Genomic DNA, 56743 nt, shown 5'->3' with positions numbered 1-56743 from the left:
GCCGTACCCGCCGGCGGATCGAGGACGTCGAATGCCGCCTCGTCCGCGCCGTCGGCTCTCCCGCCGAGGTCCGGTTGGTGGAGGCCGCCTCCGCCGAGAAGGGAACCGCCACGTGAACCTGACCGTGATCGTCGTCCTGACCGTCCTGCTCTCCGTCACCGCCCTGCTCGCGCTGGTCCGGATCGTGCGCGGCCCGTCCCTGCTCGACCGGCTGGTCGCCACGGAACTGCTGCTGGCCACGATGATCGCCGCGGTGGGCGCCGAGGCGGCGGTGCACCGGCAGGCCACCACCCTGCCGGTGCTGGTGGTGCTGTCGCTGCTGGCGTTCCTCGGCTCGGTGGCCCTGGTCCGGTTCGCCGTCGGGGAGGAGTCGTGAGCGCCACCGACCTGGCCGACCTGCTCGCGGCCGTCTGCCTGCTGGCCGGCGCGCTGTTCAGCCTGGCCTCCGGGGTCGGGGTGCTGCGCCTGCCGAACGCCCTCGACCGGATGCACACGGTGACCAAACCGCAGGTGCTGGGGGTGCTGTTGATCCTGCTGGGCCTGGCGCTACGCCTGCGCAGCCCCACCGACCTCGGCATGATCCTGCTGGTCGGGCTCTTCCAGTTGGCCACCGCGCCGGTCACCGCGCAGATGATCAGCCGGGCCGTCTACCGGTCCGGCCGGGTCGATCGAAACCTGCTCGACGTCGACGAACTCGCCGACCGGTGAAACCGCTTCCCCGTACCTCCAGGCAGCACCCAGTCCGGGCCGATAAAATGACCCGCATGATCGACTCTTCTGCCCAGGAGGGCAGCAGTAGCCAGCCGGGTACGACCCGGCTTCCCCTGCCCGCGACGTCGGGAGCCCTGAGCCTCCCGTGTTGATCGTCGTCGGACTCATCCTGATCATCGTTCTCACCGCCGCCACCGGCTACTTCGTGGCCCAGGAGTTCGGCTACGTCGCCGTCGACCGTGGCAAGCTGCGGCAGATGGCCGACGACGGCGACCCCGCCGCCGCCCGAGCCCTGCAGGTCACCAGCCGGCTCTCCTTCATGCTCTCCGGCGCCCAGCTCGGCATCACCGTCACCGCCCTGCTCGTCGGGTACGTGGCCGAGCCGTTCCTCGGTGCCGGACTGGCCGGACTGCTCGGCGTGGCCGGCATCTCCACGGCGGTCAGCCTCCCGCTGTCGGTGGCGCTGGCCCTGGTCATCGCGACCGTCGTGCAGATGGTCCTCGGTGAACTGGCACCGAAGAACCTCGCCATCGCCCGAGCCGAGCAGCTGGCCCGGGCCCTCAGCCGCTCCACCCTGATCTACCTCGCCGTGGCCGGTCCGCTGATCAAGCTTTTCGACCGGGCCGCGGTACGACTGCTCCGGCGGGTCGGCATCGAGCCGATCGAGGAACTGCCCAGCGGGGCGACCCCGAAGGACCTGGAACAGATCATCGCCGAGTCCCGCGAGGAGGGGCACCTCGACGCGGCCATGTCCGACCTGCTCGACCGAGGGCTGGACTTCCGGGGGCTGACCGCCGGGGAGGCCATGGTCCCCCGGGTCGACGTGCACACCGTCCGGGCCGACGAACCGGTCAGACGGGTGGTCGAGCTGCTCGACACCGGTCACTCCCGGTTCCCCGTGCGGGGTGCCGAGGGCGTCGACGACCTGGTCGGCGTGGTCGGGATCGCCGACGTGCTCGGCGTACCCCCGGCGGAACGCGGGACGACGCCGGTCAGCGCGGTGGCCGTACCGCCGCTGCTGGTGCCGGAGACCCTGCCGCTGCCGACGGTGCTCGACCGGCTGCGGGTCGGACACCGGCAGCTCGCCTGCGTGGTCGACGAGTACGGCGGGTTCGCCGGCGTGATCTCGCTGGAGGACATCGCCGAGGAACTGGTCGGCCCGATCCGGGACGAGGACGACCCGCCCGAGCGGGCTCCGGCCCGGCAGGACGACGGATCCTGGGTGGTTCCGGCCCGCTGGCGGATCGACGAGGTGGCCGACAGCACCGGGATCTCGCTGCCCGAGGGGCCGGAGTACGACACCGTCTCCGGGCTGGTCATGCGGGAGCTCGGCCGGGTGCCCGAGGTGGGCGACCTGTTGGAGATCGGGTTGCCCGCCGAGGACGGCGAGCCCGCTCCCCGGGCCCTGGTCGAGGTGCTCGCGGTGGACCGGCACGTCGCCGACTCCGTCCGGCTGCGGGTCATCGGCACGAGTGAGGTGGCGGCATGAGCACCGGACTCGCGTTGATCACCTCGGTCGTGCTGCTGGTGCTGAACGCCTTCTTCGTGGCCGCCGAGTTCGCCCTGGTGGCCAGCAAGCGGTACCGGCTGGAACAGGCCGCGGCCGGTGGCGGCCGGGCGGCCCGCGCGGCGCTCGACGGCGTCCGCGAGCTGTCCCTGATGCTGGCCGGCGCGCAGCTCGGCATCACCCTCTGCACGCTGGGCCTGGGCGCGCTCGCCGAGCCGGCGATCGAGCACCTGCTCAGCCCGCTGCTGCACGCGGTCGGCCTGCCGACGGCGGCCAGCCACGTCGTCGCGTTGGTCTTCGCGCTGAGCCTGGTCACCTTCCTGCACCTGGTCGTCGGCGAGATGGCGCCGAAGTCGTGGGCGATCACCGACGCCGAGCGTTCGGCACTGCTGCTGGCGCTGCCGTTCCGGGCCTTCGCCCGGGTGGCCCGGCCGGTGCTCTCCGCGCTCAACGCGCTGGCCAACGCCATGCTCCGGCTGGTCCGGGTCAACCCGCAGGACCAGCTCGCCCAGGTGCACGGCCCGGAGGAGCTACGGATGCTGCTGGAGCAGTCCCGGGAACACGGGCTGCTCGGCGCCGAGCAGCACCAGATGCTCACCAGCATGCTGGAGTTGCAGGGCACCAAGGTGGCCGACGTGATGGAGCCCTTCGGGGAGATCGTCACGGTACGCCGGGACGACCCCGCCGAGCGGATCGAGGAGGTCTCCCGGAACAGTGGCCGGTCCCGTCTCGCGGTGGTCGACCCCGCCGGTGACGTGGTGGGACTGGTGCACGTACGGGAGGCCGTCCGGGTCACCACCACCGGTCGGTCGGCGACCGCCGGTGAGCTGATGACCGACGCGTTCACGTTGCCCGCCACGGCCTCGGTGGCCGAGGCGGTGGCCGCGATGCGCGGTGTGCAGGCGCAGCTCGCGCTGGTGCGCAACGGTGGCGGCCCGACCCGCCCGATCGGGTTCGTCGCGCTGGAGGACCTCCTGGAGGAGGTCATCGGCGAGTTCGACGACGAGACCGACCCGGTGCCCCGTGGGCGGCGGATGCGGTAGGGCACGGTGCGGTTCACGGGGGTGTCATCGGCGTCCGGCGGGACCGGGCTGACCGTGCACACCTCCGTGACCAACCCGAGCACCCGCCCCGGCCTGCGCCTGCCGGGGCGGGTGACGCTCACCGCCGGGTCGACCGACGTGCCGGTCGGGCACATCCGGCTGGGGCTCGTCGCCACGGTCGAGCCGGAGGACCCGGGTCAGCCCCGCCGTCTGGTGCAGTTCCACCAGGCGGCGGTGGCCAGCGGTTTCGTCCTGCCGGCCGGGCGGCGGCGGTCGGTGGCGTTCGCGCTGCCGTTGCCGTGGGAGACACCGGTGACCATCTTCGGCGGGGTGCCGTTGCTCAGTCTCCGCACCGGGCTGCGCACCGAGGTGGCGCTGGACGGCCTGCTGGACCAGGGCGCGATGGTGCCGGTCTTCGTGCATCCCCTCCCCACCCAGCAGCACGTGCTGGCCGCCCTCGACACCCTCGGGTTCACCCTGCGCCAGGCCGGACTCCAGGCCGGCCGGTTGCCCGGGGTCACCCAGGCCCTCCCCGTCCACCTGCGGATCAACTACTGGGTGGGGCCGCTCTACGCCGGCCCCGTCACCGAGTTGGAGCTGATCTTCGTGGCCGACTCGGCGGCCCTGGAGGTGATCCTCTGGATGGACCGCCGGCTCGCCCTGGCCGGCGTGACCCACCAGAGCATCAGCCGGTTCAAGACGTGGCACGTCGACGCCGGCCGGCAGGACTGGGCCAGCGTGGTGGACGGCTGGCTCCGGAAGGCCATCGACCGGCACGCCGAGGCGGCGGCGAACGCACACTGGTCGGCCCGGATCACCGGATCCGCCCACGTCAGCCGTCCCCCCGACCGTCCGGTGGCCCCGGGGGAGGGGCTGGGCGGCACCGCCGGTGGCCCCGGCATCGGCGGCGGGTCCGGCGACGGCACCTGACCCCGGCCGGCAGTGCCGCTCTGCCCTTCGGCCGGGCAGCGACCGCGCCGGACCTTGCCGGTGGTCACCACACCGAAGCTCCGACGGCGGTGGCCGCGCCGGACCTCAGCCGGCGGTGACCGCACCGATCTCAGCCGGCGGTGACCGCACTGATCTCAGCCGGCGGTGGCGGTGGCGAGTTTGAAGCTGAAGCCGAGGAAGAGCGCCGCGACCCCGGTGGTGGCGGTGGCGGCCAGCCGGCGGCGGGCCCGGAACTGGCTGGCCAGGAAGGTGCCGGCGAAGATCAGCGCGGTCAGGTACAGCACGCTGGTCACCTGCACGACCAGGCCGAGTGCCAGGAAGGAGAGCGCCGGCCAGGGGTACGTCGGGTCGACGAACTGGATGAAGAAGGAGACGAAGAAGAGGATCGCCTTCGGGTTGACCAGGCTGACCACCAGGGCCCGGCGGAACGGCGCGCGGATCGCCGCCGGCTCCGCCACGTCCACCAGGCGCGGTGCGGCCGGGTCGTGGCGGGTGCGCCAGCGCCGCCAGGCGCCGCGCAGCATGGTCAACCCCACGTAGCCCAGGTACGCCGCCCCGGCGTACTTGATCACCAGAAAGAGCGGTGGGTACGCGGTGAGCAGCGAGGCCACACCGGCTGCGGAGAGGACCATGAGCACGGCGTCGCCGACGAACACCCCGGCGGCGGCCCGGTAACCGGCGCCCACCCCGCGTCTCGCGGCGGCCGAGAGCACGAAGAGCGAATTGGGCCCGGGGAGCAGAACGATCGCCACGGTACCCAGCACAAACGTCCAGAAGTCGGTGATGCCCAGCACGCCGGCCATCATCACGCCACCGCTGCCCCCGCGCGAAGCCTTTCCCACAGGCGGCGCTGTGCTTCCGGCCACTCGTCGACGACCATCGAATACTGGACGGTGTCCCGCCAGGAACCGTCAGGGCGCTGCCGGTGCATCCGGAGCACACCCTCGCGGGTCGCGCCGAGCCGTTCGACGGCCCGCTGGGAACGCGCGTTCCGGCTGTCGGTGTGCCAGACCACCCGGCGCGCTCCCAGTTCCTCGAACGCCCGGGTGAGCAACAGCAGTTTCGCCTCCGTGTTGACGGCGGTGCGCCACCAGGGGCGACCGAGGAAGGTGTGGCCGATCGCCACCGCCCCACGGTCCGGGTCGATCTCGTAGTACGAGGTGGTACCGACCACCGCCCCGGTCACCGCGCAGCGCTGCACCCAGGGCACCCGCTCGCCCCGGTGGTGAGCCGACAGCGCGTCCGAGACCAGTTCGCGTACCCCGGTGGCGTCCGTCGGCCGGGGGACGGTCAGGTGCTGCCAGACCTCCGGGTCGTCGGTGGCGTCGAACAACTCGTCGGCGTGGGACACGTCGAGAGCCTCCAGCACCACGTGTGCGCCACGCATCGGTGCCGGATCGAGCCACGGCGAGCGGGACGGGCGCAGGTACGCCGGAACCGGCGCGGTGACCCCGGCGTCCGGCTCGGCGAGCCCCGGGGTCAGCCGCAGCGGCACGACCCCGGCCCAGTACGGCAGGGCCAGGTCGGCCGGGTCGTCGCGGACCCCGCCGGTGCGGGAGCGGACCGACACCTCGCGCAGCGGCAACGCCAGGACGGCGGTCTCGGCCAGCTCCTTCCGGCTCGGCGGGCGGCTCTCCGCGCTGCGGCCGGCGCCGACCTTCTCCATCAGCGCGGTCAGCATCGTGGACCTCTCCCCGGCGTCGGTGACCAGGCGGGCGACCCCGTGCGCGACCACGGAGCGGTAGTTGGCGCTGTGGTGGAACTGGGAGCGGGCGTAGACCAGCCCGTCGAGCAGGGTGACGCCGACGCAGACCGGCAGCCCGTCCGGGCCCCGGGCGGCCAGCAGGGGCCGACTGCCGGTGGAGCCGTGCAGGTAGAGGGTGTCGCCGACGCGGACGTGGAGGGTGGGCAGCAGGCGCGGCTCGCCGTCGACGACGAAGCCGAGCGTGCAGTGGTACGCCTCGTCGAGCACGGCGTGCGCGGCGGCGCGGTCGTAGCTCATCCGCTCCCGCGAGCGGTGGGGGGTGGTCCGGGCGGTCGGCGTGTACATGTGACATCCCGCCTTTGTGCTAGTACGATCTGTAAACTGTGGCAGTACGTTATCAGATCACCGGTGGCACGGCGGCCGAGATCTCGGCGAGCGTCGAGTCGGGTGTCCGCAGCGGGGCGCTTCCTCCCGACAGCGCCCTCCCCCCGGTCCGCGCCCTCGCCGCCGCCCTCGCGGTCAGCCCGGCCACCGTCGCCCGCGCCTACCAGGAGCTGCGGCAACGCGGCCTGGTCGCGACCGCCGGCCGGCACGGCACCCGGGTCCGTCCCCGCCCGCCGGTCGCCACCCGGCGGGCCGCCCGGTACCCGACCCCCGGCCCCGGTGTCCGGGACCTCTCCCGGGGCCAGCCCGACCTCCGGCTGCTGCCGCCGCTCGGCCCGCACCTGGCCCGGCTCGCCGACCGGATCGGCCCACCCACCGGATACGCGTCGGCCGGCGTCCTGCCCGAACTGGCCGAGGCCGCCCGCGAGCGGCTCACCGCCGACGGGGTCCCGGTCGACGGGCTCACCGTTACCGGCGGAGCGCTCGACGGCATCGAGCGCCTGCTCGCCGCCCACCTGCGGCCCGGCGACCCGGTGGCCGTGGAGGACCCGGGCTGGGCCAACCTGCTCGACCTGGTCGCCGCGCTGGGTCTGCGGCCGGTCGCCGTGCCGGTCGACGACGACGGCCCGACCGAGGCCGGGGTCCGGGACGCACTGGCCCTCGGTGCGCGGGCCCTGATCGTCACCAGCCGGGCGCAGAACCCCACCGGCGCGGCCGTCTCGGCCGACCGGGCCGGGGCGTTGCGTGCCCTGCTCGCCGGTCGCCCCGACGTGCTGCTCGTCGAGGACGACCACGCCGCCGAGCTGGCCCGGCTGCCGCTGCACCCCCTGGCCGGGGCGACCCCGTCCTGGGCCTTCATCCGCTCGGTGAGCAAGCCCTACGGCCCGGATCTCCGACTCGCCCTGCTCGCGGGGGACGAGACGACCGTGGCCCGGGTGGCCGGCCGGATGAGCGTCGGCCCCGGCTGGGTCTCCACCCTGCTGCAACGGCTGGTGCTGGCCCTCTGGACCGACCCGGCGACCACCGAGCTGGTCACCCGGGCGGAGGAGAGCTACCAGCGGCGGCGTGTCGCCCTGATCGCCGCGCTCGCCGGGCACGGCCTCACCGCCCACGGCCGCAGCGGTATCAACGTCTGGTTGCCGGTTCCCGACGAGACCAGCGCGGTGACCGCCCTGCGGGACGCCGGATGGGCGGTCGCACCCGGCGGGTTGTTCCGGATCGGCGCGCCCCCGGCCGTCCGGCTGACCGTCAGCCCACTCGACGACGCGGAGATCCCGGCGCTCGCCGACGCGGTCGCCCACGCGCTCCGACCCGCCCGGCCGGCCGGTTTCACCGCCTGACCGGTGGGTCGACCACCGGCGCGGCCGAGCCGCCGGGCCGTCGGGTCACCCGGATCGGCGCGGGCGCGACGCGCCGGGCCGTCGGATCACCCGGGCCGGGTCGGGCGCGACGCGCCGGGCCGACCAGGGATCGCCGCGTGACCGAGGCACGTCCGGGTACAACAGTCGCCATGTCCGAGCAGACCGAGACCGCCCCGGGCGCCCAGCGGTTCATTCCGCCCCGCGCCGACACGATCGACGAGTTGCGGACCGCCGCAGCCGCCTGCCAGGGCTGCGAGCTGTACCGGGACGCCTCGCAGACCGTCTTCGGCCGGGGCGGTGCGGACGCCCGGGTGGTCCTCGTCGGTGAGCAGCCCGGTGACCTGGAGGACCAGAAGGGTCTCCCGTTCGTCGGCCCGGCCGGGCGGGTGCTCCGCCGGGCGGTCGACGACGCCGGCCTCGATCCCACCCGGCTGTACCTCACGAACACCGTCAAGCACTTCCGCTTCGAGCTGCGCGGCAGGCGGCGCATCCACCAGACGCCCGACCGGGTGCACATCACCGCCTGTCGGCCCTGGCTGGTCGCCGAATTCGCCCGGCTCCGTCCGGAGATCGTGGTGGCGCTCGGGGCCACCGCCGCGAAGGCCCTGCTCGGTCCGGCGTTCCGGGTCACCCGCCAGCGCGGTGAACTGCTGCCCTGGCCCGCCTCGGCACAGCATCCCGAGGACTTCACCCGGGTGCCGGTCGACTCCGCGGGCCGGGTCGCCGACGCGCCGCCGGCCCGGCTCCTCGCCACCATCCACCCCTCCGCCGTGCTGCGTGCCGACAACCAGGAGATCGCCTACCAGGGACTGGTCGCCGACCTCACCGTCGCCGCCCGCGCCCTGACCGGTTGACGCACCAGCACGGCGGACGCGGTCGACGACGCACACCGTGGCGACCCGGAGTCCGGGAGGCGTTGGCGGCGGGCCGTAAGCCGCCACCGGCGACGGGCGCGGCCCTGGACTGCTCGGCCCCGACGTCGACCCCGAGTACGGCGGTGGCGGCCAGCGGGACTTCCGGTTCAACACGGTGCTCGCCGAGGAGGTCGTTGCCGCCGGCTGCTCCGGGCTCGGCTTCGGCCTGCACAACGACGTCGTCGCGCCGTACCTCATCGGTCGCAGTCTCGACCTGTAGGGGGCGGTCTCGACCTGTGGGGGACGGCGGACGCCGGACGCCACGGCGGGTAGGCCAGGATGGGTACCGCCCCCTCCCGAGGAGTCGAGGATGACCACCGACCTCACCGCCCCGGTCGCCCTGCGCCCGGACGTCGCCCCGATCCAGCGACGAACCCTCCGGCTGCTCTTCGTCACCCAGATCATCGGCGGCGTCGGGGTCACCATCGGCATCTCCGTCGGCGCGCTGCTCGCCGAGCGGATCGCGGGCGCCGCCGTGGCCGGCCTGGCGCAGAGCGCCGGAGTGGTCGGCGGCGCGTTGCTCGCCGTCCCGATCACCCGCATCATGACCGGGTACGGCCGCCGGCCCGGCCTGGTCCTGGCGTACCTGACCGGCGCGCTCGGCGGGCTGCTGGTGGTGACCGCCGCGACCACCCGCTCGGTGCCGCTGCTCTTCCTCGGCATGCTTCTTTTCGGCGGTGGCAGCGCCGCCAACCTCCAGGCCCGCTACACCGCCGTCGACCTCGCCGAACCGGCCCGCCGGGGCCGCCAACTCTCCCTGATCGTCTGGGCCACCACGATCGGAGCGGTGGCCGCGCCGAACTTCGCCGACCTCGCCGACACCACCACCAGCCGCTGGGGGCTGCCCGCGCTGGCCGGGCCGTTCGCGTTCAGCGCCGTCGCCTTCGGGTGCGCCGCCGTGGTGATCTTCGCGTTGCTCCGTCCCGACCCGCTGCTCACCGCCCGTCGGCTCGCGGCGGCCGAGGCGGCCCCGACCGCCGGCGCCGTGGCCGCGCCGCCGGAGCCGGCGGCCCGCCGCGCCGCCGGCATGTGGTCGGCCTGGCGGATCGTGCGGCAGCACCCGGCCGCCCGGCTGGGCATCGCCGCGGTCGCCATGGGCCACCTGGTCATGGTCGGGGTGATGGCGATGACCCCGGTGCACATCGGCGAGTCGCACGACGACGCCGACGTGCTGCACGTGGTGGGCATCGTGCTCAGCCTGCACATCGCCGGGATGTACGCGCTCGCCCCGCTGGTGGGCTGGCTCACCGACCGGGTCGGCCGGCGGCCGGTGATCCTCGCCGGCGCCGCCCTGCTGCTGGCCGCCTGCGCGGTGGCCGGCACCGCCGGGCACCACACCGTGCTGCTCTCCGTCGGCCTGGTCCTGCTCGGGCTGGGCTGGTCGGCCACCATGGTCGCCGGTTCCACGCTGCTGTCGGAGTCGGTGCCGGTGGCCGAACGCCCCACCGTCCAGGGCCTGTCCGACCTGACCATGGGACTGGCCGGCGCGGCGGCCGGCGCGGCCAGCGGGTTTGTCGTGCAGGTGGCCGGCTATCCGGTCCTGACCCTGCTCGCGGCGGTCGCGGTCGTGCCGTTGGTGGCGCTAGCGTTGCGGCCGGCGACGGTCTCCGCGCCCGAGGAGGACTGACATGCGGAACGGGGGAACGCGGTGCGGCTGACCGACTTCTGGAGCCGCCTCGAGGAGGCGTTCGGGCCCGGCTACGCGGGCAGCATCGCCCGGGACCAAGTCCTCGCCCAGCTCGGCGGACGGACCATCGAGGAGGCGCTCGCCTCGGGTGAGCAGACCCACGTGGTGTGGCGGGCCGTGTGCGCCGCGTACCCGGACCGGGTGCCCGCGCGACTGCGCTGAGCTGCCCTTTCGTCACGCGGGCGTGTCGCTTGTCGTCTCGTACAGGTGTTCGGCTATTGTCCACAGCGGGGTGCTCGTCCACAGGCCACGGCCGGTCGGCTGGTTCTTGTCGGACCCAGCGCCTAGCGTGTCCGCGTGACGAGAAGCTCAGGAAAGACGCCGGCGAAGGCAGGGGTAACCATGGCGGCAACGCCCGACCGGGAGAAGGCACTCGACCTTGCTCTCGCGCAGATCGACAAGCAGTTCGGCAAGGGCTCGGTGATGCGTCTGGGGGAGCGGCCGGTCATCCAGACCGCGGTCATCCCCACCGGCTCGATCGCGCTCGACGTGGCGCTCGGCGTGGGCGGTCTGCCCCGGGGCCGGGTCGTCGAGATCTACGGTCCCGAGTCCAGCGGTAAGACCACGGTCGCCCTGCACGCGGTCGCCAACGCGCAGCGGGCCGGCGGCATCGCCGCCTTCGTCGACGCCGAGCACGCGCTCGACCCGGAGTACGCCAAGGCCCTCGGCGTCGACACCGACGCGCTGCTGGTCTCCCAGCCCGACACCGGTGAGCAGGCCCTTGAGATCGCCGACATGCTGGTCCGCTCCGGCGCGCTCGACATCATCGTGATCGACTCGGTCGCCGCTCTGGTGCCGCGCGCCGAGATCGAGGGCGAGATGGGCGACAGCCACGTGGGTCTCCAGGCCCGGCTGATGAGCCAGGCGCTGCGGAAGATCACCGGTGTGCTCAACAACACCGGCACCACGGCGATCTTCATCAACCAGCTCCGCGAGAAGATCGGTGTCATGTTCGGCTCGCCGGAGACCACCACGGGTGGCCGGGCGCTGAAGTTCTACGCGTCGGTCCGGCTGGACGTCCGCCGGATCGAGAGCCTGAAGGACGGCACCGACGTGGTCGGTAACCGCACCCGGGTCAAGGTCGTGAAGAACAAGGTCGCCGCCCCGTTCAAGCAGGCCGAGTTCGACATCATGTACGGCAAGGGCATCTCCCGGGAGGGCTCGCTGATCGACGTCGGCGTCGAGCAGTCGATCATCCGCAAGTCCGGTGCCTGGTACACCTACGACGGCGACCAGCTCGGCCAGGGCAAGGAGAAGGCCCGCGAGTTCCTCCGGGAGAACCCGGACGTGGCGGCCGAGATCGAGAAGAAGATCCTGGAGAAGCTCGGCGTGGGTGTCGGGGCCGGCGACGCGGCCGGTGGCCCCGAGCTGCCGCCGGTCGACTTCTGACCGGCCGCGTGGTGGGACGACGGGCCCGTTCGGGGCGGGGCTGGGACGCCATCCCTCCCCGGACGGGTGACCTCCCCGCGCGACCCCGGCGGGGACGCCGGGGCCGTTCCGGACCGGACGCGACCGCCGAGCCGGTCGACGACGGCACCTGGCCGGCCGAACCGTCGGACGGGTCCTCCTCGTCCGACGAACCGCCCCGCGCCGAGCCTCGCGACGAGGCGGAGGTGGCCCGGGAGATCTGCCTCCGGCAGCTCGCGGTCCGGCCCCGGACCCGGGCGGAACTGGCCGGGGCGCTGGCCCGCCGGGGCATCTCCCCGGAGGCCGCCGCCGAGGTGCTCGACCGGTACGACGAGGTCGGCATCATCGACGACGCCGCGTTCGCCCGGGCCTGGGTGTCGAGTCGGCACGCCGGGCGGGGACTGGCCCGGCGGGCGCTCGCCAACGAGTTGCGTCAGCGCGGGGTGGACAGCGAGGTCGCCGGTGCGGCGCTCGGCGAACTGGACGAGGCCACCGAGGCGCAGACGGCGCGCGCCCTGGTGGACCGTAAGCTGCGGTCCGCCCGGGGCGAGCCGGACGCGATCTTCCGGCGGCTGGTCGGCATGCTCGCCCGCAAGGGCTACCCGCCGGGTCTGGCGATCCGGGCGGTGAAGGACGCCCTGGCCGCGCAGAGCGCGGAGGCGGCCGAGTTCGCCGACCAGATCGACGCCGATGCCCTCACTCCCGATCCCGACGCCGACCCGTCGCTTGACTGATCATGATGTTCGGCACCGGCGACCGCTTTCCCGGCCCACCATCGTCATGATCGTCATAGGGATGGGAAGCTGGGGGTCCCCCGCCAAAGGGGTCGAGGACGGCTGGATGGGGTGCGTGATACGGCCCGTACGGTGAGTAGCTGCCATGGCAGGTGTGGGCGAGGTCGTTGCCCGCTTTGTCGTGCCATGACCGGTAAAGTGTGAGCGCGCCGTGACCATCCGACTGCCCTCTGTCCGCCTATTTTGATCATGAGTCCTTGACCGGAAGGCCTCTCGGCACCTAGCCTCGCCTTACAGGCTCACATTGCCCGACCAGCGCAGGCTAAGCGCACAACATAGATCGTGTAACAGAACAGCATCACTTCGGCCAGCTCGTCTGGCCCTACGACGGCGTCGGACCGCCCGGTCCGACGCCGGCGAGACAACTGCACCCGGCCGTCGGCGATGACCAAGGGGGGTCACCGCCGACGGAGACCTACCCATGGCCAGTCGCTCCGGTCGGGCGTCTAGGAGCCGTAGGGGTGCGTGCCCACCGGCACGTGACCACTGCGGCGTCGACGGTTCAGGGGAGGCGGCCATGACGGGGCGGCAGAGGATCAGCGGTGGTCCCCACGGGGTGCCGGCATGAGTGCCGTCGACGTCGTCCTGCTCGGGGTGGTCGTGGTCCTGACCCTCGTGGTGGTCGGCGCGGTCGTCCTCGGTGCCCGGACCCTGCGCCGGCTCGGCGCGGCACCCGCACCCGAGGACCCGGCCTTCGCCGCCGAGAAGGACCGCCAGGAACAGTCGCTGGCGGCGCTGCGTACCGCCGCCGACGAGGCCCACTCCACCGCCGACGTGGCGAAGTCCGCCGCTGCGGCGGCCCGGGCCGAGGCCGCGGGGGCCAAGGCCGAGGCGACCGCGGCCCGGGACGAGGCCCGCCGGGTGCTGGAGGCGGCCCGGCTGGAGGCGGACACCGTCCTGGAACGCGCCCACAAGCAGGCCGAGGCCGACGCCGAGCAGTTGCGGGCGGCGGCCCGGCGCAGCGGCGAGCGGGAGGTGGCGGTGCTCGCCTCCACCACCCGGGAGCAGGCCGCCGAGGTCGAGCGGCGGGCGGCCCGGATGGACGAGCGGGAGCGGCTGCACACCGAGGAGGTGGAGCGGCTCGCCGAGCGGGAACGTCAGCTGGCCGCCGCCAGTGCCGCCCTGGCCGCCCGGGAGGCGGCGCTGGTCGACCGGGAGCAGGCCCTCGTCGAGGCGGAGGAGCAGCGGCGCCGGGAGCTGGAGCGGGTCGCCGGGCTGACCGTCGAGGCGGCCCGCGCGGAGCTGATCGAGGCGATCGAGACGCAGGCCAAGCGGGAGGCGGCGCTCCTGGTCCGGGACATCGAGTCGGACGCCCGCAACACCGCCGACCAACGCGCCCGGCACATCGTGGTGGACGCGATCCAGCGCGTCGCCAGCGAGCAGACCGCAGAGAGCGTGGTCAGCGTCCTGCACCTGCCCGGTGACGAGATGAAGGGGCGGATCATCGGCCGGGAGGGGCGCAACATCCGCGCCTTCGAGTCGGTCACCGGGGTCAACCTGATCATCGACGACACGCCCGAGGCGGTGCTGCTCTCCTGCTTCGACCCGGTCCGCCGAGAGGTCGGCCGACTCACCCTGGAGAAGCTGGTCCTGGACGGGCGGATCCACCCGCACCGGATCGAGGAGGTGCACGACCTGGCCCGGCAGGAGGTGGACGAGCTCTGCCAGCGGGCCGCCGAGGACGCCCTGGTCGAGGTGGGCATCACCGACATCCACCCGGAACTGGCCACCCTCCTCGGCCGGCTCCGTTACCGGACGTCGTACGGGCAGAACGTGCTCAAGCACCTGGTGGAGACCGCGCACATCGCCGGGATCATGGCCGCCGAACTGCGACTGGACGTGCCGACCATCAAGCGGTGCGCCTTCCTGCACGACATCGGCAAGGCGCTCACCCACGAGGTGGAGGGCAGCCACGCGCTGATCGGCGCGGACGTGGCCCGCAAGTACGGCGAGAGCGAGGAGGTCGTCCACGCCATCGAGGCGCACCACAACGAGGTGCCCCCGCAGACCATCGAGGCGGTGCTGACCCAGGCGTCGGACGCCTGCTCGGGCGGCCGGCCGGGCGCCCGGCGGGAGAGCCTGGAGGCGTACGTCAAGCGGCTGGAGCGGATCGAGGAGATCGCCGCCGGCAAGCTCGGCGTGGAGAAGGTCTTCGCGATGCAGGCCGGCCGGGAGATCCGGGTGATGGTCAAGCCGGACGACGTGGACGACATCGGCGCGGCGGTGCTGGCCCGGGACGTGGCCAAGCAGATCGAGGAGGAGCTGACCTACCCGGGGCAGATCCGGGTCACCGTGGTCCGCGAGTCCCGGGTCACCGAGATCGCCCGCTGAGCGGACACGTCGAGGGACGGTGCGGAGGCCGGCCGGCGTGGTTGCCGGCCCGGAGCGAGCGCGAATGGGGCAACCGATGGTTCGGTTGCCCCATTCTGGCGTTCGGTCCACCCTCTGTCGGGTGCCGGATCAACCGCGTCAGGAGAGGTGGGTGGACGGCATCGGCGAGGGAGCGTCACCCAGCCGGCCGGTGCGCGTCGTCCGTCAGCCTGTCGGTTGGATCGCCGGCCTACCGCATCCGTCAGACCTGGTACTGGTAGGTGACGGTCACGAGCCACGTGCCGGCCTGGCAACGCGCGCTGGAGATCGAACCGGGGCCGACCCAGTTGCCGGACACGACTCCCTGGTTCCCGCCACTGTCCTGGCAGCGGATCTGCACCCGGGCGCTGGTCACGCCCGTGCAACTCGCCCAGCCCGACCCGCCGTCCTGCCCGATCTGCCCGCCGGTCTGGCAGTTCGGCGCGGCCTGGGCCGGGGTGGCCGATGCCAGCAGAGCCATGCCGGTGGCCATGGTGAGTGCCGCTGCCGTCGAGATGCCGAGTTTCCTGGTGCGGTTCATTGCTGTCCCCGTTTCTGTGGTTCCGTCGCGTGGTCGTGGATATCCGCCGAAGGACGCCAAGGCGCGCGATGCATTGACGATCCTCGCTGTCGACCGCCTCATGATGTTGGTCGGGTGGGCTGCCGGCCTAGTGGCTTGCCGTATTCGTGACATAACCGAGCGCACCTAAATAACTCGTGGTACCTCGGGTGACTCGGTAAGGCCGGATATCCAGCCACCGGGGTGACACGGCTACGGGGACGGGCAGACGGCGAACACCGCCGAGGGGGGCGGACGGCTCAGCCGTCCGCCCCCCTCGGCGGTGGTTCTCCTCCGGTTCAGACCATCCGGGCGGCGTCCGCTCCGGTGTCCTGGGCCGGCATCACCTTGGCGGCGGTCCGGGGCATCCGGCCCAACCGGCGCTGCAACCACCAGGCGAAGAAGGAGAGCAGGCCGCAGATGCTGATGTAGATCGCGGCGACCACGAGGTACGTCGGCACGTAGGGCAGGCCGAACGACAGTCGCCCACCGACCTGCTTGCCGACGAAGAGCAGCTCCGGGTACGTGATGATGAACCCGAGCGCGGTGTCCTTGAGCAGCACCACGAGCTGGCTGACGATCGCCGGCAGCATCGACCGGAACGCCTGCGGCAGCAGGATCAGCCGCAGCACCTGGTTCTTGCGCATCCCGATCGCGTAAGCGCCCTCGGACTGGCCGTACGGTACGGCGTTGATGCCGGCGCGGAAGATCTCTGCCAGCACCGAGCCGTTGTAGAGGGTCAGTCCGATGACCAGCGCCCAGAGCTTGTCGATCGACCAGCCGTACTGCAACGGCACGTAGTAGCCGAAGAAGATCAGGATCAGCAGCGGGATGGCCCGGAACAGCTCCACCACGAAGGTCGCCGGGGTCCGCAGGAGCCACTTGTCGCTGAGCCGGGCGCTGGCGAAGACCGCACCGAAGAGCAGAGCCAGTACGGTCGCGAGACCGGCCGCCTTGAGGGTGGCCCAGAGACCGGCGAGGAGCTCCCGCTGCACCGAGGCGTACTGGAGCTGTTCCCACTTGCGCGCCTCGAACTGGCCGGTCTCGTTGAACCGCCAGATCACGAACGCGACGAGCGCGACGATCCCGATCGTCGAGACGACGCCGAGGATCGCGTTGCGCCGGCGGGCCTTCGGCCCGGGCAGGTCGTAGAGCACCGACGTCATCGCGCTACCGCCCACTTGCGCTCGAGGATTCGTTGCAGGGCCACCAGCGGCAGGATCAGGATCAGGAAGCCGATGGTGATCCAGAGCAGCACGGCGAACTGCGGCTCACCGCGCTCGGACATGTACGCCGGGATGGCCCCCGCCTCCAGCACCGAGAAACCGGCGGCGATGGTGGTGTTCTTCAACATGGCGATGAAGACGCTCATCATCGGCGGCACCATCGCCCGCAGCGCCTGCGGCATCACGATCAGGGTCAGCACCTGGCCGAAGGTCATGCCCAGCGCCCGGGCCGCCTCGGCCTGGCCGGGCGCGACGGTGTTCACGCCGGAGCGGACCACCTCGCAGACGAAGGCCGCGGTGTAGACGGTCAGCGCGATGACCGCGCTGGCGAAGTAGTCGATGTTGACGTCGAGCTTCGGCACCGCGAAGACGAGGAACGCGAAGACCAGGGTCAACGGGGTGTTCCGGACCAGGTTGACGTAGGTGGCGCCGAAGGCCCGGAGCGCGGGGACCGGGGAGACCCGCATCGCGCCGAGCAGCATGCCGAGGACGAGGCTGCCCACGGCGGCTCTCAGGAACAGTTGGACGGTGTTGGTGAAGCCGTCGACGAACAGGTCCTTGTTGTCCGTCAGGACGCGGAAGAACTCGCCCATGCCTCTCGCTCTCAGTCCTCAGCGCGGGTGACGGGCGGGGAACTCCCCGCCCGTCACCGCGTCACGAACGCAGGTCAGTACCGCTCGAGGGTGGGCGGGCTGGCCGGCGAGCCGGACTTGCCCAGCGTGCCGTCGTAGATCTTCTGCCAGGTGCCGCCGGTGAACGAGGCCTCCAGCTGGTCGTTGACGTAGTCGCGGAACGCCTTGTCGTCCTTGGGCAGGCCGATGCCGTACTTCTCGGTGCTGAACGGCTGGCCGACGACCTTCAGCTCACCGCTGGCCTGCGCCGCGTACCCCTTGAGGATGGCGTCGTCGGTGGTGACCGCGTCGACCTTCTTGTCGAGCAGCTGCGAGACGCACTCGGAGTAGGTCTTGAACTCGACGATGTTCTCCGGCTCGGTCAGCCCCTCGTCCCGGACCCTCTGGATCGGGGTGGAACCGGTCGCCGAGCAGACCTTCTTGCCCTTGAGGGTGTCCTTGCCGGTGATCGCGGTCTCGTCCTTGCGGACCAGCAGGTCCTGCCCGGCGACGAAGTACGGGCCGGCGAACGAGATGTCGTTCTTGCGCTTGTCGGTGATGGAGTAGGTGCCGACGTAGTAGTCGACCTCGCCGCCCTTGATCGCGGTCTCCCGGTTGGCGGAGGCGATCTCCTTGTACTCGATCTTCGCCGGGTCGACGCCGAGCGTGCTCGCGACGTACTGGGCGATCTCGATGTCGAAGCCGCAGCGGGTGCCCTGGGCGTCCTTGTAGCCGAGGAACGGCTGGTCGAACTTGACCCCGACGACGACCTTGCCGGCGCTCTTGATCTTGTCGAACGTGGGGCTGCCGGTGACGGCGGCGTCGGTCTTCGGGGTGAAGGTCACACCCGAGGTCTCGCAGGTGTCGGCGTTGCCGGCACCGGGGGAGTTGCCGGCACCGCTCGGGGTCGGGGTGCCCTCCTTGCCGCAGGCCGCGACCGAGAGGGCGAGCGACGCCATCATGGCTGCCGCCGCCACGCGCTTGAACCGCATGATCTTCTCCTTCTTCGACTGAGCTTGCCGGGGGAACGGCGCGCTCCGGACGGACGCCTAGTGCGTGAGGATCTTGGAGAGGAAGTCCTTGGCCCGCTCGCTGCGCGGGTTGGCGAAGAACTCGTTCGGGGAGGCGTCCTCGACGAGCTGGCCGTCGGCCATGAAGATGACCCGGTTGGCCGCGTGCCGGGCGAAGCCCATCTCGTGGGTGACCACGACCATCGTCATGCCGTCGCGGGCCAGCGAGGTCATCACCTCCAGCACCTCACCGACCATCTCCGGGTCCAGCGCGCTGGTGGGCTCGTCGAAGAGCATCGCCTTGGGCTGCATGGCCAGGGCGCGGGCGATCGCCGCGCGCTGCTGCTGGCCGCCGGAGAGCTGGGCCGGGAACTTGTCCGCCTGGTTCGCGATGCCGACCCGGTCGAGCAGCGCCATCGCCCGTTCCCGGACGGCGGCCGGCTTCTCCTTGCGGACCTTGATCGGGCCGAGGGTGACGTTCTCCAGGATCGTCTTGTGCGCGAAGAGGTTGAACGACTGGAAGACCATGCCGACCTCGCTGCGCAGCTTCGCCAGTGCCTTGCCCTCGGCGGGCAGCGGCTGCCCGTCGAAGGTGATCGTGCCGGAGGTGATCGGTTCAAGCCGGTTGATCGCACGGCACAGCGTCGACTTGCCGGAGCCGGACGGGCCGATGACCACGACCACCTCGCCCCGGCCGACCGAGAGCGAGACGTCGTTCAGCACGTGCAGCGGACCGAACCACTTGTTGACCGAATCGAGCACGATGAGCGGTTCGCCCGTCGTCACCGTCGTCCACCGTCCCTCGTCATCGCCTGGGCGCGGAGGTCGGGCGACCTCCGGTGGGGCAACTCTAGGCGGGCCGGCATGGCAGAACGCAACTCAGCGGGTCACGGAGCGGTAACACCGACAGCTATCGTGGCGCGAGTCGGAGATCCGGCACCTCCGGCGTCCGGACGGACGGGCCCGAACCGGGCAAAGGGCCGCCGACCAGCGCGGTAGGCGTGCCGGCCCTGGTGGTGCCCGGTTTCGGCCGGGGGAAGGTGAGGCAGTGATGGAACCGGTCCGGTTGACCGAGTACGCCCGTGGCGGTGGCTGTGCGTGCAAGATCCCACCCGGCGAGCTGGAACGGATGGTGTCCGGGCTCGGCCCGACCGGCGGCACCGCCGAACTGCTGGTCGGCCTGGACCACGGGGACGACGCGGCCGTGGTCCGGCTCGACGAGCGGACCGGCGTGGTCAGCACCGCCGACTTCTTCACCCCGGTGGTCGACGACGCGTACGACTGGGGCCGGATCGCCGCCACCAACGCCCTCTCCGACGTCTACGCCATGGGCGGCACCCCGTTGCTCGCGCTCAACCTGCTCTGCTGGCCCCGGGAGGCGCTGCCGATCGAGCTGGCCCGGGAGGTGCTGCGCGGCGGCCAGGACGTGGCCCGGGCGGCCGGCTGCCACCTGGCCGGCGGGCACAGCGTCGACGACGACGGCCCGAAGTACGGCCTCGCGGTGACCGGCGTGGTCCGTCCCGAGGAGCTGATCACCCTGGACGCCGGGCGGGCCGGCCTGCCCCTGTCGCTGACCAAGCCGCTCGGGGTCGGGGTGCTCAACACCCGGCACAAGGCCACCGGCGAGAGCTTCCCCGAGGCGGTGGCGACGATGACCACCCTGAACCGGGACGCCGCCCGGGCCGCGGTCGCGGCGGGGGTGCGCTGCGGCACCGACGTGACCGGCTTCGGGCTGCTCGGTCACGCCAGCAAGCTCGCCCGGGCCAGCGGGCTGACCGTGGCGCTGGACGCCGCCCGGGTGCCGTACCTGCCGGGGGCGCGGGAGGCGGTGCGGGACGGCTACGTCAGCGGCGGCAGCCGCCGCAACCTGGAGTGGGTCACCCCGTGGACGGACTTCGGCCGGGTCGGCGAGGAGGACCGGCTGCTGCTGGCCGACGCCCAGACCTCCGGCGGTCTGCTGGTCGCCGGCGAGCTGCCCGGTGCCACCGTGATCGGCGAGCTCCTCCCCGGAGGCGACCACCGGATCGTCCTCCGCTGACGGCGGCACCATACCTGATGGAATGTCAGGTTTCCGTCATCTCCCGTGGTCGGGGGCGTGGAAATTTTGCCCGGAATGGTCACAGACCGGTAACTTGCCCCCGCCTCGGGCCAAATCACCTCCACCATCGTCAGTAAGGCCCGATCCGGAGGCCCCTGGGGACGAGCACAGTGAGGAGGCGGCATGACCGAGCTGTGGAGCTGGAGAATTGACCGGGTACGACCGGTGGAGGTCTACCCGGCGTTGGCGGAGGCGCTCGGTCGGGTGGTGATGCCGCTCGCCGCGGCCGACCCCAGTCGGCTCCCGGCGTACGCGGTGATCTGTGACGTGTGGCAGGCGCCGGGGGAGTTCGCCACCGTCGTGGACTGCTACGGGGTGCCCGAGGGGCTCGGCGAGCACACCAGCGTGGCGGCGCTCGCCCGCCTGTTGGACCGCCCCTGCGTGCTGCGCGACGACACCCTCGACGCCGGACGGCACCTGCTGGTCACCCCGGACGGGACGATCCGTCCGGTGCACTTCGAGGTCCGCGAGACCGACGACGGCGAGCAACTCACCGACCAGCGGCTGTGCACCCTGTCCCACCCGGGCTGCCGGGGCTGGTCCCAGTGTCACCGCTCGCGCTGGGCCCCCGACTCGGTGGTGCCCGCGCTCGCGGCGGCCTGACCGGAGGCCGCCCCGGCGTCGTCGGGGCGGATCGCCGAGGAACACCTGGAACGGGGACGGCCCGGGCACCGGGCGGCGGTGGAGGCGACCCGGGTCAGTCGGTGGCGGGGGACGGTCCGGGACGGCTGGCGCCCCGGACCACGATCTGGTCGAGCAGCGTCCGGGTGGCGGCGGCGACGGCGGTCACCGCCGCCTCGAACGCAGCGGCGTTGTGCGCGGCGGGCGCGCGGAAACCCGAGATCTTCCGGACGTACTGCAACGCCGCGGCGTGCACGTCCGCGTCGGTGACCGTCGGGACGTACGGCTCCCGCAGGGTCTTGATGCTCCGGCACATGGTTCCTCCTCGGTTCGGGCCGGTCCGTCCGGCCCGGATACGCTGTCACCGTCATGACTACCGCAGCCGTGGGCAGCCCGCGCACCTACCAGGTGCGTACGTACGGCTGCCAGATGAACGTGCACGACTCCGAACGCATTTCCGGCCTGTTGGAACAGGCGGGCTACGTGCGCGCCCCGGAGGCCGACGACCACCCCGACGTGGTCGTCTTCAACACCTGCGCGGTCCGGGAGAACGCGGACAACCGCCTCTACGGCAACCTGGGGCACCTGCGCCCGGTCAAGAACCGTAACCCGGGGATGCAGATCGCGGTCGGCGGCTGCCTGGCCCAGAAGGACCGCGGCGACATCGTCCGCCGCGCCCCCTGGGTGGACGTGGTCTTCGGCACCCACAACATCGGCTCCCTGCCGGTGCTGCTGGAGCGGGCCCGGCACAACGCCGCCGCCGAGGTGGAGATCCTGGAGTCCCTCGACGTCTTCCCCTCGACGCTGCCCACCCGGCGCGAGTCGACGTACGCCGGCTGGGTCTCCATCTCGGTCGGCTGCAACAACACCTGCACGTTCTGCATCGTGCCCTCGCTGCGGGGCCGGGAGAAGGACCGCCGCCCCGGCGACGTCCTCGCCGAGGTCCGCACCCTGGTCGACTCCGGCGTGCTGGAGGTGACCCTGCTGGGGCAGAACGTCAACTCCTACGGCGTCGAGTTCGGCGACCGGTACGCCTTCGGGAAGCTGCTGCGCGCCTGCGGTGACGTCGAGGGCCTGGAGCGGGTCCGGTTCACCAGCCCGCACCCGAAGGACTTCACCGACGACGTGATCGCCGCGATGGCCGAGACCCCGAACGTCTGCCACTCGCTGCACATGCCGTTGCAGTCCGGGTCGGACGACGTGCTGAAGGCGATGCGCCGGTCGTACCGGGCCGAGCGCTACCTCGGCATCATCGCCAAGGTGCGCGAGGCGATGCCGGACGCGGCCATCACCACCGACATCATCGTCGGCTTCCCCGGCGAGACCGAGGCCGACTTCCAGCGCACCCTCGACGTGGTCCGCGAGTCCCGGTTCGCCTCGGCGTTCACGTTCCAGTACTCCAAGCGCCCCGGCACCCCGGCCGCCACGATGGACGGGCAGCTGCCCAAGGAGGTCGTGCAGGAGCGCTACGAGCGGCTGATCGCCTGCGTCGAGGAGATCACCTGGGCGGAGAACCGCAAGCTGGTCGGGGAGACCGTCGAGGTGCTGGTCGCCGTCGGTGAGGGCCGCAAGGACGAGCGCACCGGCCGGATGTCCGGCCGGGCCCGCGACGGCCGCCTGGTGCACTTCGACGCGGGGTCGCTGGCCGGCACGATCCGGCCGGGCGACATCGTGCACACCACGGTCACCTACGCCGCCCCGCACCACCTCAACGCCGACGGCGAGCCGGTGTCGCACCGGCGCACCCGGGCCGGGGACGCCGCCGAGGCGGGGCGCGCGCCGCGTACCCCCGGGGTGTTGCTCGGCCTGCCCACGGTCGGCGCGCCGGCCGCGTCGCCCGCGCCGGCCACCGGCTGCGCCGCGCACTGACAGGGTCGAGGCCCGCCGCACGCGCGGGCCCCGACCGGTTTGCTGCGGGTCAGACCGAGATCCGGCCGGCGCCCGCGCCGGCGGTCACGATCGACTTGACGCTGCTGGCGCTGTCCAGCGTGTACGAGTACGGGATGCTGGCGACGCTGCCGCCGGCCTGCCCGCTGCCCGAGTTCACGAAGTGGTTGTTCCGGGCGACCAGGGTGCCCGGCCCGGAGCTGCCCTCACCGAGGTGGAACGGGTCGTCGACGTTCTCGAAGTAGTTGCCCTCGACGAGCACGCCGGCATCCTCGGTGGAGGCCACCCCGTAGCCGCCGTTGTTGTAGTAGTAGTTGTTGTAGACGTGCACCGGGTTGCCGAAGCGGACCCGCGGGTGGCGCTGGTTGCTGCCGTCGAACCAGTTGTGGTGGTAGGTCACCCGCAGGTGCCCCCGGTCCTGGCTGGCGTTGTCGTCGCTGTGCCCGAGCAGCATCGACTTGTCGTGGCCGTAGACCCGGTTCCAGGACACCGTGATGAAGTCCGAGCCACGCTTGATGTCGACCGCGCCGTCGTTGCCGTCGGTGAAGGTGTTGTGGTCGATCCAGAGGTTCTTCGCGGACTGTTCGACGTTGATCGCGTCGTCGCCCCAGCCCCGGAAGGTCAGGTTCCGGATGATCACGTTGCTGTTGCCGTTGACGGTGAAACCGCAGCCGGAGATGGTCGCGCCCGGGTTGCCGAGGATGGTCTTGTTCGACCGCACCCGGATCATCCCAGAGCAGGAGATGGTGCCGGAGACCCGGATCACCGCCGCGCTGCTGGAGCCGACGGCGCTGGTCAGCGCCGAGGCGTTGGTGACGGTGGTGGTCGGGGCGCTGCCGCCGCCGGTGGTGCCGCCGTTCTGGGTGGCCCAGCCGACCAGGGCGGTCGAGGCGGCCTGCGGGGCGGACTCGGCGCCGGCGGTGGGGCTGGCCTGGGCGGTGACGGAGGTGAGCATCCCGGCGGTGACCAGCGCCGCGGTGGCGCCGGCGGTGGTGGCGAGCAGCGTCAGGCGACGCCGTCCTGCGAGCATGGTTGCTTCCCTTCATGGAGCGGTGGACACCCGGCCGGCGGACCGGTGGGACGCCGTGCCCAAGGCGACGTCGGGGGTCGGCCGGTGGCCGGGGGGACGGTTTGTCCTCGTGCTGAACGTTTTCAGCTCCCGCACTACGCTTCGACCGGTCAGGTAAGCGCTTTCCTGATACAAGCACAACCTGTCCCCGATGTAAACACCGCGTCACAAGTCGATCACCGATTGGTGTCGATTCCGTCGGTCGCCGGCGCGGTGCCCCTGGCCCGGGCCCGCCGATCGGTCCCGCCGGACGTACGACGGCGGCCGTCACCGGGAGCCGGTGACGGCCGCCGCCGGAGGAACGGTCAGCAGGCGGCGCCGTTGAGCGCCACCGCGCTCGGCGTGCTGGTCGGACCGTTGGCGGTGAAGCCGATCGTCACCGAGGCGCCGACGCCCAACGACGGGGTCCACGTGGGTGCCGCCGCGGTCACCGTGCCGCCGCTCTGGGTCACCGTGGCGTTCCAGCCGCTGGCGACGGTGACCCCGCTCGGCCAGGACCAGGTGACCCGCCACGGGTTGACCGCCGCGCCACCGGTGTTGGTCACCGTCAGCTCACCCTGGAAGCCGCCCTGCCAGGTGTTGGTCGTCCGGTACACGACCGTGCACCCGCCGCCCGGCGGCGGGGACGACGGCCCGCCGGTCGGGGTGGGGGAGGGGCCGCCACCGACCGGGGCGATCAGGTACGGCTGGAGGATCGCCTGCTTGGTGGTGTTGATGGTGGTCCAGTCGTCCAGCGCGATGCCACCGGTGTCCCCGGAGTTCGGGTTCCACGACCAGTAGGTGAAGGACATCCCGTTGACCCCGGTGCCGGTGTAGGCCATCAGTCGCTCCAGCCAGACCTTGTCCCGGGGATCGGCGAGCGTGCTGCCGAACTCGCCCATCATGATCGGCGCGATGTTCTGCTTGTACAGGTAACCCCAGTACCTGTCCCAGATCCCGGGCAGGTTCGCCGGGAAGTCGGGCGCGTCGAACCAGGCCTGCTCGTAGACCGAGGTGGCGTACTCGTGCGGTGAGTAGACCAGCCGGTTCGGCACCGTCAGCCGGACCGGGAACTCGCCGGCCTTCGACAGGTTGCCGCCCCACCAGCCGCAGTCCTCGTCGTTGCTGGGGTCGCCGTCCCAGACGTTGGAGAGGCCGCCGCTCGGGCAGCTCACCCCTTCCACGAAGATCAGCCAGTTCGGCTGCACGCCGAGGATCGCGTTGCCGGCCCGCTCGGCGGCCAGCCGCCAGTCCCGGGCCGGGACGCCACAGCCCCAGCAGGCGCCGGTGGCGTTCGGGTTGGTCCCCTCGGCGTGCGGCTCGTTGTGCAGGTCGGCGCCGATGACGGTGGTGTTGCCGGCGTACCGGCGGGCGAGCATCTTCCAGTCGTCGATCCAGGTCTGCTCGGAGACCGCCGGGGTGTACCAGAGCGCCGACTGGCCGCCTGCCGACGGCCGGTGCCGGTCCAGGATGATCCGCATCCCCTTGCCGCCGGCGTACTCGATCACCCGGTCGAGGATCTGCAACGGGGAGAGCCCGACCAGGTCGGGGTTGACGAAGTCGTTGATGCCACTGGCCGTCGCGCCCGGTTTCAACGCGTCGTTCGAGTACGGCACCCGCAGCGTGTTGTAGCCGAGGCGGGCCATGGTGTCGATCTGGTTGCGCCACGGGTTAGTCGACCAGAGACCGTGGAAGGTCTTGTTGTCGGTCTCCATGCCGAACCAGTTGATGCCGGTGATCCGGACCGTGGCGCCGGTGGCGTCGACGATCCGGTTGCCGTCGGTGTGCAGGTAGCCGGTGCCGGTGCCGGCGTTCGCGGTGACGGCCGGCGCGGGGGTGGGGGCGGCGGCGACGAGCACGCCGACGGTCGCGGTCACCACGGCGGCGAGAACGCCGCCGAGCATGCCGCGACGGAGGGTACGGGACATTGCCAGAGCTCCATTCCGAGGGATCCGTGCCCGGACCTGCCGTGCGGAAGATGGCCACGTGCGCGTGGCGGGATGCCCTGGCTCCACGCTCATTCTGGTCGCCGCCGATCGCGCCCGTCAACGCCGCGCCGCCCGATTGGCGGCACCTCCGTCAACGCCGCGCCCGATCGACGGGCACCCGTCGACGGCACGGCGGACGGGCCGTACCGGCCGGTGACGGAGCCGACGGACGACGAAGCCCCCGCGCGTTCCGGACTCCGGGGCGCGCGGGGGCTGTCGACGGTCGGTCAGCCGGCCTGCTCGGCGAGCTGGAGGAACTGCCGCTTGGACGCGAGCGCCTGCTCGGCCTCCCGGATCCGCTTGGCGTCCCCGGCGGCCTGGGCGCGGGTCAGCCGCTCCTCGGCCTCGGCGACCTGCGCGCGCATCTGGGCCAGCAGCGGGTTGTCCTGCGGCGCGGTACGCCGCCACGCGGAGTCCATCGCCTCACGGATCCGGTCGTCCACCGCCCGCATCCGCCGCTCCAGGCCGGCCGCCGCGTCCCGGGGAACCCGCCCGGCCTCGTGCCACTGCGCCTGGATCTCACGCAGCTTCGCCTGGGTGCCGCGCGGGTCGGCGTCGACGTCCAGCGCCTCGGCCTCGGCCAGCAGGGCCTGCTTGCGCTCCAGGTTGGCGCGCTGCTCGTTGTCCCGGGCCGAGAAGACCTCGCTCCGCCGGGTGAAGAACTCGTCCTGAGCCGCCCGGAACCGTTCCCAGAGCTTCTGCTCGGCCTCCTTCGAGGCGCGCGGCGCGGCCTTCCACTCGGCCATCAGCTCCTTGAGCCGGTTGGCGGTGGCCGCCCACTCGGTCGAGTCCTTGACCGACTCGGCCTCGGCGACCAGTTGCTCCTTGGCGGCCTGCGCCTGCTTGCGCTGCGAGTCCAGGGAGGCGAAGTGCGCGCCCCGACGGCGGGTGAACCCGTCCCGGGCGGCGGCGAACCGCTTCCACAGCTCACCGTCGGTCTTCTTGTCGACCCCACGAATGGTCTTCCACTCGTCGAGGATCTCCTTGAGGCGGTCGCCGGCGGTCTTCCATCCGGTGGACTCGGCGGCGAGCTTCTCGGCCTCCTCCACCAGGGCGGTCTTGCGGGCCACGGCCTCGACCCGCGCGGCGTCGCGGGCCGCCCGCGCCTCGGCGGCCTTCTCCTCCGCGAGCGCGGCGAGCTTGTCCAGCCGGGCGGCGAGCGCGTCGATGTCCCCGACGACGTGCGCCTCGGCCAGCGAATCCCGGAGCCGGCGGACCGTGGTCAGTGATCCGCTGGCGTCGGCCGCCCCCGAGTTGAGTCGGGCCTCGGCCAGGTCGACCTCGGTGACCAGGTCGGCGAAGCGGCGGGCGAAGTGGGCCAGCCCCTCCTCCGGTGCTCCGGCCTGCCAGGATCCGACCACTCGCTCGCCTTCGGTGGTCTTGACGTACACGGTGCCGTCCGCGTCCACCCGTCCGAAGGCAGTCCAGTCGCTCATGTGCCCATCCTCGTTCTCCCGGCGTCGACGGGGACAGTCCCGTGATCGCCGCCACGGCGCAGCAAGTTTCTCCCCCGGCATTGTCACAGGTCCCACCGGGTCCGCGTCGAGCGCCTATCGCCGACCGTGACCATACGGTGTCCTACCCCGGACCGTCGTCTTTCGACGGTCGGCTTCTCGGTTGTTGACGTACCCCGTACGGTACGGCGTCCCGGGACGGCCCGGCGGAGAGCGGGAGCGACCAGGCCGGGCAGCCCCACCGGACCCGGGCGCGGCCGGCGCTCCCCGTGGGCCCCGGGGCGTCGGCCGCGTCCCGGCCGATACGGTTGCCCCGTGTCCCTGGTCGCCGCCGCCGTCTGCCCGCACCCGCCGTTGCTCGTGCCCGAGGTCGCCGGAGCGGCCGCCGGTGAACTCGACGACCTCCGCGCGGCCTGCGACGCGGCGGTCGCCCGGCTGCTCGACGCCCGGCCGGAGCAGCTCCTGCTGATCGGCTCCGGACCCCGGACGACCCGGTTCAGGCCCGCCGACCACGGTTCGCTCCGTCCGTACGGGGTCGACCGGTACATCCGGTTGTGGAAGGTCAACTGTGCCGGTGGCCCCCACCTCCCGCTCAGCCTGACCATCGGCGCGTGGCTGGTCGGTCGCTCCGGCACGGACCTGCCCCGGTTCGCCCACTCCGTCGCCGTCGACGCCACGCCCGACGAGTGCGCCCGGCTCGGGGCGGAGCTGGCCGACGCCGACGGGGCGCGTACCGCGCTGCTGGTGCTGGGGGACGGGTCGGCCTGCCGGGGACAGAAGGCGCCCGGCTACGACGACCCGCGTGCCCAGCCGTACGACGACGGGGTGGCTGCCGCCCTGGCCGGCGCGGACACCGCCGCCCTGGGCGGCCTGGACCCGGGGATCTCGGCGCAGCTGCGGGTCGCCGGACGGGCACCCTGGCAGGTGCTGGCCGGCGCGGTGCGCGCGGCCGGCGGCCACTGGCGGGGCGAGCTGACCCACCACACCGCCCCCTACGGCGTGGCCTACCTCGTGGCGAACTGGGAGCGGGCGTGAGGGTCGTCGCGGTGGTCGGGCCGACCGCCGCCGGGAAGTCCGGGCTGAGCATCGCCCTCGCCCACGCGCTCGACGGCGAGGTGGTCAACGCCGACTCGATGCAGCTCTACCGGGGCATGGACATCGGCACCGCCAAGCTGACCCCGGCCGAACGCGAGGGCGTGCCGCACCACCTGCTCGACATCTGGCCGGTCACCGAACCGGCGAGCGTCGCCGAGTACCAGCGGCTCGCCCGCGCGGCGGTCGACGACATCCTCGCCCGGGGAAAGGTCCCGCTGCTGGTCGGCGGCTCGGGCCTCTACGTCCGGGCGGTGCTGGAACGGTTCGAGTTCCCCGGCACCGACCCGGAGCTGCGCGGACGCCTGGAGGCCGAGTTGGCCGCCGTCGGCCCGGCCCCGCTGTACGAGCGGCTGCGCGCCGCCGACCCGGCCGCCGCCGCCGGCATCCTGCCCGGGAACGGGCGGCGCATCGTCCGGGCCCTGGAGGTCGTCGAGCTGACCGGCGCGCCGTTCGCCGCCTCGCTGCCCGAGCCGACCCCGTTCTACCCGTCCGTGCAGCTCGGTGTCGACCTGGACACCGCCGTCCTGCACGAGCGGATGGCCCGCCGGGTGGACCGGATGTGGGCCGACGGGCTGGTCGCCGAGACCCGTGAGCTGGTCGGCCACGGCCTGCGCGAGGGGCGTACGGCCAGCCGGGCGCTCGGCTACCAGCAGGTGCTGCGCTTCCTGGCCGGCGAGTCGACCGAGGCCGAGGCGCACGACGAGACGATCCGGGGGACCCGCCGGTTCGGCCGCCGGCAGCGCTCCTGGTTCCGCCGTGACCCCCGGGTGCACTGGCTGGACGCCGCCGCCCCGGACCTGGTCGGGACCGCCCTGGCCGTGGTGCGGGCCTCGACGGGGTGAGCACCCGCCGGACGCCGCGACCTGCTGCGGAATGATGGGGGCGTGGAGTTCACCAAGGGCCATGGCACCGGCAACGACTTCGTGATCCTGCCCGACCCGGACGGGCGCCTGACGCTGACCCCCGAGCGGGTCGCCGCGCTCTGCGACCGGCGACGCGGCGTCGGCGGTGACGGCGTGCTCCGGGTGGTCCGGGCCGCGAAACACCCGGACGGCGCCGGGCAGGCCGGCGAGGCCGAGTGGTTCATGGACTACTGGAACGCGGACGGCTCCTTCGCCGAGATGTGCGGCAACGGTGCCCGGGTCTTCGTCCGCTACCTCGTCGCCAGCGGGCTGGCCGCCCCGACCGGTGGCCTCCTGCCGGTGGCGACCCGGGCCGGCGTGGTCCGCGCCCGCCTGGACGGGGAGACCGTCGCCGTCGAGATGCGCCGCCCGGACCTGTACGACGCCGGGGTGGCCACCCTAGGCGGGCTGACCCTGCCGGGCACCGCCGTGGACGTCGGCAACCCGCACCTGGTCTGCGCGCTGCCGGCCGGGCTGGACCTGGCCGCCCTCGACCTCACCCGCCCGCCCGGGGTCGACCCGGCGCTCTTCCCGGCCGGCGTGAACGTCGAGTTCACCAGTCCGGGTGAGCCGGTCGACGGCGCCGACGGGCACGTGCTGATGCGGGTGTACGAGCGCGGGTCGGCCGAGACGCTCTCCTGCGGCACCGGAGCCTGCGCGGTGGCGGCCGTGGCGCTGCGGGACGCCGACCGGGAGACCGGTGTGGTGGCGGTCGACGTCCCCGGTGGCCGGCTGACCGTCACGATCGAACCGGACTCCTGCTGGCTCGCCGGCCCCGCCCTCCTGGTGGCCACCGGCACGCTCCTCTGACCCGCCGCGCGGACCGCCGGGCCGACCAGGACGTCTGCAGGGGACCCCTGCTACTCGTTTCTGACGAGGAGGGGTCCCCTGCAGGCAATCCGGAGACCGGGTGGCGGGGAGCCGGACCGGTCAGGGGGTGGCGGAGGAGGCGGCGGCGATCTCGGGGAGGTCGGCGGGGCCGGAGTCGGCCGCCGGGGGAGCCGTGGCGCCGGGGTTCTGGGCAGCGGCACGGACGGCGGCGGCCACCGCCGGGGCGACCCGGGAGTCGAACACGCTGGGAACGATCACCGTCGGGTTGATCTTGTCCTCGCCGACCACGTCCGCGATGGCGCGGGCGGCGGCGATCGCCATCTCCTCGGTGAACTCCTCGGCGTGCGCGTCCAGCATGCCCCGGAACACGCCGGGGAAGGCGAGCACGTTGTTGATCTGGTTCGGCTGGTCGGAGCGGCCGGTGGCGACCACCGCCGCGTACTTGCGCGCCTCCCGGGGGTCGACCTCCGGGTCCGGGTTCGCCAGCGCGAAGACGATCGCGTCCTTGGCCATGGTGGCGACGTCTTCGCCGGTGAGCAGGTTCGGCGCGCTCACCCCGATGAAGACGTCCGCGCCGGCCACCGCCCCGCGCAGGTCACCGGAGTAGTTCTCCCGGTTGGTGTTCTCGGCCAGCCACTGCCAGGCCGGGTTGAGCCCGGTCAGGCCACGGTGCAGCGCGCCCTGCCGGTCGTACGCGACGATGTCGCCCACGCCCTGGCGCAACAGCAGCTTCATGATCGCGGTACCGGCCGCGCCCGCGCCGGAGACCACGACCCGGACGTCCGAGAGGTTCTTGCCCACCACGCGCAGCGCGTTGGTCAGCGCGGCGAGCACGCAGATCGCGGTGCCGTGCTGGTCGTCGTGGAAGACCGGGATGTCCAGCAGGTCCCGCAGTCGGGCCTCGATCTCGAAGCAGCGCGGCGCGGCGATGTCCTCCAGGTTGATCCCGCCGTACGCCGGCGCGATCGCCCGGACGATGTTGACGATCTCGTCGGTGTCCTGGGTGTCCAGCACCACCGGCCAGGCGTCCACCCCGCCGAACCGCTTGAACAGGGCGGCCTTGCCCTCCATCACCGGCAGCGAGGCGGCCGGGCCCAGGTTGCCGAGGCCGAGCACGGCCGAGCCGTCGCTGACCACGGCCACCGTGTTGCGCTTGATGGTCAGCCGGCGGGCGTCGGCCGGGTTCTCCGCGATCGCCTGGCAGACCCGGGCCACCCCCGGCGTGTACGCGCGGGACAGCTCGTCCCGGTTGCGCAGCGCCACCTTCGGGGTGACCTCGATCTTGCCGCCCAGGTGCAGCAGGAAGGTCCGGTCGGAGACCTTGCGGACGTCCACCCCGTCCAGCTCGGTCAACGCCTGGACCACCTGGTCGGCGTGGCCGGCGTCGGCGGTGTCGCAGGTCAGGTCGACCACCACGTGGTTCGGGTCGGAGTCGACCACGTCCAGCGCGGTGACGATGGCTCCGGCCTCCCCGACGCAGGTGGTGAGCCGGCCGATCGACGACGCGTCGGCGGGCACGGCGATCCGGATGGTGATCGAGAATCCGGCGCTCGGCAGGCGGGTGATGGCCACAGGGTTCCTCCGGTCACGGCTCGGCGGCCCCGGTGCCACCGACCCCCGCATTTCTACCGGTTCGTCGGATCGGACCGACACGCGCCCCGGAGCCAGGTGACGTGGGCCGCGCGTGATCCATCGGCGAACGGGAAAATAGCAGGTGCGGCGGGGCCGTACGCGTGTCACGATTGCTTCGTACCTACCAAAACGGACAGGAGAGCGGTTTGCGAGAGCAGCAGGGCTTCGTCCCGGTCGAGGACGAGGAACTCGACGCCACCACCGGCGAGCTGGAACTGGAGGAGCGTCAGGCGCTGCGTCGGGTGCCCGGTCTCTCCACCGAACTCACCGACATCACCGAGGTCGAGTACCGCCAACTCCGCCTGGAACGGGTCGTGCTGGTCGGGGTGTGGACCGAGGGCACGGTGACCGACGCGGAGAACTCCCTCACCGAACTGGCCGCGCTCGCCGAGACCGCCGGTTCGCAGGTGCTGGAGGGGCTGATCCAGCGGCGCAGCCGCCCGGACCCGGCCACCTACATCGGTCGGGGCAAGGTCGACGACCTGGGCGCGGTGGTCCTCTCCACCGGCGCCGACACGGTGATCTGCGACGGGGAGCTCTCCCCGTCCCAGTTGCGCAACCTGGAACAGCGCACCAAGGTCAAGGTGGTCGACCGGACCGCGCTGATCCTCGACATCTTCGCCCAGCACGCCAAGAGCCGGGAGGGCCGGGCGCAGGTCGAGCTGGCCCAGCTCGAATACCTCCTGCCCCGGCTGCGCGGTTGGGGTGAGACCCTCTCCCGGCAGACCGGTGGTAGCGGTCGCGGCGGTGGCGCCGGCGGCGGTGTGGGCGTGCGTGGTCCCGGTGAGACCAAGCTGGAGACCGACCGGCGGCGCATCCGCCACCGGATCTCCCGGCTGCGCCGCGAGATCAAGGCCATGCGGACGGTACGCCAGACCAAGCGCGCCCGCCGCTCCCGCAACGCGGTGCCCGCGGTGGCCATCGCCGGCTACACCAACGCCGGCAAGTCCAGCCTGCTCAACCGGCTGACCGGTGCGGGGGTGCTGGTCGAGGACGCGCTCTTCGCCACCCTCGACCCGACCACCCGGCGGGCCACCGCCGCCGACGGTCGCCTCTACACCCTCTCCGACACGGTCGGCTTCGTCCGGCACCTGCCGCACCAGATCGTCGAGGCGTTCCGCTCGACGCTGGAGGAGGTGGCCGACGCCGACCTGGTGGTGCACGTGGTCGACGGCACCCACCCCGACCCGGAGGAGCAGGTGCGGGCGGTCCGCGAGGTGCTCGCCGAGGTCGGCGCCGACCGGCTGCCCGAACTGCTGGCGGTCAACAAGATCGACGCCGCCGACGAGGAGACGCTGCTGCGCCTCAAGCGCGCCTGGCCGGACGCCATCTTCGTCTCGGCCCACTCCGGGCGCGGGATCGAGGATCTGCGGGCCGCCGTCGAGGCGCGACTGCCCCGCCCGGCGGTCGAGGTCCGGGCGGTGCTGCCGTACGACCGGGGCGACCTGGTCGCCCGGGTGCACCGGCAGGGCGAGGTGCTCAGCACGGCCCACCTGCCCGAGGGCACGTTGCTGCACGTCCGGGTCGGTGCGGCGCTCGCCGCCGAGCTGGCGCCGTTCGAAACGGCGGAGAACGTCGTCGCCGCACGTCGTCCGTAAGGGGCCGCCGGGTCGTCCGAACGGTGAGCGGAACATGCGACACTGAGCCCATGCGGCGCGCGGTTTCCTCGATCACGGTTGCCTTCGGCCTGCTCACGGTGACCGTGGGGATTGCCGGGGCGGCGGTCGCCGCCCCGGCCCCCGACGCCTCGGGCGCCGCCCCGGCCGCGGGCGAGAAGCGTTGCTCGGTCACCGACGAGAAGCTCCGGGAACTCTCCGGGCTGGTCGCGACGAAGAGCGGCTACATCGTGGTCAACGACAGCACGGACGTCGACAGCCACAAGCGGATCTTTTTCCTGAACGCGGAGTGCGAGGTCACCAAGAACGTCCGGTACTCCGGGCAGGGGCCGCTGGACCCGGAGGACCTGGCCCTCTCCCCGGACGGCGAGACGCTCTGGATCGCCGACATCGGCGACAACGCCAAACAGCGCGAGCGGGTCGCGCTGTGGACCATGCCGGTGGACGGCTCCGAGCAGCCCGAACTGCACCGGGTCGCCTACCCGGAGCGCAAACCGCACGACGCCGAGGCGCTGCTGATCGGTGACGACGGCAAGCCGCTGATCATCACCAAGACGCTCAGCGGCAAGGCGGAGATCTTCACCCCGACGGCGGCCCTCAAGAAGAACAACGCCGAGCCGGTGCCGATGCAGAAGGTCGGCGAGATCGCCCTTCCCAAGACCACCACCCCCAACGTGTTCCACGGGCCCGGCCGGATCGCGATCACCGGGGCGGCCCGCTCACCCGACGGCAGCCGGGTGGTGCTGCGCACCTACGCCGACGCGTTCGAGTACGACGTGACCGGCGGCGACATCGTGGCCGCCCTGACCAAGGGCGAACCCCGGGTCACCCCGCTGGCCGACCCGTTCGGCGAGGCGATCTCCTACACCCCCGACGGCAAGCTCTTCGTCACCGTCTCCGATGCCGGTGAGCTGGGCGAGGACGCGAAGGTCGACATCCTGGCGTACCCACCGTCGAGCAAGGGCGCCGCGCCGGTGGCCGGAAAGTCGAAGGCCAAGGAGACGGCCGACCGTTCCTTCCTGGACGGGCTCAGCCTGGACGACATCACGTACCTGATCGCGGCGGTCGGTGTGCTCGGCGCGCTGCTGGTCGGGGCGGGCATCGTGGGTATCGTCCGGGCCCGTCGCCGTCCACCGGAGGCGACCAGGCGCAGCGGCGACGACCCGTACGTCAGTGGCGAGGTGCCGGGCCGCGACGAGGTCGACCGCCGTGGCCCCGGTCGCCCCGGTGCTCCGCCGCCGGCCGGCCGGGAGCCGCAGCGGGGCGCGGTCTACGGTGGCCCGCCGGCCGCCGGTGGGCGTCCGGCCGGCCATGGCGCAGGGAACGTCTACGGCGGTGCCGCCCCACCCGCCGGCGGCGCGGTCTACGGCGGCCAGGGCGGAGCGAACGTGTACGGCGGCCCGCCCGGTGGCGGACGTGGTGGCTACCGGGACGGCGGCCGGGGCCCTGCGGGCGGCCGGGGCGGCCACGGTGGCGATGGCGGGTACGGTGGCGGCACCTCCGGCGGCGTGTACGGCGGCAGCCGGGCCGAGCCGCCGCGCCGGGGTGGTCCGTCCGGTCGACGGCGGGGCGAGGACGAGCACCGTCGCCGGGGCGGACACGACCCGGAGGGGTACGGACCGGCCAACGGCCCCGGCCACGACTACCGGGGCACCCGGTACTGACCGCGCGGTAGGCCGACGACCGGGCCGCCGACGGTGGGCGACGGCCCGGACGGACCGGGTCAGATGCGGCGGAGGACCGCCACGACGCGCCCCATGATGGTGGCGTCGTCACCGGGGATCGGGTCGAAGGCCGGGTTCTGCGGCATCAGCCAGACGTGCCCGTCGCGGTGGCGGTACGTCTTGACGGTCGCCTCGCCGTCGAGCATCGCGGCCACGATCTCCCCGCTGTCGGCGGTGGGCTGCTGCCGGACCACGACCCAGTCTCCGTCGCAGATGGCGGCGTCGAGCATCGAGTCGCCCTTGACCTGGAGCATGAAGACCTCGCCCTCGCCCACCAGTTCGCGGGGCAGGGGGAAGATGTCCTCGACGGCCTGCTCGGCGAGGATCGGTCCACCGGCGGCGATCCGGCCGAGCATCGGCACGTACGCCGGGGCCGGTCGCTGCGAACGGGTGGCCTCGTCGTCGATCATGTCGCTGGGCGGACGGACGTCCACCGCGCGGGGACGGTTCGGGTCGCGCCGGAGGAAGCCCTTCCGCTCCAGCTCCTTGAGCTGGTAGGCGACGCTGGACGGGGAGACCAGCCCGACCGCCTCGCCGATCTCCCGCACGCTGGGCGGGTAGCCGTGACGGTCGACCCAGTCCCGGATGAACTCCAGGATCCGCCGCTGCCGGGCGGTCAGGTCGACGGTGGCCGGGTCGGGGAAGGCGCTGACCACCGGGGTGACCGGGCGCACCGCGGGCTGCCCCGTCCGGCTGCGCGCGGTCCGACGGCGGGTGGCCGGAGGCCCCGCCTCGGCGATCTGCTGCGGGGGCTTCGGCCGGCTGGCCCGGTCCTCGGTCGACACGTCCGTCCTCCCTGGTCGGCGCTGGGTGCCTTGGCGGCTCGTGGTGCGTACGGTGGAGAGCCGGGACGCCTCGACGGCGCCCGCGCCCGGTTGTTCCCGACCGTATAGGTGGGATGGGTCATTTTCAAACGTCTGTACGACCATATTCCGGCGTGTCGCCGGGAAATCCGTCCCTCGAGTGGGTGGGTTTCTGTTTAATGGTACGTCCACTCGAACTCATGTTCGATTGCCGGCTCGTCTGCCGGTAACCGGCGTCCGGTCTGGGCGTTGGACGTGGGGGGCTCGACGTGACGCGCCGGACGCGCCGCTCAACTTGACCGCCGTCGGCCGGAGGCATACGGTCGACCCCTAGATGTAGTAGTCACATGGGTGTAAGTCGCCTATAGGTTGGGTTCGACTACCGACCGCACTTCTCGTTCGCGCCCACGGCGGCCGGCCATCGACCGGTGGTTCCGCCGTGATCACGCGTGTCCGGGAACGGGGCGCGACCGCGATCGATGAAGGAGGTGCGGCGATGCGGTGCCCGTACTGCCGGCACGCCGACTCCCGGGTGGTCGACTCGCGGGAGGCCGACGACGGCCAGTTGATCCGGCGTCGCCGGGCCTGCCCGGAATGTGGCAAACGCTTCACCACGGTCGAGGAGGCGGTCCTCGCGGTGGTGAAGCGGAGCGGGGTGACCGAGCCGTTCAGCCGGACGAAGATCATCGGCGGGGTCCGCAAGGCCTGCCAGGGGCGGCCGGTCGACGAGGACTCGATCGCCCTGCTGGCGCAGAAGGTCGAGGAGACCGTGCGGGCCAAGGGCGCGGCGGAGCTTCCGAGCCACGAGGTGGGGCTGGCGATCCTGGGCCCGCTGCGGGACCTGGACGAGGTGGCCTACCTCCGCTTCGCCAGCGTCTACCGGTCGTTCGACTCGCTGGCCGACTTCGAGCGTGAGATCGAGACGCTGCGGGCGGCGGCGCGCGCCCGGGTCGGCGCCGGGAGCGACCCGGCCGGGGCCGGGGCCCCGGCCGGAGCGGCCGACCACACCAACTGAGTTTTTCTCCAACCGGTAAGTGACGACGCGCGGTCGGGTGGCCGCGCAGACGAGGGGGCGGATGAGATGGCGGGGGACGGCGTGACAGCCAGTCGGACGCGGGCGGCGAAGAACGGTGCTGCGGTCACCGGGCTGAAGGTCGAGCGGGTGTGGACCACCGAGGGGGTGCACCCGTACGACGAGGTGACCTGGGAGCGCCGGGACGTCGTGATGACGAACTGGCGGGACGGCTCGATCAACTTCGAGCAGCGCGGGGTCGAGTACCCGGAGTCCTGGAGCGTCAACGCGGCCAACATCGTGACCACGAAGTACTTCCGGGGCGCGGTGGGCACCCCGGAGCGGGAGTGGTCGCTCAAGCAGCTCATCGACCGGGTGGTCGGCACCTACCGGGCCGCCGGTGAGAAGTACGGCTACTTCGCGAGCCCGGCCGACGCCGAGGTCTTCGCCCACGAGCTGACCTGGATGCTGCTGCACCAGGTGTTTAGCTTCAACTCGCCGGTCTGGTTCAACGTCGGCACGCCGTCGCCGCAGCAGGTCAGCGCCTGCTTCATCCTGGCCGTCGACGACTCGATGGACTCGATCCTCGACTGGTACAAGGAGGAGGGGCTGATCTTCAAGGGCGGCTCCGGCTCCGGGGTGAACCTCTCCCGGATCCGCTCCTCCCGGGAGCTGCTCTCCTCCGGCGGCAACGCCTCCGGCCCGGTCAGCTTCATGCGCGGCGCGGACGCCTCGGCCGGCACCATCAAGTCCGGCGGGGCCACCCGGCGCGCGGCGAAGATGGTCATCCTCGACGTGGACCACCCGGACATCCAGGAGTTCGTGGTCACCAAGGCACGCGAGGAGGACAAGATCCGCGCGCTGCGGGACGCCGGGTTCGACATGGACCTCGGCGGCGCGGACATCGTCAGCGTGCAGTACCAGAACGCCAACAACTCGGTCCGGGTCTCCGACGAGTTCATGACGGCGGTGGAGAACGACGGCGGGTTCGACCTGCGCGGCCGGCTCGACGGGGCGACCATCGAGACGGTCGAGGCGAAGAAGCTGTTCCGGTCCATCGCCGAGGCGGCCTGGGAGTGCGCCGACCCCGGCCTCCAGTACGACGACACGATCAACGACTGGCACACCTGCCCGGAGACCGGGCGGATCACCGCCTCGAACCCGTGCTCGGAGTACCTGCACCTGGACAACTCCTCCTGCAACCTCGCCTCGCTCAACCTGATGAAGTTCCTCCGCGCCGACGGGGGCTTCGAGGTGGAGAAGTTCGTCCGCTCGGTCGAGCTGGTCATCACCGCGATGGACATCTCGATCTGCTTCGCCGACTTCCCGACCGAGAAGATCGGCGAGACCACCCGCGCCTACCGTCAGCTCGGCATCGGGTACGCCAACCTCGGCGCCCTGCTGATGGCCTCCGGCATGCCGTACGACTCGGACCAGGGGCGCTCGCTGGCCGCCGCGATCACCTCGCTGATGACCGGCACGGCGTACCGCCGCTCGGCCGAGCTGGCCGGCATCGTCGGCCCGTACGACGGCTACGCCCGCAACGCCGAGCCGCACAAGCGGGTCATGCGCAAGCACGCCGCCGCCAACGACGAGATCAAGCCGAGCGGGACCGTCGCCACCGCCATCGTCCGTGAGGCGACCCGGCAGTGGACCCAGGGCAACAAGGTGGGCGACCGGAACGGCTGGCGGAACGCGCAGGCCAGCGTGCTCGCCCCCACCGGAACCATCGGCCTGATGATGGACTGCGACACCACCGGCGTCGAGCCGGACCTGGCACTGGTCAAGTTCAAGAAGCTGGTCGGCGGCGGCTCGATGCAGATCGTCAACCAGACCGTGCCCCGCGCGCTGCGCAGCCTCGGCTACCCGGAGGAGCAGGTCGAGGCGATCGTCGAGCACATCGCCGACCACGGCCACGTGGTGGACGCCCCCGGCCTCAAGCCGGAGCACTACCCGGTCTTCGACTGCGCGATGGGCGAGCGCTCGATCGCCCCGATGGGTCACGTGCGGATGATGGCGGCCGTCCAGCCGTTCATCTCCGGCGCGATCTCCAAGACGGTGAACATGCCGGAGGCGGCCACCGTCGAGGACGTCGAGAAGATCTACTTCGAGGGCTGGAAGCTCGGCCTCAAGGCGCTGGCGATCTACCGGGACAACTGCAAGGTCGGCCAGCCCCTCTCGGCGGCGAAGCCGAACAAGGCCACCGAGACCGCCTCGACCGAGGTCGAGAAGGTCGTGGAGAAGGTCGTCGAGTACCGCCCGGTGCGCAAGCGGCTGCCGAAGAAGCGCCCGTCCCAGACGGTCAGCTTCTCCGTCGGCGGCGCCGAGGGGTACCTCACCGCCTCGTCGTACCCGGACGACGGCCTCGGCGAGGTCTTCCTCAAGATGTCCAAGCAGGGCTCGACCCTGGCCGGCGTGATGGACGCCTTCTCGGTGGCCATCTCCATCGGCCTCCAGTACGGCGTGCCGCTGGAGACGTACGTCAGCAAGTTCACCAACATGCGGTTCGAGCCGGCCGGGATGACCGACGACCCGGACGTGCGGATCGCCGCCTCGGTGATGGACTACATCTTCCGTCGTCTGGCGCTGGACTTCCTGCCCTACGACACCCGTGCCGAGCTGGGCATCTTCACCGCCGCCGAGCGGACCGCCCAGATGCGGGCCGAGGCGGAGGCGGCCGAGGGCGGCGCGGACCTCGCCGCGATGGCCGCCTCCGCCCCGGTCGAGTCGAAGCCGGAGCCGTCGGTCGAGCCGGCCGTCGAGGCGCCGGTCAGCAAGCCGGCGTCGTCGGTGGGTTCCTCCACCGAGCTGCTGGAGGCGGTCATCGGCAAGGCCGCCGACGCGCCGCTCTGCTTCACCTGCGGTACGAAGATGCGCCCCGCCGGCAGCTGCTACGTCTGCGAGGGCTGCGGCTCCACCAGCGGCTGCAGCTGAACGGGAGGCGTGTGCACGCCCCCGGTGAGTGACTCCTCAAGGAATCACTGGTTGACCCTCTGGTGAAACCCGACAGCAGGATGCCTCCCACCTCCACGAGGTGGGAGGCATCCGTTCTTGCCGCGTACGGGTGGAACAGGGTGGCGTGTCGGTTGTCGCTCGTCGTCGACCACGCTTCCGGGAGGAGCACTCCTCGGAGGCGGTAGGTACGTCACGTACTTGACGTACCTGTCGGGGTGTCGGCATGCTGGGCGGAGGAGGTGCAGCATGGCGGCCGTGCACTACGACAGTTACACCGAGGCCCGGACCCACCTGAAGGACCTGCTGGACGCGGCCGGGCGCGGGGGAGTGGCCACCGTCCGGCGGGACTCCCGACGCATCGCGCTGGTGGACCAGGAGCGGCTGCGACACTTCCTGGCCTCGGTGACCCCGGCGAACGCACAGGTCGTGCCGGAAGCCGGTGGATGGTCGATCTTCATCCCGGGTCTACCGGTGGCGGCGGACGGCGCCACCTTCGACGAGGCGGTCCGCGAGATGGTCACCGCGTTGCGGGAGTACGCCGAGGACTGGCAGGAGCGACTCGTCAACGCGCCCAACCACGCCCACAACTGGGGACTGGTGCAGCTGGTGAGCCTCAGCGACGATTCCCAGCTCCGCGACTGGCTGGTGGGGTCTGATCGATGACGTGGCCGGCACCCACCAGGCAGCACCACGATGCGTTCTGCCGGAAGGAGGGCTGGCAACAGGTACGTGACGCACGCGGACGTACCGGTACGCATCACGTGACGTACGAACTCCACCTGAAGGACGGCCGGATTCTCCGGACCCGGATCTCGCACCCGCCCGACCGCAGTACGTACGGCCCGGCGATCTGGCGTCACATCCTCCGCGACCAGCTCGACGTCGCCGAGGACGAGTTTTGGGCCTGTGTGCGCGACGGTGTGAAACCGGACCGGGGTGAGCCCTCGACGCCAGCCGAGGCGCTGCCCGGCGAGGTGGTCCACCTGCTCATCACCCGGGTCGGACTGACCGAGGACGAGGTGGCGGCGATGAGCCGGGACGAGGCCGTCGCCCGCCTCCAGCGGTACTGGACCGAAGGAGCGTGACCAGCATGGATCAGCGTCCCGACCCTCTGCTCCGCCTGTGACCGGGAAACGGCTGCCGTTGGCGGCGCGGGCGCTGACCGAACCGCACCCGTCCCGCCTGCCCCTCGACCACCCGGACCGGGAGCGGATCCTCGCCGCGCACGCCGCCGCGCTGACCGCCGGCGAGGCCGGCTACCCCGACCCGTCGACCGGGCTCTTCGTGCTCACCGCCGGGTTCCTCGCCCGCCGCGGCACCTGCTGCGGACGCGGCTGCCGGCACTGCCCGTACGTCACCGACTGAGTCGGACGGGCGCAGCCGTCCGGCTCAGGTCGGGACGATGAGCGCCGACGGCTCAGCCGGCGGCGACGAACACCCGGGAGGCGACCTCGCGGGGGAGACGGATCTTCTCGCCCGAGCGGTCGATGGTGACCGAGTCCCGTTCCTGCGCGACGGTCACCCTGGCACCCGGGTCCACCCCGGCGGCGTGCAGTTGACGCAGCACGTCCCCGTCGGTCTGGAGGCTCTCGCAGATCCGCCGCACGGTCACCGTGCCGACGAGACCGGGGAAGGCCAGGTTGCGTTCACCGTCGGCCGCCTCGGTGGTCGGCTGCTCCGGTGTGCCCAACTCCTCCAACCCCGGGATGGGGTTGCCGTACGGGGACCGGGTCGGCCGGTTGAGCAGGTCGTACACCCGCTTCTCCACCGCGTCGCTCATCACGTGCTCCCACCGGCAGGCCTCCTCGTGGGCCTCCTCGTAGGGCATCCCGATCACGTTGACCAGCAGCAGTTCGGCGAGGCGGTGCTTGCGCATCACCGAGACCGCCGTGCTGCGTCCCAACGAGGTCAGCGCGAGGTGCCGGTCGCCCTCGACGGTGAGCAGCCCGTCTCGTTCCATCCGGGCGACGGTCTGGCTGACGGTCGGACCGCTCTGCCGGAGCCGCTCGGCGATCCGGGCGCGTAGCGGCGGCACCCCCTCCTCCTCGAGTTCGAGGATGGTGCGCAGGTACATCTCGGTCGTGTCGACCAGATCATGTTTCACGTCGCAGGTCCTCCCGACCACCGATGCTACCCCGCTGACCGGCCGGCGACCGCTGGCGAACCGCCGGTCAGGACGGTGCGATGGGGTTAACTGGACGCCATGTCCGGTACTGATGATCTACTGGTCGAGGCGGCGGAACTGGCCGTCGAGATCGGTCAGGGCCACCCGCCCACCCTGCTCGACGTCCGCTGGCGGCTCGCCGGCCCACCGGGCCGGGACGACTACACCGCCGGTCACCTGCCCGGTGCGGTCTTCGTCGACTTGGACACCGAACTCTGCGGCCCACCCGGATCCGCCGGCCGGCACCCGCTGCCCGACCCGGCCACCCTCCAGGCGGCGCTGCGCCGCGCGGGCGTCCGGCAGGGGCACCCGGTGGTGGTGTACGACGGCGGCGACGGGATGGCCGCCGCACGTGCCTGGTGGACGCTGCGCTGGGCCGGACACCGTCCGGTCCGGCTGCTGCACGGGGGCTTCCCGGCCTGGGTGGCCGCCGGCCTGCCGGTCGACACCGACGTCCCCGCTCCCACGCCCGGTGACGTCACCGTCCGTCCCGGCGGGCTGCCGGTGCTCGACGCCGACGCCGCCGCCCGACTCGCCGCCGACGACCGGGCGGTGCTGCTCGACGTCCGGGCCGCGCCGCGCTACCGGGGCGAGACCGAGCCGATCGACCCGGTGGCCGGGCACATCCCCGGCGCGGCGAACCTGCCCGCCCCGGAGTACGTCACCGGGGGGCGCTTCGCCTCCGCCACCGCGCTGCGGGACCGGTTCTCCGCCGCCGGGGTCACCGACGGCCAGCCGGTCGGGGCGTACTGCGGATCCGGGGTGACCGCCGCGCAGACGGTGCTGGCGCTGCATCTCGCCGGCCGGCCCGACGCGGCCCTGTACGTCGGCTCGTGGAGCGGCTGGGTGGCCGACCCGGACCGGCCGGTCGCCACCGGCGCGCAGCGGTAACGCTGACCGGCCACCCGACCGGCCAGCCGACCCGCGACCGGCCCGCCCGACGCGGGCGGCCCGGTGCACCGGCGGCGGGGCCGCCCCGCACGGTGGGGCGGGCTCCGCCCGCGTGCGACGATGGCCGCATGGCCGACGACACGGTGGTGGTCTGGGACGAGGCGCTGCTCGCCTACGACCTCGGTGACCATCCCCTCGATCCGGTACGGGTGGAGCTGACTGTCGCCCTCGCCCGCGAACTGGGGGTGCTCGACCGGCCCGGGGTGCGCCTGGTCCGGCCCGCGCCGGCGGACGAGGCCCTGCTGACCCGGGTGCACCGGCCGGACTACCTGGACGCGGTACGGGCGGCTCCGCACGACCCGTTCTTCTCCGGGTACGGCCTGGGCACCTCGGACAATCCGGTCTTCGAGGGCATGCACGAGTCCAGCGCGTTGGTGGCCGGCGCGACCGTGGCCGCCGCCGAGGCGGTCTGGCGCGGCGAGGCCCGGCGGGCGGTCAGTGTGGCCGGCGGGCTGCACCACGCCATGGCCGGGCGGGCGGCCGGGTTCTGCGTCTACAACGACCCGGCGGTGGCCATCGCCCGCCTGCTCGACCTCGGCGCGGAGCGGATCGCCTACGTCGACGTGGACGTGCACCACGGCGACGGGGTGCAGCAGATCTTCTGGGACGAACCCCGGGTGTTGACGGTCAGCCTGCACGAGAGCCCTCTCGCGCTCTTTCCCGGCACCGGGTTCCCCGACGAGACGGGTGGCCCGGCGGCCCCGGGCAGCGCGGTGAACCTGCCGCTGCCACCGGGCACCGACGACGCGGGCTGGCAGCGGGCGTTCCACGCGGTGGTGCCGTCGGTGCTGCGCGCGTTCCGCCCCCAGGTGCTGGTCACCCAGTGCGGCGCGGACGGGCACCGGCTGGACCCCCTGGCCGACCTGCGCCTCTCCGTCGACGGGCAACGGGCCACCTACCTGGCCCTGCGGGCGCTCGCCGACGAACTGTGCGAGGGCCGCTGGGTGGCCACCGGCGGCGGTGGCTACGCCCTGGTCGAGGTGGTGCCCCGGGCCTGGACCCACCTGCTCGCGGTGGCCACCGGCGAGCCGGTCGACCCGGCCACCCTCACCCCGCCGGCCTGGCGGGCGCTGGCCGCCGCCCGCCGTCCCGGCCGGGAGGTGCCGCTACGCATGGGTGACGGCGTGGACCCGACGCACCAGCCGTGGCAGCCCACCGGCGAGCCCGACGCGGTGGACCGGGCCATCTCCGCCACCCGCCGGTCGGTCTTCCCGCTGTTCGGGCTCGACCCGCACGACCCGAGAGACTGACCGCGACCCGCGCGTGCGACCGCGAGAGGTGAACCAGCCGGGGAGGTACCGGACGTGACCACGGTGGACCCGCCGGTGGACGTGCTGCTCAGCGACGGTACGACCGTCCAGCTGCGGCCGATCCACCCGGACGACGCGCCGGGCATCGTGGCGATGCACTCCCGGTTCTCCGAGCGCACCCGCTACCTGCGCTACTTCTCCCCGTACCCGCGCATCCCGGAGCGGGACCTGCACCGTTTCGTCTACGTCGACCACCACGACCGGGAGGCGTTCGTGGTGCTGGCCGGCGACCGGATCGTTGCGGTCGGCCGGTACGAGCGGCTCGGCCCCGGCTCACCCGACGCCGAGGTGGCGTTCGTGGTGGAGGACGCCTACCAGGGCCGGGGCATCGGCTCGGTGCTGCTGGAACACCTCGCCGACGCGGCCCGGCGCGCCGGGATCACCTCCTTCGTCGCCGAGGTGCTTCCAGCCAACGGGGCGATGCTGCGGGTCTTCGCCGACTTCGGGTACCAGGTCCAGCGGCAGTTCGCCGACGGGGTGGTGCACCTGAGCTTCCCGATCGCCCCGACCGAGCAGACCCTCCAGGTGCAGCGGGGCCGCGAGCAGCGCACCGAGGCCCGGTCGATCGCCCGGCTGCTCGCCCCGCGCGGGGTGGCCCTCTACGGTGCCAGCGCCACCGGGCAGGGGGTCGGTGCGGCGGTGCTCGGGCACCTGCGGGACTTCGGGTTCGCCGGGGTGGTCGTCCCGGTGCATCCGAGCGCGACCACGGTCGCCGGGCTGCCCGCGTACCCGTCGGCGGTCGCCGCCGGGGCGCCGGTGGACCTGGCGGTCGTCGCGGTCGCCCCGGAGGCGGTGCCGGCCGTGGTGGCCGACGCGGCCGCCGCCGGGGCGCACGGCCTGGTGGTGATCTCCGCCGGGTTCGCCGAGGCCGGCGCGGAGGGGGCGGCGGCGCAGCGGGCCCTGGTCCGCCAGGCGCACGCGGCGGGCATGCGGGTGGTCGGCCCGAACTGCCTGGGCATCGCCAACACCGACCCGGCGGTACGCCTCAACGCCACCGGCGCTCCGGTCCTGCCGCCCGCCGGCCGGGTCGGCTTCTTCAGCCAGTCCGGCGCGTTCGGGGTGGCCGTCCTCGCCGAGGCGGACCGGCGTGGCCTGGGGCTGTCCAGCTTCGTCTCCGCCGGCAACCGGGCCGACGTCTCCGGCAACGACCTGCTCCAGTACTGGCAGGACGACCCGGCCACCGACGTGATCATGCTCTACCTGGAGACGTTCGGGAACCCGCGTAAGTTCGCCCGGCTGACCCGGCGGATCGGCCGGGCCAAACCGGTGGTGGCGCTCGCCTCCCCGGCTCGTCCCGCCGCTCTGCCCGGCGGCCCGGACGAGGTGGCGGTCAGCGCGCTCTTCGCCCAGTCCGGCGTGATCCGGGTCGACACCGTGGCCGAACTCCTCGACGTCGGGGTGCTGCTGGCCAAGCAGCCGCTGCCCGCCGGCCGGCGCGTCGGCGTGGTCGGCAACTCCTCCGCGCTGACCGTGCTCGCCGCCACCGCCTGCGCGGCGCACGGACTCGACGTCGCCGTCGGCTACCCCCGCGACGTCGGACCGCAGGCCGGGGCGAGCGCGCTGGCCCTGGCCCTGACCCGCACCGCCGCCGACGAGCGGGTCGACGCGCTGGTCGCGGCCTTCGCCCCGCCGCTGCCGGGGCAACTGGCCGACACCGAGGCGGACCTCGCCGCCGCGCTCGTCGGCGTGCTGGACGCGGGGAAGCCGGTCGTGGCGACCTTCCTGGCCGGGGGGCTCCCCGCCGACGTGCCGGCGTACTCCGGGGTGGAGGAGGCGGTCCGGGCACTGGCCCGGGTCACCACGTACGCGGACTGGCTGCGTCGGCCACCGGGCACCCTGCCCGAACTGCCCGACGTCGACGTCGTCGCGGCCGAGGCGGCGATCCGCGCCGACGGCCCCGACCAGGCCGACCGCCTGCTCGCCGCGTACGGCGTCGAGGTGGTCGGCTCGGTTCCGGTGCGCTCCGCCGTCGAGGCCGTCGAGGCCGCCGGGCGGCTCGGCGTCCCGGTGGCGCTGAAGGCGGCGGCCGTCGGGCTGCGGCACCGCCTCGACCTCGGCGCGGTCCGCCTCGACCTGGGCGATTCGCTCGCGGTGCGCCGGGCGTACGACGAGATGGCGGCGGTCTTCGGCGCGGACGCCCTGGTCCAGGCGATGGTGCCGCCCGGGGTGGCGTGTGTGGTGGAGCTGGTGGAGGACCCGACGTTCGGGCCGGTGGTTGGGTTCGGGCTGGGCGGGGTCGCCACCGAACTGCTCGGCGACCGGGCCTGGCGCGCGGTCCCGCTGACCGACCGGGACGCCCGCGAGCTGGTCGACGAGCCGCGCGCGGCACCGCTGCTGCGCGGCTACCGGGGAGCCGAGCCGGTCGACCGGGAGGCCCTGGTCGACCTGTTGCTCCGGGTCGGCCGGCTCGCCGACGAGCAGCCCCGGGTCCGGGCGCTCACCCTGAACCCGGTGCTGGTTCGCGCCGAGGGCATCTCGGTGCTGCACGCAGGCGTCCGGATCGGCACCGCCGCGACCCGCCCGGACACCGGCCCCCGCCGGATCTGACCGGGCGAAGCCGGGGTGAGGCGCACGGCCGAGGGCCCCGGCGAACCGCCGGGGCCCTCGTGTGGTGCCGAATCAGCTGGCGTACGCCTCCAGCCGCTGCGCCCGCTCCGGGTCGCGCAGCTTGAGCAGCGTCACCTTCTCGATCTGCCGGATTCGCTCCCGGGAGAGGCCGAATTCCCGGCCGACCTCGTCGAGGGTGCGCTGCCGGCCGTCGTCGAGGCCGAACCGGAGCCGGATCACCGCCTCCTCCCGCTGGGAGAGGGTGGCCAGCACGATCCGGACCTCCTGGCGGAGCTGCCCGTTGGCGATCTCGTCGCCGGGCTCCTGACGGGGGTCGACGGCGGCGACGAAGTCACCGAGGGCGCTCTCGCCGTCCTCGCCGACCGCCTGGTCCAGGCTGACCGGCTCGCGGTCGTACGAGATCAGCTCGATGATCTGGAACTCCGGCACCCCGAGGGCGACGGCCACCTCGGCAACGGTGGGCTCCCGACCCAGCGACACCGCGAGTTCCCGGCGCGCCCGGACCATCCGGTTGACCTGCTCGACCATGTGCACCGGGATACGGATGGTGCGGGCCTGGTCGGCCATGGCGCGGGTGATGGCCTGGCGGATCCACCAGGTGGCGTAGGTGGAGAACTTGTAGCCCTTGGTGTAGTCGAACTTCTCGACGGCGCGGATCAGGCCGAGGTTGCCCTCCTGGATGAGGTCGAGGAAGGCCATGCCCCGCCCGGTGTACCGCTTGGCGATGCTCACCACCAGCCGCAGGTTCGCCTCCAGCAGGTGGTCCTTGGCGGCGCGACCCTCGGCTGCGACGACCTCCAGGTCCGCCCGGAGCTGGGCGGAGACCGGGGTGCAGGTGTTCAGCTTCTCCTCGGCGAAGAGGCCGGCCTCGATCCGCTTGGAGAGATCGACCTCCTGGGCGGCGGTGAGGAGCTTGGTCCGCCCGATGCCGTTGAGGTAGGCCCGGACCAGGTCGGTCGACGTGCCGCGTTCGTCGGTGGCGTCCAGGTCCGCCAGGGTCTCCACGGACGCGTGGTCGTCGGTGTCGGTCGTGGCCGGGGTCATCGGGTGCTCGCTCATCTGCAGAACCATCTCTGTCGCCTCCCCGCGTCAACTTCGCGCGTACCGGGCCAGTGGCGCCGGTGACACACAGCTTGCCGCCCGGGGCGTGAAACGGGAGTGAGGCGATCGGGGAACCGACAGGAACAGCCGGCGAACGTGTGGCGGTGTTTGCGCTGGGCGGTTACGTTGCCACCGGTCGGCCAGCCGGGCCGCCAGACAAGGTAATCGGAGGTCGGTGTGGTCTTCAAGAAACTCATGCAGGCGATGGGCGTGGGCGGTCCGTCGGTCGAGACGGTGCTGGCCAACCCCAACTGCCGCCCGGGCGGACACCTGGAGGGGCGGATCCAGGTGCTCGGTGGGGACCACGCGGCGGACATCGAGTACCTGGCGCTCGGCCTGGTCACCCGGGTCGAGGTGGAGAGCGGCGACAGCGAGTACGAGACCACCCAGGAGTTCCACCGCCAGCAGGTCACCGGCGCGTTCCGGCTGGAGGCCGGTCAGCGGTACGACGTGCCGTTCCGCTTCGAGGTGCCGTGGGAGACCCCGCTCACCACCCTCTACGGGCAGCACCTGCACGGCATGACGATGGGGCTGCGTACCGAGCTGGAGGTGGCCCGGGCGGTCGACAAGGGCGACCTGGACGCGGTCGCGGTGCACCCGCTGCCGGCCCAGGAGCAGATCCTCCAGGCGCTGCTGCGGCTGGGTTTCCGGTTCTCCCGCGCCGACGTGGAACGGGGCCGGATCTACGGCGTGCAGCAGCACCTGCCGTTCTACCAGGAGATCGAGTTCTACCCCGCGCCGCAGTACGCCAGCGCGATCAACCAGCTCGAACTGACCTTCGTCACGAACCCGCAGCACATCCAGGTCGTCCTGGAGATCGACAAGCGGGGTGGCCTGTTCACCGAGGGACGGGACGCGTTCGGCCGGTTCACCGTGGACCACGCCACCGCGCAGCAGACCGACTGGGCGGCCCAGCTCGACGGCTGGCTCCGTCAGTCCCTCCAGCGTCGCGGCCTCTTCTTCTGATCCTCCGCCCCGGCCCCGTCCCTCTCCGCGCCGATCAGCGGCGTCGACGGCCGTTCCGGAAGGTCAGGAACACCGTCGGCTCCGTCGACCGGCAGCTCCGGGGAGGGCGCGGGCGCCGGGGGAGGCGCTGTGGTCAGAGGTCGAGGAGGATCGTCCGGGGGCCGACGTTGACGCTGTCGACCAGCATGTGGGCGCGGAAACGGCCGGTGGCGACCGTGGCGCCCCTGCCCCGCAGCGCCTCGACGACCTCGGTGACCAGCGGTTCGGCCACCTCGGCCGGAGCGGCGGCGGTCCAGCTCGGGCGGCGTCCCTTGCGGGCGTCGCCGTAGAGGGTGAACTGACTGACCACCAGGACCGGCGCCCCGGTCTCCGCCGCGGACCGCTCCTCGTCGAGGATGCGCAGCTCGTGGATCTTGCGGGCCATCGTCCGGGCGGTCTCCGGCGTGTCCGCGTGGGTCACCCCGAGCAGCACCAGCAGACCGTCGGTGATCGCCCCGACCACCTCGCCGTCCACCGTCACGCTGGCCCGGCCGACGGTCTGCACCACCGCCCGCATCAGGCGGTCACCGGCTCGACGAAGCCCCGCTCGACCAGGTGCGCCACGATCGGACCGGCCGCCTCGGCCAGCTCGTCCGGGGCGACGTCGTGCGCGGCGGCCAGCAGGGCGAGCTGGTCGCGCAGCGGCAGCCGGCCGTTCGCGCCACCGACCAGGGCCAGCACCAGCGGGTCGATCTCCTCGCTCCACCGCAGCCCGTGCGGCGCGGCCAACACCTGCCGGTCCACGGCCCAGCCCTCGTCGCCCATGGTCGCCTCCTGCCGGAGCTGCAAGCCCTCGGCCGCCCGGAACCGGTGCGCCAGCAGTCCCTCGGTGCCCTGCGCGCGCAGCCAGTCCTGCCGGTCGAACCACGCGGCGACATGGTCACCCATCGGCGCCTCGACCCGCTGCCGCAGGTCCTCCACCCGGACCACCGGGTCGTCGTGGCCGCCGTTGCGCAGGCTGACGATGCCGAAGCCGACCGCCTCCACCTTGTGCGCGTCGAACCAGTCCAGCCAGGCCGCCATCCGGTGCGGGTCCGGGGTCTCACCGACGTCGGTCAGCCACAGGTTCACGTACGCCATCGGGTCGGCCACCTCGCGCTGGACCACCCAGGCGTCCAGCCCGGTGCCGGCGAACCAGCCGGCGACCCGTTCGCCCCAGTCCTCGCCGGTGACGTGCACCCAGTTCGCGAGGTACTGCATGGTGCCACCGTCGGTGAGCAGTCCCGGGGCGGCGGCGGCCAGTTCCGCGCCGACCGCGTCGCCGACCCGGCCGGAGTCCCGGTAGACGTGGGTGGTCGTCCCCGGCCCGACCACGAACGGGGGATTGCTCACCACCAGGTCGAACCGGCGGCCGGCGACCGGGGCGACCAGGTCACCCCGGAGCAGCTCCCACTCCTGCCCGTTGAGCGCGGCGGTGGTCGCCGCGAACCGCAACGCCCGCGCCGAGACGTCGGTGGCGGTGACCCGGCGGGCGTGGGTGGACAAGTGCAGGGCCTGGACGCCGGAACCGGTGCCGAGGTCGAGGGCGGTCTCCACCGGCCGGCGGACCGTCGCGCCGAGCAGGGTCTGCGTCGCCCCGCCCACGCCCAGCACGTGCTCGGCGGGCAGCGGGCCGGGCCGGGCGCTGGCCGGCAGGTCGGCGAGCATCCACCAGTCGTCCCCGTACGGCTCCAGGTCGATGCCGGCGCGCAGGCCGTCGCCGTGCGGCTCGACCAGCCCGGCGTCGAGGGCCTCGGCCACGGTCAGCGGGGCGAGGGCGGCGGCGACCGGCCCCGCCGGCTCGGTCTGCTCGCAGATGAACAGGCGGATCAGCGTGCCGAGTGGGTCCCGGTCCTCGGTCGCGCGCAGGGCGGCCCGGTAGTCGTTGCGGCCCATCGCCGCGGTGGCCTGCGGCCCGAGGCGGTCGGCGACGCCGGTGGCGGTGAAACCGGCGCTGGTCAGCGCGGTGCGCAACCGGTCGATCCCGGCGGGGGAGAGCAGCATGTCGTGTTCGTCCACCTCGCCATCCTGCCTGTCCGCCGGGACGGCCCCGGCACCACCCACGACATCCGGGCCGGAGGACGGGCGCGGATGACGTCCTTCCGCCCACCCACGGTCCGCGTCGAGATCCACGTCAGCCCCGGTCCGGTACGTCGCGTCGGCCGGCGCGGCCCGGCCGGGCAGGATGGGGCGTATGACGCTCTCGCTGCCCATCGACCCCGAGGCCAACCGGCTGCTCAACGACGATCCGTTGGCCCTGCTCGTCGGCATGGTCCTTGACCAGCAGATTCCGCTGGAGAAGGCGTTCACCTCGCCGTACGTGCTGGCGCAGCGGCTCGGGCACACGCCGGACGCCCGGGAGCTGGCGGCGTACGACCCGGAGGCGCTTGTCGAGGTCTTCGCCCGACCACCGGCCCTGCACCGGTTCCCGAAGGCGATGGCCGCCCGGGTGCAGGAGGTGTGCCGGGTGCTCGTCGAACGGTACGACGGGGACGCCGCCCGGATCTGGGCCGACGCCGCCGACGGTGCGCAACTGCTGCGCCGCCTCACCGAACTGCCCGGTTTCGGCCGGCAGAAGGCGCAGATCTTCCTGGCCCTGCTCGGCAAGCGGTTCGACGTCCACCCGGCCGGCTGGCGGGAGGCGGCCGGCGGGTACGGCGACGTGGACGCGTACCGGTCGGTGGCCGACATCACCGACGAGGCGTCACTGCGCCAGGTCCGGGAGTACAAGCAGCAGCAGAAGGCGGCGGCCCGGGCGGCGAAGGGCTGAGCTCGCGTCGATTGTCGCCGCCACCGGCCGCGAGGTGACAGGATGGGTCGAATCCCTCGAGGAGGTCGTGGTGAAGCGACAGGCGTACGAGCCGATACTGATCACCGACGCCCCACGCAGCCAGAATGACCAGCTCAGCAGCCGCCAGCGACGGTATCTCGTGATGATGTCCATCCGGGCGGCCTGCCTGGTCGTGGGCGCGGTCCTGGTCAGCGTGCAGGCTCCACTGCTCTGGCTCTGGCTGCCGCTCTGCGGTGTCGGCATGGTGCTCATCCCCTGGCTGGCGGTGCTGATCGCCAACGACCGGCCGCCCAAGGAGGAGCACCGGATGTTCCGCCGGGCGCCGCGGCGGGAGGCACCGCCACCGCGCAGCCTCGCCGCCACCGAGGAACGTCCGCACCGGGTCATCGACGCCGAGCTGTAGCACCCGGCATCACCGCACCGGCCGCGCCCCGATTCCGCCGACCGCGCGGGCACCCAGCTCACCGGCGCGGGCCAGCGCCACCGTCGGGGTCGCCCCGGCCAGCCACCCGGCGAGCAGCCCGGCCGCGAAGGCGTCCCCGGCCCCGGTGACGTCGACCACCGCCACCTGCCGCGCGGATGCCGTCGTCACCGCGCCGTCCGGCCCGGCCCACACCGCCCCCGCCGATCCGCACTTGACCACCACGTGCCGTGCCGTGGCGGTCAGCGTCCGGGCCCGTTGCGTCGGATCGGTGCCGCCGGCGAGCACCTCCGCCTCGTCGGAGTTGACCAGGAGCAGGTCGACGTCGCGTACCCAGTCGAGGAAGGCCGCCGCGCCGACCCGCCGCAGCGGCGCCGCGGAGGCCGCGTCGACGCTGGTGGTGAGCCCACCCGCGCGTGCGGCGGCCAGCGCCGCCAGTCCCGCGTCGCGCGACGCCGCGTCCAGCAGCGGGTACGCCGACAGGTGCAGATGCCGCGCGTCCGGCAGCGCGGCCAGGGCCTGCCGTACCTGTCCACCGGTCAACCGCTCGTTCGCCCCGCGCTCGGTGAGCATGGTCCGCTCCTCGCCGGACGCGAGCACCACCACGCTGCCGGTCGGCCGGTCGCCGTACGCGGTGACCGCGCAGTCCACCCCGCCCCGGGCCAGCTCGGCGAGGCGCGCCCGGCCCGCCTCGTCGTCACCGACCGCCCCGACCAGGGTGACCGGCACGCCGACGGCGGCCAGCCAGGCGGCGGTGTTCGCGCCCTGCCCACCCCCGCCGACCCGGATCGCGGCCGGGGTGTCCGAGCCGGTCGCCAGTGGGCCGGCGACCACCGCGACCACGTCGGTCACGACGTCACCGACCACGACCACCCGACCCGGACGGCTCATCCGGCGACGGTCCCGGCGGCGGCCACCGCGATCCGCGCGGCCAGGTCCGCGTTGCGCAGGATGATCCGGACGTTCACCGCCAGGCTCGCCCCCTCGGTGGCCGAGTGGAAGTGGGCGAGCAGGTACGGGGTCACCGCCTTGCCGGTGATCCCGTCCCGGTCGAGCAGGGCCAGCCCGTCGGCGAGGGTGCGGTCGTGCAGGTCCCGGTCGAGCTGCTCGTCGGCGGGGAGCGGGTTGGCCACCACCAGTCCACCGTCGTGCAGGCCGTGCGCGGCGCGGGCGGCCAGGACCGCCGCCACCTGCTCCGGCGAGTCGACCGACCAGTCCAGGTCGAAGCCGCCGTCGGTGACGAAGAAGCCGGGGAACCGCCGGGTGCGGTAGCCGACCACCCCGACGCCGAGCGTCTCCATCCGCTCCAGGGTCGCCCCGACGTCGAGGATCGACTTGACCCCGGCGCAGACCACCGCGATCGGGGTGCGGGCCAGGGTGGTCAGGTCGGCCGACTCGTCGAAGGACTGCGCGGCCTCCCGGTGCACCCCACCGAGCCCGCCGGTGGCGAAGACCCGGATCCCCGAGGCGGCGGCCACCGCGCTGGTCGCGGCCACCGTCGTCGCGCCGTCCACGCCGGCCGCCGCCGCCACCGCCAGATCGCGTACGGAGAGCTTCGCCACGCCGTCGGCGGAGGCCAGCCGGGTCAGCTCGGTGTCGTCGAGACCCACCACCAACCGGCCGCCCACCATGCCGATGGTCGCCGGCACCGCGCCCGCGTCCCGTACCGCCTGTTCGATCTGCCGGGCCACCCGCAGGTTGTCCGGCCGGGGCAGGCCGTGCGAGACGATGGTGCTCTCCAGGGCGACCACCGGACGCCCGGCCCGCAGCGCCTCGGCCACCTCAGCGCCGTGTTGAATGTGAAAGTCGGTCACGCCGCCACCGTACGACGTGGGCCCGGGGACTCTCCGTTGGACCATGCGGAAGTGACCTGCCAAACTGAGAAGTCGGAGGTGCGACGTGAGCACAGAGGTTCTCGAGCGTCCGGAGCTGAAGGACGCCGACACCGGTCCGGATATGTTCCACTACGTCCGGAAAGACAAGATCGCCGAAAGTGCCGTGATGGGCACGTTCGTGATCGCGCTCTGCGGCGAGACGTTCCCGGTGACCAAGGCGGCCAAGCCCGGTTCCCCGGTCTGTCCCGCGTGCAAGGAGATCTACGACTCCTGGGGCGACTGACCGTGGGCGGCCCGCCCGGCCGCCCACGTAACCTGCGGCGGTGACCACCTCCACCGCCCTGCTCCTGGCCGACCTGGTCGGCGTGGCCGTCTTCGCCGCCTCCGGGGCTTCCGCCGCGGTGGTCAAGCGGCTCGACCTCTTCGGCGTCGTCTTCGTCGGCTTCGTGGCCGCGCTCGGCGGCGGCATCCTCCGGGACCTCGTCGTCGACGAGGTCCCCCCACTCGCCTTCGCCGACTGGCGCTACGCCGCCACCGCCGTGCTCACCTCGGCGATCGTGTTCCGGTGGCACCCCCACCTCGCCCGGTTGCGGACCACGGTGCTGGTGCTGGACGCGGCCGGGCTGGCCCTGTTCACGGTCACCGGCACGCTCCGCGCCCTGGACGCGCAGGTGCCACCGGTCGGCGCGTGCCTGGTGGGCATGCTGACCGGGATCGGCGGTGGCCTCGGCCGGGACCTGCTCACCGGGGAGATCCCGGTCGTGCTGCGCCGGGAGATCTACGCCGTCGCCGCCCTGGTCGGCGCGACCGCCGTGGTGGCACTGGACGGCCTCGGCCGCACCGGCCCCGCCCCGCTGACGGCCGCCGCGGTCCTGGTCTTCGGGCTCCGCCTGGTCGCCCTGCGCCGACGGTGGTCCGCCCCGGTGCCCACCTTCCGGCCCCCACCCCACGCCGACGGCCCACCCGCCTCCTGACGACGCGTGGTGGGTGTGACCGAGGGCGCGTGGTGTCGCCGGGCACCCGTCGGGGTGTCCTGGTTATGCTGATCCGGCCTTCGCGGCATCCGGCGCGGAGGCGTTTTCATGGGCGGCGGTACCCGTGGCCCCGGGCCGGGTTCCGCCTGCGGCGGTCGGAAGAACCTACGGCGGTCGGAGAGGAGCGGTTGCGTGCCTGCCCCGTTGCCGGCGATCGAGACGTTTCCGCCACTGCGCGCCTGGCAGCGCAAGGCCCTGGTGGAGTACCTGCGCCGCCGGGACCCCGACTTCACCGCGGTCGCCACCCCCGGCGCGGGTAAGACCACCTTCGCCCTGCGGATCGCCGCGGAGCTGCTCGTCGACGGCACCGTCGACGCGGTCACGGTGGTCGCGCCGACCGAGCACCTGAAGACCCAGTGGTCGCTGGCGGCGGCCCGGATCGGCATCCAGCTCGACGCCGCCTTCCGCAACGCGGACCTGCACTCCTCCGCCGACTTCCACGGCGCGGTGGTCACCTACGCGCAGGTCGGGATGGCCCCGCACGTGCACAAACGGCGCACCCTGACGCGTCGGACCCTGGTCATCCTCGACGAGATCCACCACGCGGGGGACTCCCGTTCCTGGGGTGACGGGGTGAAGGCGGCCTTCGAGCCGGCGGTGCGTCGGTTGATGCTCACCGGTACGCCGTTCCGCTCCGACGACAATCCCATCCCGTTCGTCACCTACGAGCGGGGTGGGGACGGCCTGCTCCGTTCCCGCGCCGACTCGGTCTACGGCTACTCCGACGCGCTCCGCGACGGCGTCGTCCGGCCGGTGCTCTTTTTGGCGTACTCGGGGGAGACCCGGTGGCGTACCAACGCGGGGGACGAACTGGCCGCCCGGCTGGGCGAGCCGATGACCCAGGATCTCGTCGCGCAGGCCTGGCGGACCGCCCTCGATCCGGCCGGCGACTGGATGCCGCAGGTCCTGCGCGCCGCGGACGCCCGGCTGACCGTGCTGCGTAAGGCGGGGATGGCCGACGCCGGTGGCCTGGTGATCGCCAGTGACCAGCAGAACGCCCGCTCGTACGCCAAGCTGATCGAGCAGGTGACCGGGGAGAAGGCCGCCGTGGTCCTCTCCGACGACGTCGGCTCCTCGGCCCGGATCGCCACCTTCTCCGCGTCCGACCAGCGCTGGATGGTCGCGGTACGGATGGTGTCCGAGGGGGTCGACATTCCCCGTCTGGCGGTCGGCGTCTACGCGACCAGTGCCAGCACGCCGCTGTACTTCGCCCAGGCCATCGGACGGTTCGTCCGGGCCCGCCGACCGGGGGAGACCGCCTCGGTCTTCCTGCCGAGCGTGCCGCACCTGCTCGGGCTGGCCAGCGAGATGGAGGCCGAACGCGACCACGTGCTCGGCAAGCCCAAGGAGCAGGAGGGCTTCGACGACGACCTGCTGGAGCGGGCCCAGCGGGACGACCAGGCCAGTGGCGAGCTGGAGAAGCGCTTCACCGCGCTCTCCGCCACCGCCGAGCTGGACCAGGTGATCTTCGACGGCGCGTCGTTCGGCACCGCCGCCCAGGCGGGCACCCCCGAGGAGGAGGAGTACCTCGGCCTGCCCGGCCTGCTCACCGCCGACCAGGTTTCACTGCTGCTGAGCAAGCGGCAGGCCGAGCAACTCGCCGCCCAGCGCCGACGGGCCGCCACCCGGACCGCGGAACCGGTGGCCGCCGCACCGCCGGCGCCGCCCCCGATGAGTGCCGCCCAGCGGCGGGTGGCTC

At 72.9% G+C, this 56743-nt stretch carries 55 protein-coding genes (2 of these 55 only partly in view); 36 read left to right on the top strand and 19 right to left on the bottom strand.

Features of this window, described 5'->3' with window-relative positions; all coding sequences use genetic code 11:
* From GA0070618_RS02070 to GA0070618_RS02045, 6 genes are all read left to right on the top strand, one after another.
* Positions 1 to 116, top strand: partial view of a Na+/H+ antiporter subunit E gene (locus GA0070618_RS02070; RefSeq protein ID WP_414467549.1) — the 3' portion only. Its footprint begins 511 nt before the window's first position; the window shows 116 of its 627 coding nt (coding positions 512-627); the start codon falls outside the window, past its left edge; its stop codon occupies positions 114 to 116.
* Complete coding sequence (locus tag GA0070618_RS02065) at positions 113 to 376, top strand: monovalent cation/H+ antiporter complex subunit F (RefSeq protein WP_088980110.1); 264 nt, start codon at positions 113 to 115, stop codon at positions 374 to 376. Before GA0070618_RS02070 ends, GA0070618_RS02065 begins: the two co-directional genes overlap by 4 nt.
* Positions 373 to 708: a monovalent cation/H(+) antiporter subunit G gene (gene mnhG, locus GA0070618_RS02060; protein ID WP_088980109.1), complete on the top strand. Its 336-nt coding sequence runs from the start codon at positions 373 to 375 to the stop codon at positions 706 to 708. The genes GA0070618_RS02065 and mnhG overlap by 4 nt, the downstream gene beginning before the upstream one ends.
* Before the next feature lie 148 nt (positions 709 to 856).
* Positions 857 to 2200: a hemolysin family protein gene (locus GA0070618_RS02055; RefSeq protein WP_088980108.1), complete on the top strand. Its 1344-nt coding sequence runs from the start codon at positions 857 to 859 to the stop codon at positions 2198 to 2200.
* Positions 2197 to 3261 carry a hemolysin family protein gene (locus tag GA0070618_RS02050; RefSeq protein ID WP_088980107.1) on the top strand — a complete coding sequence of 355 codons (1065 nt, stop codon included), beginning with the start codon at positions 2197 to 2199 and terminating at the stop codon, positions 3259 to 3261. The genes GA0070618_RS02055 and GA0070618_RS02050 overlap by 4 nt, the downstream gene beginning before the upstream one ends.
* A 6-nt stretch (positions 3262 to 3267) precedes the next feature.
* The gene (locus tag GA0070618_RS02045) at positions 3268 to 4191 is read left to right on the top strand and encodes a sporulation protein (RefSeq protein ID WP_088980106.1); all 924 of its coding nucleotides are present in this window, start codon (positions 3268 to 3270) and stop codon (positions 4189 to 4191) included.
* Between the two features lie 155 nt (positions 4192 to 4346).
* On the opposite strand, the gene leuE is transcribed toward GA0070618_RS02045, so the two are convergent.
* On the bottom strand, positions 4347 to 5018 hold the full coding sequence (leuE, locus tag GA0070618_RS02040; protein ID WP_088980105.1) for a leucine efflux protein LeuE: 672 nt from the start codon (positions 5016 to 5018) through the stop codon (positions 4347 to 4349).
* Positions 5018 to 6262: a bifunctional pyridoxamine 5'-phosphate oxidase family protein/GNAT family N-acetyltransferase gene (locus GA0070618_RS02035; protein WP_088980104.1), complete on the bottom strand. Its 1245-nt coding sequence runs from the start codon at positions 6260 to 6262 to the stop codon at positions 5018 to 5020. The genes leuE and GA0070618_RS02035 overlap by 1 nt, the downstream gene beginning before the upstream one ends.
* 38 nt (positions 6263 to 6300) lie before the next feature.
* Between GA0070618_RS02035 and GA0070618_RS02030 the strand changes: the two genes are divergently transcribed.
* The 8 genes from GA0070618_RS02030 (at position 6301) to rny (ending at position 14795) form a co-directional block, all read left to right on the top strand.
* The gene (locus tag GA0070618_RS02030) at positions 6301 to 7641 is read left to right on the top strand and encodes an aminotransferase class I/II-fold pyridoxal phosphate-dependent enzyme (protein WP_088980103.1); all 1341 of its coding nucleotides are present in this window, start codon (positions 6301 to 6303) and stop codon (positions 7639 to 7641) included.
* Between the two features lie 137 nt (positions 7642 to 7778).
* Positions 7779 to 8516 (top strand): UdgX family uracil-DNA binding protein, encoded by a 738-nt coding sequence (locus GA0070618_RS02025; protein ID WP_269148469.1) that lies wholly within the window; start codon positions 7779 to 7781, stop codon positions 8514 to 8516.
* Between the two features lie 109 nt (positions 8517 to 8625).
* Positions 8626 to 8796: an acyl-CoA dehydrogenase family protein gene (locus GA0070618_RS02020; protein ID WP_231931790.1), complete on the top strand. Its 171-nt coding sequence runs from the start codon at positions 8626 to 8628 to the stop codon at positions 8794 to 8796.
* Positions 8797 to 8886: 90 nt separating this feature from the next.
* Positions 8887 to 10203, top strand: a complete 1317-nt coding sequence (locus GA0070618_RS02015; protein ID WP_088980101.1) for an MFS transporter — start codon at positions 8887 to 8889, stop codon at positions 10201 to 10203.
* A gap of 21 nt (positions 10204 to 10224) precedes the next feature.
* Positions 10225 to 10425, top strand: a complete 201-nt coding sequence (locus GA0070618_RS02010; protein ID WP_088980100.1) for a DUF3046 domain-containing protein — start codon at positions 10225 to 10227, stop codon at positions 10423 to 10425.
* A 180-nt stretch (positions 10426 to 10605) separates the two neighbouring features.
* Positions 10606 to 11652, top strand: a complete 1047-nt coding sequence (recA, locus tag GA0070618_RS02005) for a recombinase RecA (RefSeq protein WP_088980099.1) — start codon at positions 10606 to 10608, stop codon at positions 11650 to 11652.
* Between the two features lie 8 nt (positions 11653 to 11660).
* Complete coding sequence (locus tag GA0070618_RS02000; RefSeq protein WP_088980098.1) at positions 11661 to 12404, top strand: regulatory protein RecX; 744 nt, start codon at positions 11661 to 11663, stop codon at positions 12402 to 12404.
* A gap of 624 nt (positions 12405 to 13028) precedes the next feature.
* On the top strand, positions 13029 to 14795 hold the full coding sequence (gene rny, locus GA0070618_RS01995; RefSeq protein ID WP_088980097.1) for a ribonuclease Y: 1767 nt from the start codon (positions 13029 to 13031) through the stop codon (positions 14793 to 14795).
* Positions 14796 to 15036: 241 nt separating this feature from the next.
* Here the strand turns inward: rny and GA0070618_RS01990 are convergent, their stop codons facing one another.
* From GA0070618_RS01990 to GA0070618_RS01970, 5 genes are all read right to left on the bottom strand, one after another.
* Positions 15037 to 15354, bottom strand: coding sequence for a hypothetical protein (locus tag GA0070618_RS01990; RefSeq protein ID WP_088980096.1), 318 nt, complete (start codon positions 15352 to 15354; stop codon positions 15037 to 15039).
* A gap of 317 nt (positions 15355 to 15671) precedes the next feature.
* On the bottom strand, positions 15672 to 16538 hold the full coding sequence (locus GA0070618_RS01985) for an amino acid ABC transporter permease (RefSeq protein ID WP_088985218.1): 867 nt from the start codon (positions 16536 to 16538) through the stop codon (positions 15672 to 15674).
* Positions 16535 to 17191: an amino acid ABC transporter permease gene (locus tag GA0070618_RS01980; protein WP_088980095.1), complete on the bottom strand. Its 657-nt coding sequence runs from the start codon at positions 17189 to 17191 to the stop codon at positions 16535 to 16537. Before GA0070618_RS01980 ends, GA0070618_RS01985 begins: the two co-directional genes overlap by 4 nt.
* 74 nt (positions 17192 to 17265) lie before the next feature.
* Positions 17266 to 18201, bottom strand: coding sequence for a glutamate ABC transporter substrate-binding protein (locus tag GA0070618_RS01975; RefSeq protein WP_088980094.1), 936 nt, complete (start codon positions 18199 to 18201; stop codon positions 17266 to 17268).
* A gap of 57 nt (positions 18202 to 18258) precedes the next feature.
* Complete coding sequence (locus GA0070618_RS01970; protein ID WP_088980093.1) at positions 18259 to 19005, bottom strand: amino acid ABC transporter ATP-binding protein; 747 nt, start codon at positions 19003 to 19005, stop codon at positions 18259 to 18261.
* A gap of 265 nt (positions 19006 to 19270) precedes the next feature.
* Here GA0070618_RS01970 and selD point away from each other — a divergent pair, with 265 nt between their 5' ends.
* Both selD and GA0070618_RS01960 read left to right on the top strand, forming a co-directional pair.
* Positions 19271 to 20257, top strand: coding sequence for a selenide, water dikinase SelD (gene selD, locus GA0070618_RS01965; RefSeq protein WP_145833653.1), 987 nt, complete (start codon positions 19271 to 19273; stop codon positions 20255 to 20257).
* Positions 20258 to 20440: 183 nt separating this feature from the next.
* Positions 20441 to 20920, top strand: coding sequence for a hypothetical protein (locus GA0070618_RS01960; RefSeq protein WP_088980091.1), 480 nt, complete (start codon positions 20441 to 20443; stop codon positions 20918 to 20920).
* Positions 20921 to 21014: 94 nt separating this feature from the next.
* On the opposite strand, the gene GA0070618_RS01955 is transcribed toward GA0070618_RS01960, so the two are convergent.
* Entirely contained in the window at positions 21015 to 21254 is a 240-nt protein-coding gene (locus tag GA0070618_RS01955; RefSeq protein WP_088980090.1) for a DUF2277 family protein, read from the bottom strand.
* Between the two features lie 53 nt (positions 21255 to 21307).
* Here GA0070618_RS01955 and miaB point away from each other — a divergent pair, with 53 nt between their 5' ends.
* A complete protein-coding gene (gene miaB / locus GA0070618_RS01950) occupies positions 21308 to 22807 on the top strand; it encodes a tRNA (N6-isopentenyl adenosine(37)-C2)-methylthiotransferase MiaB (RefSeq protein WP_088980089.1) in 1500 nt (499 codons plus the stop codon).
* A gap of 49 nt (positions 22808 to 22856) precedes the next feature.
* Here the strand turns inward: miaB and GA0070618_RS01945 are convergent, their stop codons facing one another.
* From GA0070618_RS01945 to GA0070618_RS01935, 3 genes are all read right to left on the bottom strand, one after another.
* Entirely contained in the window at positions 22857 to 23855 is a 999-nt protein-coding gene (locus GA0070618_RS01945) for a pectate lyase family protein (protein WP_088980088.1), read from the bottom strand.
* A gap of 344 nt (positions 23856 to 24199) precedes the next feature.
* The gene (locus GA0070618_RS01940) at positions 24200 to 25801 is read right to left on the bottom strand and encodes a cellulase family glycosylhydrolase (RefSeq protein WP_088980087.1); all 1602 of its coding nucleotides are present in this window, start codon (positions 25799 to 25801) and stop codon (positions 24200 to 24202) included.
* A 287-nt stretch (positions 25802 to 26088) separates the two neighbouring features.
* Entirely contained in the window at positions 26089 to 27297 is a 1209-nt protein-coding gene (locus GA0070618_RS01935) for a DUF349 domain-containing protein (RefSeq protein ID WP_088980086.1), read from the bottom strand.
* A gap of 333 nt (positions 27298 to 27630) precedes the next feature.
* Between GA0070618_RS01935 and GA0070618_RS01930 the strand changes: the two genes are divergently transcribed.
* Genes GA0070618_RS01930 through dapF form a run of 3 tightly spaced genes read left to right on the top strand, consistent with a single transcriptional unit; the run spans position 27631 to position 30122 of the window.
* Entirely contained in the window at positions 27631 to 28350 is a 720-nt protein-coding gene (locus GA0070618_RS01930; RefSeq protein WP_143740347.1) for a class III extradiol dioxygenase subunit B-like domain-containing protein, read from the top strand.
* The gene (miaA, locus tag GA0070618_RS01925) at positions 28335 to 29252 is read left to right on the top strand and encodes a tRNA (adenosine(37)-N6)-dimethylallyltransferase MiaA (RefSeq protein ID WP_231931789.1); all 918 of its coding nucleotides are present in this window, start codon (positions 28335 to 28337) and stop codon (positions 29250 to 29252) included. The genes GA0070618_RS01930 and miaA overlap by 16 nt, the downstream gene beginning before the upstream one ends.
* A gap of 42 nt (positions 29253 to 29294) precedes the next feature.
* Complete coding sequence (dapF, locus tag GA0070618_RS01920) at positions 29295 to 30122, top strand: diaminopimelate epimerase (RefSeq protein ID WP_088980085.1); 828 nt, start codon at positions 29295 to 29297, stop codon at positions 30120 to 30122.
* Positions 30123 to 30242: 120 nt separating this feature from the next.
* Here the strand turns inward: dapF and GA0070618_RS01915 are convergent, their stop codons facing one another.
* Entirely contained in the window at positions 30243 to 31766 is a 1524-nt protein-coding gene (locus tag GA0070618_RS01915; protein WP_231931572.1) for an NAD-dependent malic enzyme, read from the bottom strand.
* Between the two features lie 155 nt (positions 31767 to 31921).
* On the opposite strand from GA0070618_RS01915, the gene hflX reads away from it, so the two are divergent.
* Together hflX and GA0070618_RS01905 are read left to right on the top strand one after the other, a co-directional pair.
* On the top strand, positions 31922 to 33373 hold the full coding sequence (gene hflX / locus GA0070618_RS01910; RefSeq protein ID WP_088980083.1) for a GTPase HflX: 1452 nt from the start codon (positions 31922 to 31924) through the stop codon (positions 33371 to 33373).
* A 50-nt stretch (positions 33374 to 33423) separates the two neighbouring features.
* Entirely contained in the window at positions 33424 to 35055 is a 1632-nt protein-coding gene (locus GA0070618_RS01905; protein ID WP_088980082.1) for a hypothetical protein, read from the top strand.
* A 59-nt stretch (positions 35056 to 35114) separates the two neighbouring features.
* Here the strand turns inward: GA0070618_RS01905 and lexA are convergent, their stop codons facing one another.
* Positions 35115 to 35900, bottom strand: coding sequence for a transcriptional repressor LexA (lexA, locus tag GA0070618_RS01900; protein WP_088980081.1), 786 nt, complete (start codon positions 35898 to 35900; stop codon positions 35115 to 35117).
* Positions 35901 to 36414: 514 nt separating this feature from the next.
* Between lexA and nrdR the strand changes: the two genes are divergently transcribed.
* From nrdR to GA0070618_RS01875, 5 genes are all read left to right on the top strand, one after another.
* The gene (gene nrdR, locus GA0070618_RS01895; RefSeq protein ID WP_088980080.1) at positions 36415 to 36933 is read left to right on the top strand and encodes a transcriptional regulator NrdR; all 519 of its coding nucleotides are present in this window, start codon (positions 36415 to 36417) and stop codon (positions 36931 to 36933) included.
* A 66-nt stretch (positions 36934 to 36999) separates the two neighbouring features.
* Positions 37000 to 39864, top strand: coding sequence for a vitamin B12-dependent ribonucleotide reductase (locus tag GA0070618_RS01890; protein WP_088980079.1), 2865 nt, complete (start codon positions 37000 to 37002; stop codon positions 39862 to 39864).
* Between the two features lie 267 nt (positions 39865 to 40131).
* The gene (locus GA0070618_RS01885; RefSeq protein WP_088980078.1) at positions 40132 to 40548 is read left to right on the top strand and encodes a prevent-host-death protein; all 417 of its coding nucleotides are present in this window, start codon (positions 40132 to 40134) and stop codon (positions 40546 to 40548) included.
* Between the two features lie 98 nt (positions 40549 to 40646).
* Entirely contained in the window at positions 40647 to 40970 is a 324-nt protein-coding gene (locus GA0070618_RS01880) for a hypothetical protein (protein ID WP_197701711.1), read from the top strand.
* 37 nt (positions 40971 to 41007) lie between these two features.
* A complete protein-coding gene (locus GA0070618_RS01875; protein WP_088980076.1) occupies positions 41008 to 41250 on the top strand; it encodes a DUF5522 domain-containing protein in 243 nt (80 codons plus the stop codon).
* A 52-nt stretch (positions 41251 to 41302) separates the two neighbouring features.
* Here GA0070618_RS01875 and GA0070618_RS01870 read toward each other — a convergent pair whose 3' ends face one another.
* Positions 41303 to 41989, bottom strand: coding sequence for a metal-dependent transcriptional regulator (locus tag GA0070618_RS01870; protein ID WP_088980075.1), 687 nt, complete (start codon positions 41987 to 41989; stop codon positions 41303 to 41305).
* A 99-nt stretch (positions 41990 to 42088) separates the two neighbouring features.
* Here GA0070618_RS01870 and GA0070618_RS01865 point away from each other — a divergent pair, with 99 nt between their 5' ends.
* From GA0070618_RS01865 to GA0070618_RS01855, 3 genes are all read left to right on the top strand, one after another.
* Entirely contained in the window at positions 42089 to 42940 is an 852-nt protein-coding gene (locus GA0070618_RS01865) for a sulfurtransferase (protein WP_088980074.1), read from the top strand.
* A gap of 128 nt (positions 42941 to 43068) precedes the next feature.
* Positions 43069 to 44250: an acetoin utilization protein AcuC gene (locus GA0070618_RS01860; protein ID WP_088980073.1), complete on the top strand. Its 1182-nt coding sequence runs from the start codon at positions 43069 to 43071 to the stop codon at positions 44248 to 44250.
* A gap of 54 nt (positions 44251 to 44304) precedes the next feature.
* On the top strand, positions 44305 to 46857 hold the full coding sequence (locus tag GA0070618_RS01855) for a bifunctional acetate--CoA ligase family protein/GNAT family N-acetyltransferase (protein ID WP_088980072.1): 2553 nt from the start codon (positions 44305 to 44307) through the stop codon (positions 46855 to 46857).
* Positions 46858 to 46929: 72 nt separating this feature from the next.
* Here the strand turns inward: GA0070618_RS01855 and sigB are convergent, their stop codons facing one another.
* Positions 46930 to 47937, bottom strand: coding sequence for an RNA polymerase sigma factor SigB (gene sigB / locus GA0070618_RS01850; RefSeq protein ID WP_088985216.1), 1008 nt, complete (start codon positions 47935 to 47937; stop codon positions 46930 to 46932).
* A 219-nt stretch (positions 47938 to 48156) separates the two neighbouring features.
* Between sigB and GA0070618_RS01845 the strand changes: the two genes are divergently transcribed.
* A complete protein-coding gene (locus GA0070618_RS01845; protein ID WP_088980071.1) occupies positions 48157 to 48945 on the top strand; it encodes a sporulation protein in 789 nt (262 codons plus the stop codon).
* 133 nt (positions 48946 to 49078) lie between these two features.
* Here the strand turns inward: GA0070618_RS01845 and dtd are convergent, their stop codons facing one another.
* Both dtd and GA0070618_RS01835 read right to left on the bottom strand, forming a co-directional pair.
* Positions 49079 to 49501: a D-aminoacyl-tRNA deacylase gene (gene dtd / locus GA0070618_RS01840; RefSeq protein ID WP_088980070.1), complete on the bottom strand. Its 423-nt coding sequence runs from the start codon at positions 49499 to 49501 to the stop codon at positions 49079 to 49081.
* Positions 49501 to 50982, bottom strand: coding sequence for a DUF7782 domain-containing protein (locus GA0070618_RS01835; protein ID WP_172900244.1), 1482 nt, complete (start codon positions 50980 to 50982; stop codon positions 49501 to 49503). Before GA0070618_RS01835 ends, dtd begins: the two co-directional genes overlap by 1 nt.
* 175 nt (positions 50983 to 51157) lie before the next feature.
* Between GA0070618_RS01835 and GA0070618_RS01830 the strand changes: the two genes are divergently transcribed.
* Positions 51158 to 51733 (top strand): HhH-GPD-type base excision DNA repair protein, encoded by a 576-nt coding sequence (locus tag GA0070618_RS01830; protein WP_172900243.1) that lies wholly within the window; start codon positions 51158 to 51160, stop codon positions 51731 to 51733.
* A 70-nt stretch (positions 51734 to 51803) separates the two neighbouring features.
* The gene (locus GA0070618_RS01825) at positions 51804 to 52157 is read left to right on the top strand and encodes a DUF3099 domain-containing protein (RefSeq protein ID WP_088985214.1); all 354 of its coding nucleotides are present in this window, start codon (positions 51804 to 51806) and stop codon (positions 52155 to 52157) included.
* A 9-nt stretch (positions 52158 to 52166) separates the two neighbouring features.
* Here the strand turns inward: GA0070618_RS01825 and GA0070618_RS01820 are convergent, their stop codons facing one another.
* Together GA0070618_RS01820 and GA0070618_RS01815 are read right to left on the bottom strand one after the other, a co-directional pair.
* The gene (locus GA0070618_RS01820; RefSeq protein ID WP_088980068.1) at positions 52167 to 53066 is read right to left on the bottom strand and encodes a carbohydrate kinase family protein; all 900 of its coding nucleotides are present in this window, start codon (positions 53064 to 53066) and stop codon (positions 52167 to 52169) included.
* Positions 53063 to 53989: a pseudouridine-5'-phosphate glycosidase gene (locus GA0070618_RS01815; protein WP_088980067.1), complete on the bottom strand. Its 927-nt coding sequence runs from the start codon at positions 53987 to 53989 to the stop codon at positions 53063 to 53065. Before GA0070618_RS01815 ends, GA0070618_RS01820 begins: the two co-directional genes overlap by 4 nt.
* An 85-nt stretch (positions 53990 to 54074) precedes the next feature.
* Here GA0070618_RS01815 and GA0070618_RS01810 point away from each other — a divergent pair, with 85 nt between their 5' ends.
* The 3 genes from GA0070618_RS01810 to GA0070618_RS01800 all read left to right on the top strand — a co-directional run.
* Positions 54075 to 54293 (top strand): DUF3039 domain-containing protein, encoded by a 219-nt coding sequence (locus GA0070618_RS01810; RefSeq protein ID WP_088980066.1) that lies wholly within the window; start codon positions 54075 to 54077, stop codon positions 54291 to 54293.
* A 40-nt stretch (positions 54294 to 54333) separates the two neighbouring features.
* Positions 54334 to 54984, top strand: a complete 651-nt coding sequence (locus GA0070618_RS01805) for a trimeric intracellular cation channel family protein (RefSeq protein ID WP_088980065.1) — start codon at positions 54334 to 54336, stop codon at positions 54982 to 54984.
* Positions 54985 to 55176: 192 nt separating this feature from the next.
* Positions 55177 to 56743, top strand: the 5' portion of a protein-coding gene (locus GA0070618_RS01800) for a DEAD/DEAH box helicase (RefSeq protein ID WP_088980064.1). The gene runs 164 nt beyond the window's last position; the window shows 1567 of its 1731 coding nt (coding positions 1-1567); it begins with the start codon at positions 55177 to 55179; its stop codon lies beyond the right edge, outside the window.

It is taken from the genome of Micromonospora echinospora (genome assembly GCF_900091495.1).
In the GTDB taxonomy this organism is placed as follows: Bacteria; Actinomycetota; Actinomycetes; order Mycobacteriales; family Micromonosporaceae; genus Micromonospora; species Micromonospora echinospora.
Note: the sequence above shows the minus strand (reverse complement) of the source record. Positions and strands in the feature narration are given on the sequence as shown.

Excerpts from the sequence above, each read along its gene's own strand:
- GA0070618_RS02050 (WP_088980107.1), top strand. The coding sequence starts at position 2,197 with ATGAGCACCGGACTCGCGTTGATCACCTCGGTCGTGCTGCTGGTGCTG.
- leuE (WP_088980105.1), bottom strand. The coding sequence starts at position 5,018 with ATGATGGCCGGCGTGCTGGGCATCACCGACTTCTGGACGTTTGTGCTG.
- GA0070618_RS02035 (WP_088980104.1), bottom strand. The coding sequence starts at position 6,262 with ATGTACACGCCGACCGCCCGGACCACCCCCCACCGCTCGCGGGAGCGG.
- GA0070618_RS02015 (WP_088980101.1), top strand. The coding sequence starts at position 8,887 with ATGACCACCGACCTCACCGCCCCGGTCGCCCTGCGCCCGGACGTCGCC.
- recA (WP_088980099.1), top strand. The coding sequence starts at position 10,606 with ATGGCGGCAACGCCCGACCGGGAGAAGGCACTCGACCTTGCTCTCGCG.
- rny (WP_088980097.1), top strand. The coding sequence starts at position 13,029 with ATGAGTGCCGTCGACGTCGTCCTGCTCGGGGTGGTCGTGGTCCTGACC.
- GA0070618_RS01990 (WP_088980096.1), bottom strand. The coding sequence starts at position 15,354 with ATGAACCGCACCAGGAAACTCGGCATCTCGACGGCAGCGGCACTCACC.
- GA0070618_RS01985 (WP_088985218.1), bottom strand. The coding sequence starts at position 16,538 with ATGACGTCGGTGCTCTACGACCTGCCCGGGCCGAAGGCCCGCCGGCGC.
- GA0070618_RS01980 (WP_088980095.1), bottom strand. The coding sequence starts at position 17,191 with ATGGGCGAGTTCTTCCGCGTCCTGACGGACAACAAGGACCTGTTCGTC.
- GA0070618_RS01975 (WP_088980094.1), bottom strand. The coding sequence starts at position 18,201 with ATGCGGTTCAAGCGCGTGGCGGCGGCAGCCATGATGGCGTCGCTCGCC.
- selD (WP_145833653.1), top strand. The coding sequence starts at position 19,271 with ATGGAACCGGTCCGGTTGACCGAGTACGCCCGTGGCGGTGGCTGTGCG.
- GA0070618_RS01960 (WP_088980091.1), top strand. The coding sequence starts at position 20,441 with ATGACCGAGCTGTGGAGCTGGAGAATTGACCGGGTACGACCGGTGGAG.
- GA0070618_RS01955 (WP_088980090.1), bottom strand. The coding sequence starts at position 21,254 with ATGTGCCGGAGCATCAAGACCCTGCGGGAGCCGTACGTCCCGACGGTC.
- miaB (WP_088980089.1), top strand. The coding sequence starts at position 21,308 with ATGACTACCGCAGCCGTGGGCAGCCCGCGCACCTACCAGGTGCGTACG.
- GA0070618_RS01945 (WP_088980088.1), bottom strand. The coding sequence starts at position 23,855 with ATGCTCGCAGGACGGCGTCGCCTGACGCTGCTCGCCACCACCGCCGGC.
- GA0070618_RS01940 (WP_088980087.1), bottom strand. The coding sequence starts at position 25,801 with ATGTCCCGTACCCTCCGTCGCGGCATGCTCGGCGGCGTTCTCGCCGCC.
- GA0070618_RS01935 (WP_088980086.1), bottom strand. The coding sequence starts at position 27,297 with ATGAGCGACTGGACTGCCTTCGGACGGGTGGACGCGGACGGCACCGTG.
- GA0070618_RS01915 (WP_231931572.1), bottom strand. The coding sequence starts at position 31,766 with ATGCGGGGGTCGGTGGCACCGGGGCCGCCGAGCCGTGACCGGAGGAAC.
- GA0070618_RS01905 (WP_088980082.1), top strand. The coding sequence starts at position 33,424 with ATGCGGCGCGCGGTTTCCTCGATCACGGTTGCCTTCGGCCTGCTCACG.
- nrdR (WP_088980080.1), top strand. The coding sequence starts at position 36,415 with ATGCGGTGCCCGTACTGCCGGCACGCCGACTCCCGGGTGGTCGACTCG.
- GA0070618_RS01890 (WP_088980079.1), top strand. The coding sequence starts at position 37,000 with ATGGCGGGGGACGGCGTGACAGCCAGTCGGACGCGGGCGGCGAAGAAC.
- GA0070618_RS01885 (WP_088980078.1), top strand. The coding sequence starts at position 40,132 with ATGGCGGCCGTGCACTACGACAGTTACACCGAGGCCCGGACCCACCTG.
- GA0070618_RS01865 (WP_088980074.1), top strand. The coding sequence starts at position 42,089 with ATGTCCGGTACTGATGATCTACTGGTCGAGGCGGCGGAACTGGCCGTC.
- GA0070618_RS01860 (WP_088980073.1), top strand. The coding sequence starts at position 43,069 with ATGGCCGACGACACGGTGGTGGTCTGGGACGAGGCGCTGCTCGCCTAC.
- sigB (WP_088985216.1), bottom strand. The coding sequence starts at position 47,937 with ATGAGCGAGCACCCGATGACCCCGGCCACGACCGACACCGACGACCAC.
- dtd (WP_088980070.1), bottom strand. The coding sequence starts at position 49,501 with ATGCGGGCGGTGGTGCAGACCGTCGGCCGGGCCAGCGTGACGGTGGAC.
- GA0070618_RS01830 (WP_172900243.1), top strand. The coding sequence starts at position 51,158 with ATGACGCTCTCGCTGCCCATCGACCCCGAGGCCAACCGGCTGCTCAAC.
- GA0070618_RS01820 (WP_088980068.1), bottom strand. The coding sequence starts at position 53,066 with ATGAGCCGTCCGGGTCGGGTGGTCGTGGTCGGTGACGTCGTGACCGAC.